Origin of the sequence: Sandaracinobacteroides sayramensis (genome assembly GCF_022014495.1) — a bacterium.
Taxonomy (GTDB): domain Bacteria; phylum Pseudomonadota; class Alphaproteobacteria; order Sphingomonadales; family Sphingomonadaceae; genus Sandaracinobacteroides; species Sandaracinobacteroides sayramense.
Genome location: NZ_JAKLSQ010000007.1, coordinates 224,069 through 281,739, shown reverse-complemented (window position 1 = coordinate 281,739; position 57,671 = coordinate 224,069). Strand labels below are relative to the sequence as shown.

Annotated in this window: 51 protein-coding genes, 1 pseudogene and 1 CRISPR repeat array (2 of these 53 running past the window's edge); of the genes and pseudogenes, 41 read left to right on the top strand and 11 right to left on the bottom strand. The window is 64.3% G+C overall.

The genetic code is table 11. The features are described 5' to 3' along the window. The 17 genes and pseudogenes from L6Q21_RS06825 to L6Q21_RS06750 form a co-directional block, all read left to right on the top strand. Nucleotides 1-13 carry the 3' portion of a sigma-70 family RNA polymerase sigma factor gene (locus L6Q21_RS06825; protein ID WP_237830000.1) on the top strand. The gene continues 536 nt to the left of window position 1, outside the view, so only the last 13 of its 549 coding nucleotides appear in the window; its start codon lies beyond the left edge, outside the window; the stop codon is at nt 11-13. A gap of 78 nt (nt 14-91) precedes the next feature. Beyond that, nucleotides 92-1,096 (top strand): FecR family protein, encoded by a 1,005-nt coding sequence (locus L6Q21_RS06820; protein ID WP_237829999.1) that lies wholly within the window; start codon nt 92-94, stop codon nt 1,094-1,096. A gap of 83 nt (nt 1,097-1,179) precedes the next feature. Beyond that, complete coding sequence (locus tag L6Q21_RS06815; RefSeq protein ID WP_237829997.1) at nt 1,180-4,005, top strand: TonB-dependent siderophore receptor; 2,826 nt, start codon at nt 1,180-1,182, stop codon at nt 4,003-4,005. A 205-nt stretch (nt 4,006-4,210) separates the two neighbouring features. Beyond that, entirely contained in the window at nt 4,211-4,873 is a 663-nt protein-coding gene (locus L6Q21_RS06810; RefSeq protein WP_237829995.1) for an energy transducer TonB, read from the top strand. 206 nt (nt 4,874-5,079) lie between these two features. Continuing rightward, nucleotides 5,080-5,613 (top strand): RNA polymerase sigma factor, encoded by a 534-nt coding sequence (locus L6Q21_RS06805; protein WP_237829993.1) that lies wholly within the window; start codon nt 5,080-5,082, stop codon nt 5,611-5,613. Between the two features lie 54 nt (nt 5,614-5,667). After that, nucleotides 5,668-5,871 (top strand): annotated as a pseudogene (locus L6Q21_RS18225) (FecR/PupR family sigma factor regulator); the annotation flags it as partial. 192 nt (nt 5,872-6,063) lie between these two features. Further along, nucleotides 6,064-6,714 carry a FecR family protein gene (locus L6Q21_RS06800; protein ID WP_237829991.1) on the top strand — a complete coding sequence of 217 codons (651 nt, stop codon included), beginning with the start codon at nt 6,064-6,066 and terminating at the stop codon, nt 6,712-6,714. Nucleotides 6,715-6,853: 139 nt separating this feature from the next. Then, nucleotides 6,854-9,394, top strand: coding sequence for a TonB-dependent siderophore receptor (locus L6Q21_RS06795; RefSeq protein ID WP_237829989.1), 2,541 nt, complete (start codon nt 6,854-6,856; stop codon nt 9,392-9,394). 22 nt (nt 9,395-9,416) lie between these two features. Then, nucleotides 9,417-10,568: a PepSY-associated TM helix domain-containing protein gene (locus L6Q21_RS06790; RefSeq protein ID WP_237829987.1), complete on the top strand. Its 1,152-nt coding sequence runs from the start codon at nt 9,417-9,419 to the stop codon at nt 10,566-10,568. 47 nt (nt 10,569-10,615) lie between these two features. Continuing rightward, entirely contained in the window at nt 10,616-10,771 is a 156-nt protein-coding gene (locus L6Q21_RS06785) for a hypothetical protein (protein WP_237829985.1), read from the top strand. A 35-nt stretch (nt 10,772-10,806) separates the two neighbouring features. Further along, nucleotides 10,807-11,562 (top strand): tonB-system energizer ExbB, encoded by a 756-nt coding sequence (gene exbB / locus L6Q21_RS06780; RefSeq protein WP_237829983.1) that lies wholly within the window; start codon nt 10,807-10,809, stop codon nt 11,560-11,562. A 5-nt stretch (nt 11,563-11,567) separates the two neighbouring features. Next, nucleotides 11,568-11,990 (top strand): TonB system transport protein ExbD, encoded by a 423-nt coding sequence (gene exbD / locus L6Q21_RS06775; RefSeq protein WP_237829982.1) that lies wholly within the window; start codon nt 11,568-11,570, stop codon nt 11,988-11,990. Continuing rightward, nucleotides 11,987-12,718, top strand: coding sequence for an energy transducer TonB family protein (locus L6Q21_RS06770; protein WP_237829980.1), 732 nt, complete (start codon nt 11,987-11,989; stop codon nt 12,716-12,718). Before exbD ends, L6Q21_RS06770 begins: the two co-directional genes overlap by 4 nt. Before the next feature lie 8 nt (nt 12,719-12,726). Beyond that, nucleotides 12,727-13,875, top strand: a complete 1,149-nt coding sequence (locus L6Q21_RS06765; protein WP_237829978.1) for an efflux RND transporter periplasmic adaptor subunit — start codon at nt 12,727-12,729, stop codon at nt 13,873-13,875. Continuing rightward, nucleotides 13,872-15,824 (top strand): MacB family efflux pump subunit, encoded by a 1,953-nt coding sequence (locus L6Q21_RS06760; protein ID WP_237829976.1) that lies wholly within the window; start codon nt 13,872-13,874, stop codon nt 15,822-15,824. Before L6Q21_RS06765 ends, L6Q21_RS06760 begins: the two co-directional genes overlap by 4 nt. Further along, nucleotides 15,821-17,170, top strand: coding sequence for an efflux transporter outer membrane subunit (locus L6Q21_RS06755; protein ID WP_237829974.1), 1,350 nt, complete (start codon nt 15,821-15,823; stop codon nt 17,168-17,170). The genes L6Q21_RS06760 and L6Q21_RS06755 overlap by 4 nt, the downstream gene beginning before the upstream one ends. 169 nt (nt 17,171-17,339) lie before the next feature. Beyond that, entirely contained in the window at nt 17,340-17,495 is a 156-nt protein-coding gene (locus tag L6Q21_RS06750) for an HU family DNA-binding protein (RefSeq protein ID WP_336246232.1), read from the top strand. A gap of 32 nt (nt 17,496-17,527) precedes the next feature. Here L6Q21_RS06750 and L6Q21_RS06745 read toward each other — a convergent pair whose 3' ends face one another. From L6Q21_RS06745 to L6Q21_RS06730, 4 genes are read right to left on the bottom strand one after another with little or no spacing between them, the layout of a single operon-like run. After that, entirely contained in the window at nt 17,528-19,120 is a 1,593-nt protein-coding gene (locus L6Q21_RS06745) for a PepSY-associated TM helix domain-containing protein (protein WP_237829972.1), read from the bottom strand. 4 nt (nt 19,121-19,124) lie between these two features. Further along, nucleotides 19,125-19,418, bottom strand: a complete 294-nt coding sequence (locus tag L6Q21_RS06740; RefSeq protein WP_237829970.1) for a hypothetical protein — start codon at nt 19,416-19,418, stop codon at nt 19,125-19,127. Beyond that, complete coding sequence (locus L6Q21_RS06735; RefSeq protein WP_237829969.1) at nt 19,418-19,690, bottom strand: hypothetical protein; 273 nt, start codon at nt 19,688-19,690, stop codon at nt 19,418-19,420. The genes L6Q21_RS06740 and L6Q21_RS06735 overlap by 1 nt, the downstream gene beginning before the upstream one ends. A 7-nt stretch (nt 19,691-19,697) precedes the next feature. Further along, the gene (locus tag L6Q21_RS06730; RefSeq protein WP_237829967.1) at nt 19,698-21,881 is read right to left on the bottom strand and encodes a TonB-dependent siderophore receptor; all 2,184 of its coding nucleotides are present in this window, start codon (nt 21,879-21,881) and stop codon (nt 19,698-19,700) included. A 221-nt stretch (nt 21,882-22,102) separates the two neighbouring features. On the opposite strand from L6Q21_RS06730, the gene L6Q21_RS06725 reads away from it, so the two are divergent. Both L6Q21_RS06725 and L6Q21_RS06720 read left to right on the top strand, forming a co-directional pair. Beyond that, complete coding sequence (locus L6Q21_RS06725; RefSeq protein WP_237829965.1) at nt 22,103-23,146, top strand: FecCD family ABC transporter permease; 1,044 nt, start codon at nt 22,103-22,105, stop codon at nt 23,144-23,146. Continuing rightward, a complete protein-coding gene (locus tag L6Q21_RS06720) occupies nt 23,146-23,931 on the top strand; it encodes an ABC transporter ATP-binding protein (RefSeq protein WP_237829963.1) in 786 nt (261 codons plus the stop codon). The genes L6Q21_RS06725 and L6Q21_RS06720 overlap by 1 nt, the downstream gene beginning before the upstream one ends. Nucleotides 23,932-24,000: 69 nt before the next feature. On the opposite strand, the gene L6Q21_RS06715 is transcribed toward L6Q21_RS06720, so the two are convergent. Together L6Q21_RS06715 and L6Q21_RS06710 are read right to left on the bottom strand one after the other, a co-directional pair. Beyond that, nucleotides 24,001-25,425 carry a YncE family protein gene (locus L6Q21_RS06715; RefSeq protein ID WP_237829962.1) on the bottom strand — a complete coding sequence of 475 codons (1,425 nt, stop codon included), beginning with the start codon at nt 25,423-25,425 and terminating at the stop codon, nt 24,001-24,003. A 29-nt stretch (nt 25,426-25,454) separates the two neighbouring features. Further along, nucleotides 25,455-26,657, bottom strand: coding sequence for an ABC transporter substrate-binding protein (locus tag L6Q21_RS06710; RefSeq protein WP_237829960.1), 1,203 nt, complete (start codon nt 26,655-26,657; stop codon nt 25,455-25,457). 135 nt (nt 26,658-26,792) lie between these two features. Here L6Q21_RS06710 and L6Q21_RS06705 point away from each other — a divergent pair, with 135 nt between their 5' ends. Beyond that, nucleotides 26,793-27,590: an alpha/beta hydrolase gene (locus L6Q21_RS06705; protein ID WP_237829958.1), complete on the top strand. Its 798-nt coding sequence runs from the start codon at nt 26,793-26,795 to the stop codon at nt 27,588-27,590. A gap of 188 nt (nt 27,591-27,778) precedes the next feature. On the opposite strand, the gene L6Q21_RS06700 is transcribed toward L6Q21_RS06705, so the two are convergent. Next, nucleotides 27,779-28,006: a helix-turn-helix domain-containing protein gene (locus L6Q21_RS06700; protein WP_237829956.1), complete on the bottom strand. Its 228-nt coding sequence runs from the start codon at nt 28,004-28,006 to the stop codon at nt 27,779-27,781. 108 nt (nt 28,007-28,114) lie between these two features. Between L6Q21_RS06700 and L6Q21_RS06695 the strand changes: the two genes are divergently transcribed. The 15 genes from L6Q21_RS06695 (at nt 28,115) to cas2 (ending at nt 44,231) form a co-directional block, all read left to right on the top strand. Then, a complete protein-coding gene (locus L6Q21_RS06695) occupies nt 28,115-28,624 on the top strand; it encodes an RNA polymerase sigma factor (RefSeq protein WP_237829954.1) in 510 nt (169 codons plus the stop codon). A gap of 90 nt (nt 28,625-28,714) precedes the next feature. Next, nucleotides 28,715-29,674: a FecR family protein gene (locus L6Q21_RS06690; protein WP_237829952.1), complete on the top strand. Its 960-nt coding sequence runs from the start codon at nt 28,715-28,717 to the stop codon at nt 29,672-29,674. A gap of 128 nt (nt 29,675-29,802) precedes the next feature. Beyond that, nucleotides 29,803-32,307: a TonB-dependent siderophore receptor gene (locus tag L6Q21_RS06685; RefSeq protein ID WP_237829950.1), complete on the top strand. Its 2,505-nt coding sequence runs from the start codon at nt 29,803-29,805 to the stop codon at nt 32,305-32,307. Between the two features lie 44 nt (nt 32,308-32,351). Then, nucleotides 32,352-33,881: a PepSY-associated TM helix domain-containing protein gene (locus tag L6Q21_RS06680; protein ID WP_237829948.1), complete on the top strand. Its 1,530-nt coding sequence runs from the start codon at nt 32,352-32,354 to the stop codon at nt 33,879-33,881. Continuing rightward, on the top strand, nt 33,878-34,168 hold the full coding sequence (locus L6Q21_RS06675) for a DUF3325 domain-containing protein (RefSeq protein ID WP_237829946.1): 291 nt from the start codon (nt 33,878-33,880) through the stop codon (nt 34,166-34,168). Before L6Q21_RS06680 ends, L6Q21_RS06675 begins: the two co-directional genes overlap by 4 nt. Next, nucleotides 34,165-34,473 (top strand): hypothetical protein, encoded by a 309-nt coding sequence (locus tag L6Q21_RS06670; protein WP_237829944.1) that lies wholly within the window; start codon nt 34,165-34,167, stop codon nt 34,471-34,473. Before L6Q21_RS06675 ends, L6Q21_RS06670 begins: the two co-directional genes overlap by 4 nt. Before the next feature lie 65 nt (nt 34,474-34,538). Continuing rightward, entirely contained in the window at nt 34,539-35,246 is a 708-nt protein-coding gene (locus L6Q21_RS06665; protein ID WP_237829942.1) for a TonB family protein, read from the top strand. A 5-nt stretch (nt 35,247-35,251) separates the two neighbouring features. Then, nucleotides 35,252-35,734: a hypothetical protein gene (locus L6Q21_RS06660; protein WP_237829940.1), complete on the top strand. Its 483-nt coding sequence runs from the start codon at nt 35,252-35,254 to the stop codon at nt 35,732-35,734. A gap of 334 nt (nt 35,735-36,068) precedes the next feature. Next, on the top strand, nt 36,069-36,266 hold the full coding sequence (locus tag L6Q21_RS06655) for a hypothetical protein (RefSeq protein WP_237829938.1): 198 nt from the start codon (nt 36,069-36,071) through the stop codon (nt 36,264-36,266). A 10-nt stretch (nt 36,267-36,276) separates the two neighbouring features. Then, a complete protein-coding gene (locus tag L6Q21_RS06650) occupies nt 36,277-36,849 on the top strand; it encodes a Fic/DOC family protein (protein WP_237829936.1) in 573 nt (190 codons plus the stop codon). A gap of 60 nt (nt 36,850-36,909) precedes the next feature. Further along, nucleotides 36,910-37,128, top strand: a complete 219-nt coding sequence (locus L6Q21_RS06645; RefSeq protein WP_237829934.1) for a hypothetical protein — start codon at nt 36,910-36,912, stop codon at nt 37,126-37,128. Nucleotides 37,129-37,248: 120 nt separating this feature from the next. Further along, on the top strand, nt 37,249-39,216 hold the full coding sequence (locus tag L6Q21_RS06640; RefSeq protein WP_237829933.1) for an AAA family ATPase: 1,968 nt from the start codon (nt 37,249-37,251) through the stop codon (nt 39,214-39,216). Nucleotides 39,217-39,718: 502 nt separating this feature from the next. Next, complete coding sequence (gene cas9, locus L6Q21_RS06635) at nt 39,719-42,961, top strand: type II CRISPR RNA-guided endonuclease Cas9 (RefSeq protein WP_336246231.1); 3,243 nt, start codon at nt 39,719-39,721, stop codon at nt 42,959-42,961. Nucleotides 42,962-42,966: 5 nt separating this feature from the next. After that, nucleotides 42,967-43,896 (top strand): type II CRISPR-associated endonuclease Cas1, encoded by a 930-nt coding sequence (cas1, locus tag L6Q21_RS06630; RefSeq protein ID WP_237829914.1) that lies wholly within the window; start codon nt 42,967-42,969, stop codon nt 43,894-43,896. A gap of 29 nt (nt 43,897-43,925) precedes the next feature. Continuing rightward, complete coding sequence (gene cas2, locus L6Q21_RS06625; RefSeq protein ID WP_255696783.1) at nt 43,926-44,231, top strand: CRISPR-associated endonuclease Cas2; 306 nt, start codon at nt 43,926-43,928, stop codon at nt 44,229-44,231. A 72-nt stretch (nt 44,232-44,303) separates the two neighbouring features. After that, nucleotides 44,304-46,175: direct repeats of the CRISPR family, unit length 36 nt; unit sequence AGCATAGTCGTTCAGAGATCGCGGTCCAGCGGCAAC. Between the two features lie 55 nt (nt 46,176-46,230). Here cas2 and bla read toward each other — a convergent pair. Continuing rightward, complete coding sequence (bla, locus tag L6Q21_RS06620) at nt 46,231-47,133, bottom strand: class A beta-lactamase (protein WP_237829910.1); 903 nt, start codon at nt 47,131-47,133, stop codon at nt 46,231-46,233. A 95-nt stretch (nt 47,134-47,228) separates the two neighbouring features. On the opposite strand from bla, the gene L6Q21_RS06615 reads away from it, so the two are divergent. The 4 genes from L6Q21_RS06615 to L6Q21_RS06600 all read left to right on the top strand — a co-directional run bounded on the left by L6Q21_RS06615 (nt 47,229) and on the right by L6Q21_RS06600 (nt 50,909). Next, nucleotides 47,229-48,101 carry a LysR family transcriptional regulator gene (locus tag L6Q21_RS06615; protein WP_237829908.1) on the top strand — a complete coding sequence of 291 codons (873 nt, stop codon included), beginning with the start codon at nt 47,229-47,231 and terminating at the stop codon, nt 48,099-48,101. 246 nt (nt 48,102-48,347) lie between these two features. After that, the gene (locus L6Q21_RS06610) at nt 48,348-48,572 is read left to right on the top strand and encodes a hypothetical protein (RefSeq protein ID WP_237829906.1); all 225 of its coding nucleotides are present in this window, start codon (nt 48,348-48,350) and stop codon (nt 48,570-48,572) included. Between the two features lie 4 nt (nt 48,573-48,576). Beyond that, nucleotides 48,577-49,791 carry a cytochrome P450 gene (locus L6Q21_RS06605; RefSeq protein WP_237829905.1) on the top strand — a complete coding sequence of 405 codons (1,215 nt, stop codon included), beginning with the start codon at nt 48,577-48,579 and terminating at the stop codon, nt 49,789-49,791. A gap of 26 nt (nt 49,792-49,817) precedes the next feature. Further along, nucleotides 49,818-50,909, top strand: a complete 1,092-nt coding sequence (locus L6Q21_RS06600; protein ID WP_237829903.1) for an NAD(P)/FAD-dependent oxidoreductase — start codon at nt 49,818-49,820, stop codon at nt 50,907-50,909. A gap of 19 nt (nt 50,910-50,928) precedes the next feature. On the opposite strand, the gene L6Q21_RS06595 is transcribed toward L6Q21_RS06600, so the two are convergent. Continuing rightward, entirely contained in the window at nt 50,929-51,570 is a 642-nt protein-coding gene (locus L6Q21_RS06595) for a helix-turn-helix domain-containing protein (protein WP_237829901.1), read from the bottom strand. A gap of 138 nt (nt 51,571-51,708) precedes the next feature. On the opposite strand from L6Q21_RS06595, the gene L6Q21_RS06590 reads away from it, so the two are divergent. Next, nucleotides 51,709-53,337, top strand: a complete 1,629-nt coding sequence (locus tag L6Q21_RS06590; RefSeq protein ID WP_237829899.1) for an N-acyl-D-amino-acid deacylase family protein — start codon at nt 51,709-51,711, stop codon at nt 53,335-53,337. Continuing rightward, entirely contained in the window at nt 53,334-55,736 is a 2,403-nt protein-coding gene (locus L6Q21_RS06585; protein ID WP_237829897.1) for a penicillin acylase family protein, read from the top strand. The genes L6Q21_RS06590 and L6Q21_RS06585 overlap by 4 nt, the downstream gene beginning before the upstream one ends. Before the next feature lie 31 nt (nt 55,737-55,767). Here the strand turns inward: L6Q21_RS06585 and L6Q21_RS06580 are convergent, their stop codons facing one another. Both L6Q21_RS06580 and L6Q21_RS06575 read right to left on the bottom strand, forming a co-directional pair. Further along, nucleotides 55,768-56,973, bottom strand: coding sequence for a DmpA family aminopeptidase (locus L6Q21_RS06580; RefSeq protein ID WP_237829895.1), 1,206 nt, complete (start codon nt 56,971-56,973; stop codon nt 55,768-55,770). Between the two features lie 26 nt (nt 56,974-56,999). Beyond that, on the bottom strand, nt 57,000-57,671 hold the final stretch of the coding sequence (locus tag L6Q21_RS06575) for a TonB-dependent receptor (RefSeq protein ID WP_237829893.1). The gene runs 1,518 nt beyond the window's last position; 672 of the gene's 2,190 nt are visible here — the last part of the coding sequence; the start codon falls outside the window, past its right edge — the gene reads right to left on this strand; the stop codon is at nt 57,000-57,002.

Below are 57,671 nucleotides of genomic sequence, written 5' to 3'. Positions count from 1 at the left end.
TGATGAAGAGTGAGACAGGCGCGTTCAAGGTTCGTCATTATAGTGAGGGGAGCGTCCACGATCGGACCTGTTCCCCGGCGGACCCGCATAGATGACCGGACCCGACGAGTATCGTTCCGATGGATTGCTGCCGGATCGGGCGCTCGAGGAAGCGTCCGATTGGCTGCTGCGGATCGAGGACGCCCCCGCTGATGCCGCCTTGCGGGCGGAGCTTGAGGCATGGCTTGCCGCCGATGCGGACAATGCGAAGGCCTGGGCGCTTGCCCATCGCACCGTCCGGCTCAGCCGCCTTGCCGATGCCGGGGAACGGGCTGCGGCCGTTCCCGCACCTCCGAACCTGGTCGCGAGGCGTTTCGCGCGGAGTGGGCCGCGTTACCACCCGGCGCGCCATGCGCTGGCGGCGATGGCTGCGGCCGTGGCGGTGATCGTCATCGCGCCCGATACCCTGCTCAGGTTGCGGGGCGGCCATGCCAGCAGCACCGCCGAAACCCGCGCCCTTCGCCTGGCCGATGGCTCAACGGTGATCCTGGGCGCGGATAGCGCCATCATAGGCAAGACCGACGCAGGCAAGCGCGAAATCGCCTTGCTTCGGGGGGAAGCCTGGTTCGACGTGGCGCATGGCAATGGCCGTCCGTTCGTAGTCCGCGCGGACGACATGACGGTCACGGTGACGGGCACCGCGTTCGATGTGGCGATGACCGACCGGACGCTGAGCGTGGGGCTTGCGCGCGGCTCGGTGCGGGTCGCGCGACCGGGCCAGCCCGCCGTCGAGATCGCGATGAAGCCGGGTCAGCGCGTCGCCATCGACCGGGCGAGCGGCGCGGCGGCGGCAACCACCGTCGATCTGCCGGAAATCGGCGCGTGGCGTTCCGGTCGTCTCGCCGTCCGCAACGCCAATTTCTCAGATGTGGTTGCGGCACTCGATCGTTATCATGCCGGCGTGATCCTCGTGCGCGGGGAGCGGCTGGCATCCGCCAGGGTAACGGGCGTCTATGACCTTGCCGATCCCGCCGGATCGCTGCGGACGCTGGCCTGGCCCGCCAGCGCGCAAATCTGGCAAATCACACCCTGGCTGACCATTGTTTCCGGGGATTGATACCCGGCCAATAAAAAATGCGCGCGCGTGAGACAATGCCGCCCCGGCGCTCGTCATGATTATGAGCGGCTATTGCGAGTCATATGCAAATTGCCGCCATTGATGCCGAGCTTTGGGGGTTATCCATGTTTTCCACGAATGAAGTTTCCCGGCCCGCCGCGACGCGCGCCAATCGGGCCGGCCGCATCGCATGGCTGATGCTTGGGGTCAGCGCCGTCACGGCGATTGCGGCAAACCCCGCCGCCGCGCAGGACGCCGCCACATCGGGTGACCAGTCGGTTCGGTTCGACATTTCCGCGCAATCGCTCGACGGCGCGATTACAGCGTTCGGCCTGCAATCCGGCTTGCGCGTATCGGCCGATCAGGCGTTGCTCGCCGGTCTCCAGAGTTCGGGCGTAAGCGGCAACTTCACACCCGCCGAGGCGTTGAGCCGCCTCCTCACCGGCACGGGCGTTACCTTCCGATGGGTCGATGGCCGCAGCGTCGCATTGGAGAGCGCGCCTCAGATGTCATCGTCTGGCGGCAACGGTTCCATCACGCTCGGCCCCGTTCGTGTCGAAGGGGAAGGCTCGGGACGTGGCTCCGGCACGGTGCGCCCGCCCGCCGACACGCGCGGAACCTACACGGTCCCGGCGACCAACAGTGCGACCCGGCTCGATCTTGCGATCAAGGACACGCCGCAGGTCGTCAACGTCATCACCCGCCAGCGCATCGAAGACCAGAATCTGGTGCAGATCGCCGATGTGATGGCGCAGCAGCCCGGTGTCACCGTGCAACAGCAAGGCGTGCCCGGCATGGGAAAGGTCAATTATCACGCGCGTGGCTTCCCGGTCACGAACGTCATGTTCGACGGCGTGCTGACCAATGGGTCAGGCAATGACAATTTCACGCTCTGGGGCGTGATCGACACGGCCGTCTTCGACCGCATCGAGATGGTGCAGGGATCGACCGGCCTTTCCTCGGGTGTCGGCGACCCCAGCGGCGCGGTCAACTTCATCCGCAAGCGACCGACCGAGGAACTCCAGGCTGAAGGGACGCTCAGCTATGGCAGTTGGGAGCGGTTGCGCGGCACGGTCGACGTGACAGGGCCGCTCACTGGCGACGGTCGTATCCGGGGGCGATTGGTCGGGGCCTATAATCAGGGAGGCAACTGGCAGGACCGCGTCGATTACAAGATGGGCACCGCCTATGGAATCGTCGAGGCGGACGCTGCCGATAGCTTGCTGCTTACCGCCGGGCTGCTCTGGACCAAGATCAAGATAGACGATGCGGCTATCTTCGGCATGACCGCCGCGGGCCAGTCCACCGTCTCCAGCGATCGTTTCCTCACCGCGACGCTCGGCCGGCACTATAATCCGGCCACACAGTGGAGCGAGGGGAATGTCGAATTTCTCAATCCCTTCGCCAAGGCGGAATGGCGCTTTGCGGATAACTGGCGGCTCAACGCCAGCTACATGTTCAGCAAGGTCAGGCAGGAACGGATCGTCGGTGTAATCGGCCAGCAAATCTATGATCCGGCCAACGACATTGCCGATTTCACCTGGGCGCGCCTGGATCAGCGTGGACAGCTCCACAATGCCGATCTTTCGGTCAGCGGCAAGTTCGAAGCGCTTGGCCAGCAGCATCAGATCACATTCGGAGGCAGCCTTTACAGCGGCCACATCATCAACGGACGCTATAACAACAGCAGCAGTCAGCCAATCAGCATGTTGGGCTTCACGCGGCTCGCCATCAGCCAATGGAATAACGGCGATGTGCCATTTCCCAGCTATGGAGCGGCGACCTTGCCATTCGGGCCTTCGGGCATCCCGAATTTCCTGACATATGACCCTCTGCATTTTGACTTTGATGCAATCGGAGCGCCCGACGATAAGGTGAAGGAAAAACAATATGCGGCCTACATCGGCGCGCAACTCAGGCCCATAGAGCGCGTCCAGCTCATTCTCGGTGGGCGCTGGAATTATTGGGAGCGCCAGCGTGTCGCTTATTCCTATGATTACACCCAGCTCATTCTTACCGGCCAATTCAACTGGCAGGAAGATGAACGCAACAGCTATAAATTCAAGGTCAGCGGGGAATTCACCCCCTATGCGGGGCTGATTTTCGACGTCACCAAGGCTATTACCGCTTATGTCAGCTACACGGGCATCAACAAGGCGAATGTCGGCTTCGGCGATAGCGTCAATGGCACGGGCTGGCCGCTCGACATCAATGGTGATCCGCTCCCGCCCATATCGGGAAATAGCTGGGAAATAGGGGCGAAGGCGGGCTTTTTCGATAATCGCCTCAACGTCCAGCTTACCGGCTATCGCATGAAGCAGAAAAACTACCCTTCCTATTCCAACGGGGTGGTGGAGGGCTGCACTTATGATCCGCTCGCCGGCTATTGCATGGGGCCTGCGATCGCCGGCGCAGGGATCATCTCCAAGGGGATCGATTTCAACGTCTCCGGCCAGATCACGGACCGGATCAATATTTCCGCCAGCTACAGCTATCTGGATCTCAAAATGGATCGCGTTCCTTATAGGGGGTCAGAGCGCGACGTCACGGCCTATTGCGAAACCGAGCGGGGCGATCGCAACTTCAACTGCCCCGAACATAGCATCAAGATATTCGGCACCTGGCAGCCAATCGACAAGTTGACGCTCGGTGCCGGCGGCACCTGGAAAAGCGCGACGTCAGCCGTGCAAGGTTCGGGAACCATAGAACCGGCCGTGCTCGAGGCGATGAGTCAGGGCAGCTTTGCGGTAGTTGATGCGATGGCGCGCTACCGCATTACGCCCCGTTTCTCTCTTAGCGTGAACGTCAACAACATTTTCGACGAAACCTATCTCACAACCCAGGATTATTACAGCGGCTTCTACGGAGCGCCGAGGAATGTCGTTGTTTCCCTGACGGCGAAATACTGACCGTGCCGGTTGGGAACAGGACAAGGCGATGGTTTATAACTTGGCATCGGTTCCTGAACCGAACTGCAAGCCCTTGAGCGACGATGATGGTGGACCCGCGGCCGGGGATGCAGCGCCTTACCCGCCGCCTTCCCCATCGTCGGGCGGGCGGGCGGCGGGTTCGATCCCTTGGGAACCGTCACCCATCCGATACGCCGACTGCCCGATGCCGCTCGGCACGCGGCTGATCGGCATGGGCGGAACGGGGCTGGTCGGCCTGTTGCTGATCGGCGCGGCGCTGTTCAAGTGGCATGGCACTTATCAGAAGCCGCAGCCGGCCACGCTCAGCGTGTTCGATGTGGCTCCCCCCGAAGCGCCGCCCGCGCCGGACACCGAGATTCCACCCGGCCCGGAACAGGTGCAAAAGGCGGAACGCCGCAAGGCCGAGGTCGTGGAAGTTCCACCGCCGCTCGTACATGTGCCCAGCGCAAGCGCGATGCGCGCGCCCGCGGCCGAGCCGGTGGACGATCCGGGCCCGCCGGTCGATCAGACCACCGCCCCGGAAACCCGGCCGCTTCCGCCCGGATCGAAGGCAAGCGACACCAAGCCGACCTGGGAGGGCCAGGTGCTCGCCGCGCTCAATGCCGCCAAGCGCTATCCGCTGGAAGCCAGGCGCAACCGCCAGCAGGGGATTCCGTGGATACGCTTCTTGATCGACCGCGAGGGCCGGGTGCGATCGGTGCGGCTGGAACGCCCTTCCGGCTTCGACGCGCTGGATCGCGAGGCTCTGGCGCTGCCTATGCGCGCGCAACCGTTGCCCAAGCCTCCCGAAAGCGTGCCGGGCGACCGGATTGAGTTGACCGTCCCGGTGGAGTTCTTCCTGTCATGAGGCGGTGACGACGCGGGCGCGCAGCCGTTGTCAGAAGTGGTCGATGCCGTGCAGACGCCGCGAGGACGAAGAAGCCGAATGCGCTGCTCGATAAAAGTTCGCCAAGCGGGAGGGAAAGAGGGCGTTGCCCATCAAAGTCTTTTGAGCTACGCATTATTGCGATTGCCTCGCAACTGGTTCGGTCCATTTCCGCGCGCGAGCGTCGCGTGCCGAAGGATTTGGAGTTGCAGTCTAACCGCATAGCCTTGCGCCTGTATGAGTCGCACCGAGCTTCGCTCATATCCTATGCGAGCAGGCTTTCCGGCGATCCTGCTGCGGCCGAAGACATCGTGCACGACGCCTGGTTGCTGCTCGACCGACAGCCGGCGACTCAGCCTATTCGGGAACCGCTGGGCTATTTCAAGCGGATCGTCCGCAATCTGGTGTTTGCTCGGGCAAGGCGGGCGCGACTCGAGAACGCCGCTCGCGATTTCGATACGGCCGATGCGGTGGGGCGAATGCCGGACGATCGCCCATCGGCAGAAGCCGAGTTGATGGCGCGCGAGGAAATGCAGTTGGTTATGGATGTCCTCGCATCATTGCCCGAGCGGCAGCAAACTGCGTTCAAAATCTACCATTTCGAGGGGCTCAAGCTGCGGGAAGTCGGGACACGCCTGGGCATTTCGACTTCTCTCGCTCAGTTGCTCGTTACGGAAGCGATGCAACTTTGCGATGAAAAGCGCCAAAAGGCGACGCGATGAAGGGCACTGGGACGATTCTTTGGGAAAATTGCCGCGCCGAAGCATCTAGGCGACATGAACTGCAAGCGCCCACTCCATCTGCGCCTTGTTCCGGTGACCTCGCATGGACCCTGGCCCATGGCGGTTGACGAACGCGAAGCGCGGCGTGACGCCTCATGCTGGTTCGTGCGTCTGCGTGAGGACGGCGACGAGGAGACGACGAAGGCGGAGTTTTCCGCATGGCTTCATGCGGACCCGCTGCATGTCGAGGCGTGGGAAAGCATGTGTGCGACGATGGCGGCGGCCGGTCGCGCACCCGCCGACCTGCGGGCTTACACGCTTCCAGGCGAAGCACAGCCTCGCGCTCCATCCCGGCGGGGCCGCCATACGCGCAGACGGAGCAAATCCCGCGTCCGGGCGGTCGTTGCAACCGCTGCCGCCGCTTGCGCTGTCGCGCTGGCTGCGCCTGGCGTGAGCCTCCATTTGAGCGCCGATCACATCACCCGCCCCGGCCATGTCGAGCAGGTCCGCCTCGCCGACGGCAGCACCGTCCATCTCGGGCCGGACAGCGCGATCGCCATTGATTATGATGGTGCCAGGCGGACGGTCCGCCTTCTCGCCGGACAGGCGATGTTCGACGTGACGCGCGATCCGGACCGCCCTTTCCGTGTCGCGGCCGGAACGGTGACGACGACCGTTCTGGGCACGCGCTTCGACGTTCGCATGATCGGCGGCGAAACCAGCGTTTCGGTCAGCCAGGGCCACGTCCAGGTCGAGGACGAAGGCACGTCGCCGTCAACGCAGCGCGACCTTCTGGCGGGCGACTGGATACGCATCGGCGGGAGTCGTCCGGCGGAGACGGGCAGGATCGCCCCGCAACTGGTCGGCGGCTGGAAACGCGGCGAGGTGCTGGCCGAAAACCGTTCCATCGCCAGCCTTATCGACGAAATCCGTCCCTGGTATGGCGGCAGGATCATCGTGACAGACGCCGATCTCGCCAACCGCCCGGTGACCGGCATCTACGATCTTCGCCAACCGGTGCAGGCGCTGTCGATGATCGTGCAGCCCTATGGCGGGCGCGTCACGCGCATCACCCCCTGGTTGCTGATCGTCAGCGGATAGTGGCGATTTCTTCAACAAGTGCAGCCGATTAGGGCTGCCCTGAAATTTCTCGCCACTATTTTTGGAAAAACCGGATCGCCAATCATCCTGCAAGCGTAGACGCAGTTGCGAACCATTAGCGATTGCCTCTGGACGCGGATTGGAGATTGCGATGAACGGGGGTTTGACGGCTATGGCCCGGCGCGGCGAGCGCGGCATGGTTCTTGGCGCGATTCTGATGGCAACGACGGCGATGGGATGGAGCGCCGCCACCCCGGCAGCGGCCCAGACCGCCAGCGCGACACGGAATGGCTTTGATGTTCCGGCCCAGCCTCTGGCCCAGGCTCTCATGATTTTCGGCCGCCAGTCCGGCTTGCAGGTGACGGCGGAAGGACCGTTGACCAGCGGCCTCACCAGCACGGCGATCAAGGGCGATTTCGTGCCCGCCGAAGCGCTGAGCCGGCTGCTGGCCGGCACGGGGCTGACTTACCGCTTCGTTGGAAACAATGGCGTTCAGATCGAACGCGCTCCGCAGATTTCCGATGGAGCCATGCAACTCGGCCCGGTTCGCGTGGAAGGCGCCTCCGGCCCGGGCGGCTTTGCTTCCAGTGATATCGGCCGGACCGAGGGCGGCAACTCCTACACCGGCCGCGCGACGACCGTGAACAGCCGGGTTCCGCAGACCCTGCGCGAGACGCCGCAGTCGGTGACCGTCGTCACCCGCGACCGGATCGAGGATCAGAACCTGTTCACGCTTGCCGATGCGCTGGGGCAGACAACCGGCATCACGGTTGTGACCGGCGCGGACTCGCTCAACGCCCAGTTCCTGTCGCGCGGATTCGATATCGACGTGGTGCAATATGACGGCGTCGCGACGACCGAGCGCTCGGACTATCAGGGCGCGCCCGGCACGATGCCGGACCTTGCCCTGTTCGATCGGGTCGAGGTGCTGCGGGGAGCGGCGGGGCTGTTGCAGGGATCGGGCAATCCCGGCGCTGCCGTCAATCTTGTCCGCAAACGGCCGACGAGGGAATTCCAGGCCTCCGCAATGGCCAGCATCGGGACGTGGAACAGCTATCGTGTCGAAGGCGATATCAGCGGCCCGCTGAATGGCGATGGCAGCCTGCGGGCGCGGGCAATCGGCGTCTTCGAGGACAAGGACTATTTCATCGACGAGGTGGGCCTTAACAAGAAGCTCGGCTCGCTGCTGGTCGAATATGAGTTCACCCCGCGCACCCGCATTCTGGTCGGCGGACGCATCCAGCAGGTGGACGACACCCCAAACTATATCGGTCTCCCGTTCAACCGCGACGGAACGCCGCCGGCGTTGGGGCGGTCGACCTACCTTGGATCGAGTTGGAACCGCTCGGATCGGTCGGAACAGGATGTTTTTGGCGAGTTTGAACACAGTTTTTCTGGCGAATGGTCACTGAAAATCTCAGCCAATCATCTGCGCTCATCGCTCAAGCAAAAATATGCCTTTGCGCTTGCCGCTACACCCACATGGGGTTTCGGTCTGGCACCAGACGATTATCTGATGCCGCTCAACGCCTCCTATTACGACGATAATCGCAATCGCCAGACAGGGGGCGAGGCGGTCTTGACCGGAAAGGTCCGTGCTTTCGGTCAGGAGCATGACATCGTCTTGGGTGGCAACGTCCGGCGGGACTGGCTAAACGCTGGTGGGGGAAGCGACCTCTGGCCATGGCGCTCGATCTTCATCGATCCCTATACTTGGAATCCGTCCTCGATCCCGGAACCGGAAACGGTTTACTCCACATCACGAACCATCACAAAAACCAGCCAATCGGCAGTTTTCGGGATGGCACGCATTCGCCCGATCGCAAGCCTGAGCCTGATTCTTGGCGGCAGATTGAGCGACTGGAAGACGAAGGTTCAGAATGTCAGCCTGCCTTCCAATGATATTACGTCCCAACGCGAAATAAAGGTTGATACCGAGTTCACACCCTATGGTGGAATCGTCTGGGATGTGACGGCCGATCTCTCGCTTTATGCAAGCTACGCTGATATCTTCCAGCCGCAGAGCGTTTATGACCGCAACGGGAATGTTCTGCCGCCGATTGTCGGCGCCAATTATGAAGCGGGGATCAAGGGCGAGTTTGCCAGCGGACGGCTTAACGCCTCGCTCGCTATCTTCCGGATCGACCAGACCAATCGCCCGCAGACTGATCTGACAGGACCATCGCCCTGCCCAATAAGTGGGGCTTTCCGTTGCTCCTATGCGGATGGCAAGGTCCGCAGCGAAGGCTTCGAAGCGGAACTTTCTGGCGCCCTGACCGACAATCTGGAGATTGTTGCGGGCTATACCTACAACAAGACCAAATATGCTGAAGATGCCAACAATCAGGGCAAGATCTTCAGCACGGTGACGCCAGAACATATTATCAAGCTCTGGGCGAATTACCGCCTCCCTGGCGCGGCGGAACGTTGGCAAATTGGGGCCGGCGTCAACTATCAAAGCAAATATTATGTTATCGACGAAGGGCTGACGATCATACAAGACGGCTATGCGCTTGCCCGCGCCCGCCTCGCCTATCGCTTCGCGGAGCGGGCCGAGCTTGCCGTCAATGTCAACAATCTGTTCGACAAGACCTATTGGGCGCGGCTGGGCGGGCCGATCAGCAACAACTTCTACGGTGAGCCGCGCAGCATCACGGCGTCGGTGCGCGCACGATTCTGATCCGCGCAGGAGGTGGAGCGAGATGCGAACCTGGCGGATCATCCATAGCTGGACCAGCCTCGTCTGCACGCTGTTCCTGCTGATGCTCTGCATCACCGGGCTGCCCCTGATATTCCAGCATGAAATCTACAAGGCGTGGATCGACGATCCGCCGACGCCGCTTCCCGCGGCGCCGGCCGACATGCCCCGGCTCGATCTCGACCGCCTCGTCTCCATCGCGAAGGACCGCTATCCCGACCACGACGTGGAATATGTGTTCGGCATCGAAAATGCGGAGCCGAGGCTGAAGGTCGCTCTCGAACGCGAGGCCGACCACCACGACGTCGCTATCGAACTCGATGCCAGGACCGGTGAAATCGTCTTCGATTCCGTGGTGGCGGCACGGCCCGACAAAGGGCCGAACATCATGAATTATCTGGTTCGCCTCCATCTCTACATGATGGTGCCGGGCTGGGGCGGCTATTTTCTCGGCTTCATGGGCATCCTGTTCGTCGTTGCACTCGTGTCGGGCGTCATTCTCTACGGCCCCTACACCCGAAAGCAGGATTTCGGTGACGTGCGCGATGGGCGCGGCGGCCGGATACGCTGGCTGGACCTGCACAATCTTCTCGGTATGGCGACCCTCGCCTGGCTGCTCGTCGTCGGTGTGACCGGCGCACTTCATACCCTTGAGGATTTGCTCGACGAAAAGTGGGAACGTGAAATCCGCGAAAATGTGATTGCCCGCAAGGCGGGGCTTCCCGCTCCGCCGCCAGAGAGCTTCGCATCGCCGGGCGAGGTCATAGCCACCGTGCGCCAGGCGATTCCCGCCGACCGCGAGATCGTCAGCCTGATGTATCCGGGCCACGGGCCGGTGGGCGATCATTATTTCTTCCTCTGGACCAAAGGCAGCGGCACACTCGGCTCGCGCGTGTTCGCGCCGGTGATCGTCGAGGCGACAACGGGCGAGATCGCGTCGGCCGAACCTTTCCCATGGTATCTGCGCGCGCTCTATGTGATGCAGCCGCTGCATTTCGGCGATTATGGCGGCATTCCGCTCAAGATCATCTGGGCGATCTTCGACATCGTTGCGATCGTCGTGCTCGGCAGCGGGGTCTATTTGTGGATCGCCCGCAAGCGCTGGCTGGCGAACGCCGATCCCGTCGGCGCCCAGCCTGGATTGGGCCGCCCATGACGCGCAGGCAAAGACCATTGGCCCGGCGATGGGGCTGGCCCGTCGCCTTGGCGGCGCTCACCATTGGGGGGCTGCTGTTCGCACTCCTGGGAAACAGCGATTTCTGGCGCGCCATGTCGTGGATCGCCCTGTCGATCCCGCTGCTGATCATACTCCGGCACTGGCCGCTGCGGCGGCTGTTCAAACGAAAGCACGCCCCATGAGCTTTTTCCCTAACCGCCTTGCCTTTTGTGGGGCGATGATCGCGTGCCTTGCACCGGCGTCGCCTGCATCCGCCCAGCCGATGGCCGGCGGCCTGCCCGATGATCTGACCGCCTGGGGCATGTTCATATCCGCCGACTGGATCGTGAAATCCGTCATGATCGGCCTTGCCGTTGCGTCCGTCATCACCTGGACGGTGCTGGCCGCCAAGACGCTGGAACTGCGCAAGGCGGCGGCCGCCCAACGCGCTGCGCTCGCCGCAATCGAGGGCGCGCGTTCGCTGGAGGCGGCGGTGATGGCGGTGGACAGGGAGGCCCTTGTGTCGGCAGCGCTGCTCGCCGCGGCCGCCGCCGAAGTGCGCCAATCAGCCGACGCCCTGCAGGATGGCGAAGGCTTGAAGGAGCGCGTTGCGTCGCGGCTGGACCGGATCGAGGCGGCCGCAGGGCGGCGGATGACGCGCGGAACCAGCGTTCTGGCGACGATTGGCGCCACTGCGCCCTTCGTCGGCCTCTTCGGCACCGTTTGGGGCATCATGAACTCGTTCATCGGCATCGCTGCTTCGCAGACCACCAACCTGGCCGTGGTCGCGCCTGGCATCGCCGAAGCGCTGCTTGCAACCGCCATGGGCCTGGTGGCGGCGATCCCGGCGGTGGTGATCTACAACCATTTCGCGCGCCAGATCGCGGCGTTCAAGGCATTGGTCGGCGATACGTCGGCCGCCGTGCTGCGCCTCGTTTCGCGCGATCTTTCGCGCGGGATCGTCGGCAAGCCAGACCTGCATGTAGCGGAGTAAGTGGCATGGCAGCCAAGCTTCATCATGACGACGACCTGCAGGAAAACCATGAGATCAACGTCACGCCGTTTATCGACGTGATGCTGGTGCTGCTCATCATCTTCATGGTCGCGGCGCCACTGGCGACGGTGGACGTGAAGGTGGACCTGCCAGCCTCGACCGCTGAGCCGCAACCCAGGCCGGACAAGCCGATATTCCTCACCATCCAGGCGGATCGCACGCTCGCGCTCGACAACAGCCCGATCAGCCAGGAGGCGTTGCCGGCCGCACTCGACCGCCTAACCGGCGGCGACAAGGAGCAGCGCGTGTTTCTGCGCGCCGACAAGACGGTCGATTACGACACGCTGATGCAGGCGATGAATGCGCTGCGCGGTGCCGGCTATCTCAAGGTCGCACTGGTCGGCATCGAGGAGGCGACCGGCCCGTGAAAGCGACGTATGACCCGGCAGCCGGGCGGGACCAAGGACATGGCGCCGAGCCGCTGGCCGACCCGCGCGAGCGTCAGCGCTGGCTGGCCTCGCTCGGCATTGTGCTTGGTCTTCACGCGATTCCGGCACTGGTCGCCGCCTACTGGTTGGGACCGGCAACGAGCAGGCCAGCGCCCGAACCGGCCATCTTCATCGATATGGCGCCGCCGGCCGCGCCCCCCGTTCCACCGACGGAACGGCCGCCCGGCCCCAAGCAGGTCAAGGCTGACACAGCCAAGCCTGTCGTGCAGCGCGAAACAATCAAGACGCCGCCCGTGCCGAACCCGGCTGTCGCAGTCCCGGCGCGGCCGCCAGAACTTCCGGTGGAGGCAAGAACGCCGGCACAGGAAACGACCGCGCCACCCGCGCGACCGGCGCCGCCAGCCCCCATGTCGTCGAGCGGCGTGCCCAACTGGCAGGGACTTGTGCTCGGCGCGCTCGACAAGGTGAAGCGCTATCCCGCCTCGGCGCAGTTGCGTCGGCAGCAAGGTGTGCCTTGGATAAGGTTCGTCATGGACCGTGCAGGCCGGGTGCAATCCTCGCGCCTCGAACGCTCGTCTGGCTTCGCAGCGCTCGACAACGAGGCGGTGAACCTGCCGCGCCGCGCGCAGCCGCTGCCGAAGCCTCCGGCGGACGTGACCGGCGAGACGATCGAACTGGTCGTGCCCGTCGAGTTCTTCATCAAATAGGGCCGCTGATGGACACGCCTTCCTCCCGGCGTAACCGCTGGATCGCGGCCGGAGCAACGGCGGTTGCCCTCCTCCTGGCAGCCTGGTGGCTGCGACCGCCGGATACGACGTATCAGACAGTCGAAATCGGCCGAGGCGACATTGCCGCGACCGTCAACGCCCTCGGCACCGTCCAGCCGCAAACTGCCGTGGATGTCGGTGCACAGGTATCCGGCCAGATCAAGCGGCTGGCCGTCCAACCCGGCGATCAGGTCGAGCAGGGGCAGCTCCTGGCCGAGATCGACCCCTCGATTCCACTCGCGACCGTCGAGGCGGGCCGCGCCCAGCTTGCCGGCCTTCGCGCCCAACTGGCAGAGCAACAGGCTCAGGAGGAGTTGGCCCGCCGCCAATATGCGCGCCAGCAGCAGATGGACCGCGACGGGTCGACCCGCACCGAGGACGTGCAGGTTGCCGAGGCGGCCATGAAGGCGGCAAGCGCCCGCGTCGCCAATTTGCGCGCCCAGATCGAGCAGACCGCTTCGCGCCTGCGCGGGGAGGAAGCGCAGCTTGGCTTCACGCGCATCTATGCGCCGATCGCCGGCACGGTGGTTTCGGTGGAGGCAAAGCCCGGCCAGACGCTCAACGCCACCTACCAGACGCCGACCATCCTGCGAATCGCGGACCTGACCCGCATGACGGTCTCCACCCAAGTCTCCGAAGCCGACATCCATCGGGTGAATCCCGGCATGACGGCGCGCTTCACCACGCTCGGCGATGATCGGCGGAACTGGACGGGCCAGGTGCGTCAGGTGCTCCCTGCGCCGCCACGCGCTACCGGGGAGGCGTCAGCCGCAGCCGATGCGGGCCGCACCGGCGGCAAGGTCATCGCCTACACCGTCCTGTTCGATGTCGCCAACGACGACGACGCCCTGATGCCGGAAATGACGGCGCAGGTGGTGTTCACCACTGCCTCGGCAAAGGGCGTGCTGATCGCGCCGCTCGCCGCCCTCACGGAGAGCAGGAGCAGCCCTGACAGCTACACCGCCCGGGTGATGGTCGATGGCAGGATCGTGGAGCGCCATATCCTCGGCGGCATGCGCGACCGCATGTCCGTTCAGGTTCTCGACGGCCTGAAGGCCGGCGACCGTCTTATCGTGGACGAAGGTTCGGCCTCTTGAAATCCGTTCCCCCCACGCCGCTGATCGCGCTGACCGATATTCGCCGCCGCTATGGGGAGGGGGAGGCCGCGGTCGAGGTTCTGCGCGGTGTCAGCCTGGAAATCTGCGCAGGCGAGTTCGTCGCTATCGTCGGCGCCTCCGGCTCGGGCAAATCCACCCTGATGAACCTGCTCGGCTGCATCGACCGGCCGACCAGCGGCTCCTATCGGTTCGCCGGGCGGGATGTCGCCGCGCTCGATGCCGATCACCTTGCCTGGCTCCGCCGCGAGGCGTTCGGCTTCGTCTTCCAGGCCTACAACCTCATCGCCACGGAGACGGCGCGCGAGAATGTCGAGGTGCCTGCCATCTATGCCGGAGTGCCGAAGGACCCGCGCCAGGCGCAAGCCGCAGCCCTGCTTGACAGACTCGGACTGGGGGACCGGCTCGACTATCGGCCCAATCAGCTTTCCGGCGGGCAGCAGCAGCGGGTTTCGATCGCCCGCGCGCTGATGAACGGCGGCCGCATCATCCTGGCCGACGAACCGACCGGCGCGCTCGACACCAGGAGCGGCGCCGAGGTGATGTCGCTGCTCGACGAACTGGCGGACGCCGGCCACACCATCATCCTCATCACCCACGACCGTCACGTCGCCGAACGCGCGCGGCGGGTGATCGAAATCAGCGACGGCCGGATCGTCGCCGACAGCGGTCGGGGGGAAGCCGCCAAGACCGGCCGCGCAACCTTGCCGGATCTGGCGGTGGCCGACACCGGCCACGCCTCGCTCTCCGCCAATCTGCGCGAGGCGACGCGCGCAGCCTGGCGCGTCATGCGTATCAACCGCTTGCGCACGGCGCTGACCCTGCTCGGCATCGTCATCGGCGTTGCCTCGGTCATCGTGATGATGGCGGTCGGCGAAGGGGCGCGACGCCAGGTCATGGCGCAGATGGGCGCGCTCGGCGCGACGATCCTCTATCTCGAAAACCGCAGCGCGCCCGATGGAAGCCCCCCGCGCGGAATCGACGATGGCGACCTTGCCGAGATAGCGAGACTTCGCTCTGTCAGCCGGGTCATGCCGACGATCGGCGACCCGGTCACGATCCGCTACGGCAACCGTGATGCGCGCGTTTATTCGCAGGGCATCACCACCGACATGCCTTCCATCCACAAATGGCCGGTAGCGCAAGGCCGCTTTTTCACAGAGCGCGAGATGCGCGAGCTGGCGCCCGTCGTAGTGCTGGGGAGCAAGATTTACGAGCAATTCTTCCTCGATGGCGGCAATCCCGTAGGGCGGCAACTGCTGATCGGCAACACGCTGTTCGAGATCATTGGCGTCATGAGCAGCAAGGGCGCCTCGTCGGGTAGCGACGGCGAGGACAAGCGCGTCTTCGTGCCATATCGCTCAGCGCTGGTGCGCATCTATCAACGACCGGTCCCGGATTATGTGGTCGTCGAGGCGAAAAGCACCGACCTCGTCGATGACGCCGAGCGCGAAATCCGGGCTCTGCTCGCGGCGCGGCACGGACAGGAAGATTTCTCCATCGACAATGCCGGCGCGCGGCTCAACGCGGAAATGGCCTCGCGCCGCAGCATGACGCTGATGCTCGGCCTGATCGCCGTCGTGTCGCTCGTGGTCGGGGGGATCGGCGTCATGAATGTCATGCTGATGACCGTGAAAGAGCGCACCCGCGAGATCGGCATCCGCATGGCCACAGGCGCGCGGCAGCGTGATATCCTGCGCCAGTTCCTGACCGAGGCGGTCATGGTCTCCCTGGTCGGGGGCGTTGCCGGGGTTGCGCTCGGGCTCACTCTTGGCGGCGTGTTGCTGCTGTTTGCCGTTCCGATAGGCTTCTCGCCCTTGGCCGGCCTTGGCGCGTTCGGCTGCGCCGTCGCCACCGGACTGCTGTTCGGCTTCATGCCGGCCCGCTCGGCCGCGCGGCTCGATCCGGTTCGAGCGCTGGCGGGGGAATGAGCATGGCCCACCGCTTCCTGCCCAAGGTCACGGCGCTGTTGCTGGCCGGCTGCACCACGGGTGGCCACGCATCGGCAGATCCCGCCATCACCTCTCCCGCGCACTTGTCTGCCGATCGGCCTGGATCGCCTCTCACCGCCCCGGACGACTGGTGGAGCGGCTTTCGCAGCGCCGAACTTTCCGAACTGATCGGGCGAGCGCGCAGCGAGGGCTTCGACGTCGCAGCATCCGAAGCGCGCGTGCGGCGGGCGCTCGCCGGCACGCGGATCGCTGGGGCGGCTCTCTTGCCGGACTTGAACGCAAATGTCGCTGCGGAGCACAGCGACGGAGATCCAGCCTTCTCAATCGGGCTGGCCACTCGCTACGAACTGGACTTATGGGGACGCAATCACGCTTCGCGCCGGGGCGCGCTCGCGATGCTCGACGCGGCCGAGCACGACCGAAATGCGGTCGCGCTGATCGTCGAGACCGAGACCGCTGCGGCCTGGGCCGCCACCGTCGCGGCCACCGAACGCCGCGCCATCGCCGCGCACAACCTCCACGCTGCCAGGCGCATCCTCGGCTTGGTCGAATCCCGTCAGCGTGCCGGAATGGCAAACCCGCTGGAGCTTGGCCAGCAGCGCGCTTTGGTCGCTAGCCTCGAACAGCGCCTCGCCCAGATCGAACGGGAGCGGGCGTTCAGCCGCGCCACTCTTGCCTCCTTGCTTGGCCGCGTTCCGCAAGGCTTCGATGTGGCCACCACCACGCTGACCGGCGTTGGCCTGCCGTCTTTCACGCCGGAATTGCCGTCCGCCGTGCTGCTCCGCCGGCCGGATATCGCCGCTGCGGAACGGAGGCTGGCGGCGGCCGATGCCGACGTGGCTCTCGCTCGTGCGGCCATGTGGCCCCAGATTACGCTCCGTGCAGGAGGCCTGTTCGAGAGCGGCCGATTGCCGCGCCTGTTCGATAATCCAATCTACAGCTTGGCCTTCGCGCTGACCGCGCCGATCTTCGCCGGCGGCCGGCTCGCCGGGGAACGCGACTATGCCGTCGCCCGCCGTGAGGAATTATGGGCCGATTATCATGGTGCCATCGTGGCAGCCTTCGCGGAGGTCGAACAGGCGCTCTCCCACATCGACACGCTGGAGCGCGAGACTGACGCGCAGACTGAGGCGCTGCGTCAGGCGGAGATCGCCGCCCGCCTTGCCGAAAGCCGATACCAGGCTGGTGCGGAAACGCTATTGGTCATGCTCGACGCTCAGCGCATCCTCTACGCGGCCCAGGAGGATGCGCTGACGCTGCGGCAAGCCCGCATCCGCGCTGCTATCATACTCTATCGCAGCGTTGGCGGAAGATTGCCGACGTGAACCGAGACGGCGAGTTTTTGAAGTAAGACCGATCGCACGAATTTTAGGTCGGTGGGCCATAAAGATGTCCCACTTCAGTCAAAGCCATGAGCACCCATTCATCCCGGCCACAACCAGGCAACGGCCATAGCTTCCCGCCAGGAACCAGGCCCGGCGATGCGGTCCCTGAATCCGCTATATCGCCGGGTTTGGAAAGCTCACAACTCGTAAGCGGGCTGCGAGCGATGTCCGCAATCCGCAAGCGGACGTGCCGATGCCGATCAAGGCGTCCAAGAGCATCAGCTTCAGGCCTGCGAAGGCGCTGAAGGACAAGGTAAACCTCTGAAGGCTTTTACGTGGACCTCCTGCAATAGGGAACTACAGGGTCTGGCCATCCACGGCCGTCGACAGCCAGACGCTGTCTTTCTGGCCCTGCCGCGAACGCTGGCGGGAGAGATGGGCGACATAGAGGAGCGCAAGGGCGCCGCCCGCTGCCATCCAGTCGACGAGCAAGCTCATATCGGCATGGCTCCATGCGCCCGGCGCGAACAATGTCGAGAGCGGGATCGCTGCCAGTGCCAGCGCGGCAAAGGCCAGGAGTTCCCCGCTTCCTCGCGCCGCTCCGCGCGCAAATGCCCATCCCGCGGAGCCAAGGAATACAGCATAGTAAATGCCGACATGCCAGTTTTCGACGTTGTCGACGCGCCCCGGCAACCATTTCGCAGCGGCTATCGAGAAGCCGGTGCCGGCAATCGCCCCCAGGCACACGCCGACCGTCAGCGCCGCCAGCACGAAGGTCTGCCGGCTCTGGGTGACAGGGCCGCTGCCACGGCGTTCGCGTTTGCGACGGCTTTCGATCCAGACGAGGTTGCCGGTGTAGAAGATGATCGTGCCGACAAGCCCCATCAGGAAATAGCCCCATCGGACGGGCAGGCCGCCGAAGCTGCCGAAGTGCAGCGTGAAGAAGCCGCTGAGCGTGGCGTTGAGCGGCGGCTGGAAGCCGGGCATCAGGTCGGTCTCGACCAGCTTACCCGTTGTTGCGTCTACCGCGCCATAGCCCACCGTTGCCGAACGATGCCCATAGCGGTCGTCATGGCCGGTGATGGTCAGCGCCATGTGGCCTCCATGATCGGGCGCCTCGCGGTGGAAGTTCATTTCCACCGGCCGGAAGCCGGGTGCCTGCAACTTCAGCCTGGCGAGAAGCTCGGGCACCGGCAGCAGAGGTGTCGACGGGTCCGGCGACGGCGGATGCTCATGGTCTTCCCAGCGCGCCTCGATATTATCCTGATAGATAAGCTTGTCCTGCACATCGTAGATCTGGTCGTGGAAGGCGAAGACGACGGTCGTCAGTGCGATCACGATGTGGAATGGCAGGCTGAAGAAGCCGAGCACATTATGTAGATCCAACCACATGCGCTTCAGATTGTGGCTGACGCGAAGGGCAAAAAGATCCTTGGTGAGGCTGGGCAGAAGGCAGATCACCCCCGAGATGATGGCAACAAAATAGAGCAGTGCTACAATGGTGGTGATCGGCATGGCGATCGAATTCGGCAGCGGCAGGCCCACCCGCCGATGTAGCTCGTCTACCAGATAGCCGATGCGCGAGGTTTCAATCGGCGCGACTTCCAGCTTTCCATCGGAGGAGAGGTTGGCGCCAACCAGTTTCGGGTCGCGGCGCCCGCCTTCGTTCCAGTAGAGGCGCGATGGCGAATCCGGCCCTGGCGCCAGAACGACGGTGTAGCCTTTCGCGGCCTTGGGATAAGCTGCAACGGTGCGGGCGATCAGCTCATCTGTCTGTTCGATCGGCGTCGGTGCCGAAAAGCTGGCGGCTGGCGGTGTTGCCCAGCGGATCAACGGCTCCTTGAACATTGTCAGCGCGCCCGCCCAAAAGGCGATGAACAGGAACATGCCGGCGATGATGCCCACCCAGCTGTGAACGTCCTTATAGGTTTTCAGGACATCTTGCCGCATGGGTTTACCGCAACAGGAACTGCGCAGCGAGGACGGGCGCCCAGACTATGGCATTCATCAATGCCAGCCAGCCCCAGGCAGCGCGCGTGGAGGGGAAAAAGAAGACGAAGGCGCAGGTCAGCGCCCAGACCGGCGACACCATCCACATATTGAGTTGCATCTTGGCCGGGCCACCCGTGATGCCGCCGATGCCGAGCCAGCCCCAAAGACCGGAAATGCCGATGCCGAGCAGGAAGCCGAGCAGGACGGCCGCGACGCTTTTGCCGAACCAGTCCCGGCTGCTGAGCGTTCCCGACATCAGCCTTCCCTTCCGCCGCGCGGGCGGGCGATCCAGGCCGCAACTGGCGGCGCAATGGTGAAGACGAGCATCATGGCCGTCAGCAGCACGAACAAGGCCGTCGCCGGGCCGAAATGGGAAAGCATCAGGCCAAGGGCGAGGGCGAGGAGCAACCAGCCTGCTGCCCTGCCCACGGTGCCGCCGATCTGCGGGCCTGGTTCTCGCCGACGATAACCGAGGTAGACCAGCAAGGCACCCGCGATGGCGGCGGCGAGAGACAGGGCAACGATCATCGAAGACCTACCAGCGATACTGCAGACGGGCGTTCACGACACGCCCGGAGCCGTAGAAGCAGGAAGCAACGGTGGCGCAATAGGCGACGTAGGTCTTGTCGAACAGGTTGCGCGCATTGACGCTGAGCGAGAGGCCCTGCGCCCATCCGGCAGACGACGCTTCCCCGAAATCATAACGCATCATGGCATCGGCCAGCACATAGTCCGGCGCGAGGAAGCGCGGGCTGTTGATGATGTCGCCGTAATTGTCGCCCGTGTAGCGAACACCGCCGCCGAAACCGAGGCCTTTGAGCGCACCTGAGGGAACAGTGTAGTGCAGGAAGCCCGAGGCCATGTAGTTCGGCGTCTGGGGCAGGCGGTTGCCGATCTCCGCCACGACATTGCTTTCGGTGACTTCTGTCCAGAGCCGGGTGAAAGTGGCGATGGCCGCGACGCCGAACGGCAAGGTTGCACGCCCTTCGAACTCGATACCGCGAACGCGCGCTTCGCCGGTCTGCACCTGACAGGTGCCGCCGCCGCAAACATGGGCGGGGTCCGGATCGGGCGTCGTGATATTCTGCTGGGTGATCTGGTAGGCGCCCAGCGTCAGATAGACATTGCTGGAGTTGGGCTCCCAGCGGATACCGCCCTCCCATTGCTGGCCAGTGGTCGGATCGAAAGGCGTGCCGTCATAATATTGGCCGGTCGAAGGCTGGAACGACGTCGAGTAGCTGAGATAGGGTGCAAGACCGTTGTCGAACAGATAGACGGCCCCCGCCCGCCATGTGAAGGAATCCGCCTTGGTCCGGGTGCGAAGCTGGGTCAGCTGGTTCACCTGCGTTTCGTCTGCCCAGTCATAGCGGCCGCCCACGGTAACGCGCAGATTGCCAAGCGACATCTGGTTCTGACCGTAGATGCCGACCTGATCGCCATTGGAACGGGTGTGGACCGCCGGCGTGCGATTGGCTTCAAAGTCGGCGGAACCACGAGGCACCGGGTTGAAGATGTCGAGCAATGGCAGAACCCGCGCCGGAGCAACGCTATCGCGATGATGCTGCCACACCGTCGCGAAATAGTCGGCGCCAACCAGCAGCGTGTGCTCGACATTCCCGGTTCCGAAATGCGCTTCCAACTGGTTGTCCATCGCAAGGCCACTGGACCAGCCGTCGCCCTGCACGGCACGGCGACGGATCGTCTGGCCGACGATGCAGCCGGCGATACCGGTGCAGCCGGTTGCCGTGGTGATGGTGTCGCCGTTCAGCACATTCGCCCGATAGAGGGTGTCCACATCGGTGTAGCGCGCATTGGTGCGCCAGGTGACATCGTTGCCGAACTTGTGCTCGAACAGCATGGCAACCAGCAGCTGGTCGCGATCGAAGGTATTCCAGTCCGGCTCGCCGAGGTAGGATTCCTTGGAAATCCGGCCGCCGTTCGTTTCGATCATCGTGCCCGTGTAGGGCAGGAACTGGTAGGTCGATCCGCCCCGATCCCGCTGATATTGCACCAGCAGAGTGAGGCTGGTGGCATCTGTCGGCGCGAAGGTGAGGCTGGGGGCCAGATAGAGGCGGCTGTTCGAGGTTTGATCGATCTGTGTCTGGCCATCGCGATAGAGGCCGACGAAGCGCGCCTTCAGGCCGCTGTCGCCGATGGGGCCACCGATATCCAGCGAACCCTGCCCTTGCCAGCGCGAAAGATCATTGGAGCCGATGCCCTGCACCGCGACTTCCGCCCCGAAATGGTTCTGCGGCCGCTTGGAGACGAGGTTGACGAGGCCGCCGGGCGCCACCTGCCCATAGAGGACCGAGGAGGGGCCCTTCAGCACGTCGATCTGCTGCAGGCCGAAGGTGTCGAACGACGTGCGCGTCCATTGCCCGCCGGAAGGAAGCCGCATGCCATCGACGAAATTGTTGGAGCTGGAGAAGCCGCCGGCTGCGAAGCCGCGCACCGAAACCTCGTCCACCCGGCTGTCGATACCCGACGCCTCAGCCTGAACGCCGGCCGAATAGGCAAGCGCCTCGGCCACCGTGTTGACGCCGCGCAGGTCCATTTCAGCGCGCGTGATAATGGAGATGCTCTGTGGTGTTTCGATCAGCGGCGTGTCTGTCTTGGTGGAAGACAGCGCCTCGCTCTGGCCGGTCGCCGTGACGACGATGGTGGTACTGTCCTGCTCCTCGGTGTTGGCATGGGCCAGCGAGGATGTGGCCAGCAGCATGGCTATCGCAGCGCAGCGCATATTTTTTCCCCTGATCTTTTACTCTGGTTGCAGCGTCACTAATGCTAATGCAAATGCTGTGCAATAGTAACTTGAGATGCGGGCAACCTGGCCTGAGACGGCCTTGACTCAGGCCCGTGGCATCGCCACCCCCGCAACCGTCGCCCTGCCCGCGGCACCGAAGGAGAGATTTTCTGCCGAGCCAACCGAATGGCCAGCGCATGGACCGGCAGGAAGCGTTTGCAGCCTACGCGAGATTGATGCGCCGCCGGTCGATCATCGTCATCACCATCGCCCTGCTATGCGTCGTCGCCTTCGCGCTGGATATTTCGACGGGTCCATCCGCGCTCCCGCTCAGCAACGTGTGGGCAGGGCTTTTTGCGCCGGAACGCCTGAGTGCGCCGGAGCTTGCGATCATCCGCCAGGTGCGGCTGCCTTATGCGCTGATGGCGATCCTGGTGGGTGCCGCCCTGTCGTTGGCGGGCGCAGAGATGCAGACCATCCTCAACAACCCGCTCGCCAGCCCGTTCACGCTGGGGGTTTCTTCGGCGGCGTCGTTCGGAGCCGCGCTCGCCATCGTGCTGGGTTTCAGCCTCCCGTTCGTGCCTGCTGACTGGATGGTGCCGCTGAACGCCTTTTTATGCGCCTTCGGCTCGGTGCTGATGCTGGAAGCCCTTGCGCGGCGACGGGCGACGGGTGTGGAGGGTGTGGTGCTCTTCGGGATCGCGCTGGTCTTCACCTTCAATGCGCTGGTTGCCCTCATCCAGTATGTCGCCAGCCAGGAGGCACTTTCGCAGCTCGTCTTCTGGAGCATGGGCTCGCTCGCGCGCGCGACCTGGGCCAATCTTGCCGTGCTGGGAGCCGTAGTGGTGCTGGTCTTTCCCTTCTCGCTGGCCGCGGCGAACGCGATGACGGCTTTGAGGCTGGGCGAAGACAGGGCCCGCAGCTTTGGCATCGACGTGGAACGGATGCGCTTTGCCTCGCTTCTCCGGATCAGTGCGCTGGCCGCCACCTCGGTCGCCTTTGTGGGCACGATCGGTTTCATCGGCCTTGTCGGTCCGCATATCGCGCGGCTGCTGCTGGGCGAGGATCATCGATTCCTCCTGCCCGCCTCGATGCTGACGGGCGCGCTCGTCATGTCGCTGGCCTCGGTTGCGTCGAAGCTGCTGGTACCCGGCACGCTTCTGCCGGTGGGTATCGTTACCTCGATGATCGGCGTTCCGGTGTTCCTCGCGCTGATACTGCGTCGGCCGGAGCGCGTCTGATGTTCACCGAAGCCTTGCAGATCGAAGGGCTTTCGGCCGGCTACGGCGCGCGGACGGTCGTCCATGGCCTGAGCATTCCGGCCATCCCTCCCGGCCAGCTGGTCTCGCTGATCGGCCCCAACGCTGCGGGGAAAACCACATTGCTGCGCACCATCGCCGGCCTCCATGCCGGCGAGGGCTCCGTGCGGCTGGGCGCGCGCGAGTTGACGAAGCTGTCGCTGGCCGATCATGCGCGGCTCGTGACCTATATGCCGCAATCGTTGCCGCAGCAGGTGGCGCTGACGGTGTTGGAAACGGTTACAGGTGCGCTCAGGGCCTCGCCGGTTGAAGGCGCACGATTGAGCGACGCCGAAATCCTCGAACGTGCAATGGAAGTGATCGACCGGGTCGGCATCACCGGCCTGGCGATGACGCAACTGGATCGCCTCTCCGGCGGTCAGCGCCAGTTGGCGTCGCTGTCGCAGGCGCTCGCACGCGGCCCACGGGTGCTGTTGCTGGATGAACCGATCAGCGCGCTGGATCTGCATTTCCAGCTTCGCGTGATGAAGCTGGTGCACCAAATCGCGCGTGAAACCGGAATGATCGTGCTGATGGTGCTGCACGATCTGGAGATAGCGGCGCGCTGGTCCGACAGGGTGCTGATATTTGCCGAAGGCCGGCTTGCCGCCGACGGCGCGCCTGCCGAAGCGATCAACAGCGCAGTACTGGCGGACGTCTATCGGGTGGCTGCCGAGGTGAAACTGGTCGACGGCCGGCTCCGCATCGATCTCGACGGCATCTTGTAGGCGGCCGGGCACGCCGGCCATAGCCGGCTGACCAAGGCAGCGCGCGACAGGCGCGCCCGGCACATGATCTCAACGGGGCTGAATCACCATGATTCTGTCAGTGTCTTCGCCGGTGGTTGCCGACGACCGGTTGACGGCATAGATGGTGCCGTTCTTGCCAAGCGCGACATGGTTGGCCGTCGGCGCCGGGCCGAGGTTCGCGACGAGCTTGCCGTCGGCATCGGCCACAGCGATCGTGCTGGCGCCGCGGTTGGAGACATAGGCCCGCCGCTTAACCGGATCGAAGACAACGTTCAGCGCCCCTGCGCCGATCGGTGTGTCGGCGATCACCTTGCCGTCGTTGCCGTCGAGAACGATCAGATTGTCGGTTCCCTGCGCGGCAACGAAGATGCGGCCCGTCTGCGGGTCGTGGCTGACGCCGATGCTGCTCTTCGCGCCGGGCACCGGGAAAAGCTTTTCCACCTTATCCGTCTTCGTATTGATCACGGCGACTTCGTCCGTTGTATGGCTGACGACATAGAGCAGATGGGCAGCGGGATTGTAGGAGAGGCTCGCCGCCGAGAACTCTCCGCCGCGAACCTTCGAGCGGATATGGATGTCCGTGGGCGGCGCAAGCGTCGCCGTATCGAAGACCTTTACCACTGGCGTCAGAGTGGCGCTGGAAAAGGCCTTGCCTTGGTCTGCATCGACGACGACGTCGCGCGCATGGTTCACCGTTTTCGGCGGGAACTGCTTGATCAGCTTGAGATCCGCCTGATTATAGACCGCCACGGTGTCCTGCCGCGTGTTCGTCACCCAGACGGTGCCCTTCGCATCGTCGAGGCCAATACCGTAGACGGCGTACAGGCCGGGTTTCTGCGGCTCGGCGGCAGGCGCGCCGTCGGAGCGGGCAGGGGTCGGCGCCACGTCAGGTGTCGTGCGGGCCAGGACTTTCAGGGTTTTGGCGTCCAGCTTCACCAGCTCGGAATTGGTTACCGGCGGCCGCCCCTGCGCAGAAGTCGTGAACAGCGTATTGGTCTTCGCGCTGTAGGCCGATTGATAGACGCCCTTGGCGGTGTGCGCCTGCGTGACTTTATAGGCCTTTTCGCCAGATAGCGGGATGGTCGGCGAAACCTTCAGCTCGGCGATGGTCGCCGCATAAGGGGCATCGGCCACCACCAGGATAGGAAACACGCCGGATACGGCGTTCGCGGGCACGTTGATCTGGCCCTCGATCTTCCCGTCTGCATCGGCACTGAAATTGCCGCCCGGCAGTGGAGTTTTGCCATAGAGCAACGTGACTTGCTGGCCAGCCTTGAAGCCGTCGCCCGTCACCTTCACGGGCGCACCGGCCAGGATCGGCTTTCCACTCTCGGCTGACTGGAAGTTCACCCGCGCGGACGAGGTGCGATCAACATCGGTGAAGCTGGCCTGCGCCAGGGCTGGCGCGAATGTCAGGGGAGACGCGGACAGCAGCAGGCCCAGCGCGACGGCCTTCAGACCGGGGATTTTCATGCGGATATTCTCCTATGCGTTGAGAGGCATCAGTTTGGCTGAACGGCTTCCGGCTTCAGGTCGATCCAGTAGATCCCCTTCGCCGGCACCGCGAGAAAGCGGTTGTTGATCTCGTCGAGCGTCACCGCCGGGTCGACATCGGCGAACAGCTCCGGGTGAATCCAGGTGGCAAACCGCTCCACTGCGACGATATCCAGCGGCGAGTTGATCAACTGGTGCGAAAAGCCGTGCACACGCCCTGCCTGCACCGCCGAAAGGCTGGATATCCCCTGCCGGGCTGCCATGCGAGCAAGCGAAGCGCGCGCCGTCTCGGCATCATAGCCGGCGCCCAGCACCAGCCCACCGGCCTTTTCAAGATGGGGGCCGCCGGTCGCGATATAGACGTGCGGATCACGCGAGATGATATATTCGAGGTTCAGCTTGCCCCAGTGCTGATCGATCACGTCGCCGCCGATGTTATGCCCGCCGACAAAGTCGATGTAGTTGCCGATGTTGCCGCGGCCGGGCGAGCTGCAGCATTCCTTGCTCATCCCGGCATGCGCTTCCAGAAACACGGTCGGCCGAGCCGCTGCAGGCAGCTTGGCAATGCGATCGGAAACCCGCTTCATATGCTCGGCGCGGAAGGCAATATAGCTCTTCGCCTGTTGCTCACGGCCGGTGAGCTTGCCCAGCAGCAGCAGACTGTTTTCCAGATTCTCAAGCGGCTGCTGGACGAAATCCAGCACCACGACCTTGATGCCCGCTTGCTCGAGCTGTGCGATCTGCGCCTCAGTCACGCCGCTTTCAAGCGAGAGCAGCGCGACATCCGGCCTTGCGGCCAGCAGCGATTCTGCATCGAAGGCTCCGGCCGAGCTGCCGATCTTCGGAAGGTCAGCCAACTGGGGGGACTTGGCCAGCAACTGCCGGTAGGTTTCCTCGCCCAGCCGATTCACATCCTTTGGCCAGGCCACCAGCAGCGACACCGGGTCCGGATGGATCAACCCCAGCGCCACGAGATAGCGGCTGTCGTCGATGGCAATTTTCGTAGCCGGGGCGCCGATTTCGATCGGGCGACCGCGCAGATCGACAAGGGGAGCCGTGTGTTCGGTCTTTGCAGAATCCGCCTGGGGCGAGCAGGCAGGAAGCAGCAGCAAGGCACCCAGGGCGACGATCCCCGGCAGCACCCGCGAAAGCCTTGAAAGCGCGATCGTTCCGGGCTCTGATCTCCCAACATTCAGTGCGATTTTCCCCATGCTCGACGCGTCCCTGTTGAGTTGCAAAGGCCTTGGTTCATCAGCTATTGAGTTTGATGTGCAATATCAATCCAAAAACTGCATCTGAAGGATTCCGGCCTTGCAAGCTTCCACCTGCCGTGCGCACGCAGACGCATGAAGGCAGACCCTCGATTTCAGCTGACCGAGCGTCGCGCAATCCATGACGGATATGCCTATCATATAAGCCTCTGCCTGCCTGACGGACCGGCGCCCGTGAACGGCTGGCCTGCCCTTCTCCTGCTTGATGCCGACGGCTGTTTTGCAACTGCAACCGAGGCGTTGCAGCGCATGGCCCGACGGCCCGACGCAACGGCTGTTGAGCCGATGGTGCTGATTGGGATCGCGCACGCGGGTGATGACAACAAAGCGCGACGCGAGACGGATTTCACCGACTTCGTCCCGACAGAAGGAGAGGAAGGTTCACGCGGTGGCAGTGGGCGCCACTTCCTCGAGTTCCTGCGGCGCGAGGTCATTCAATCCGTTCCGGCACCGCTGGACGGCGGCCGGCTGGCGCTGTTCGGCCATTCGCTGGGGGGCTATTTCACGCTCTGGGCGCTCACGCACGGAGGCTATGGCTTCAGCCGCTTCATCGCTGTCAGCCCGTCCATCTGGTGGGATAGCGAACAGTTGCAGCCGGCGGGGATTGCGGTGGGTGGGAGCAGTCGCGTGCTGTTGCTGGCCGGCGAATGGGAAGGCCCGCTTCCGCCTTGGCAGGCGGCGCTTGAGAACGCCGACAGCGTCCGGAAACGGCGTTCGCAGCGAAACATGATCGAAGCCGCGCGCGAGCTTGGGATGCAGCTTCAGTCACAGTTGGGAGACGGCGGCGCAGCCTTTCATTTGCTGCCGGGAGAGGACCATGCCTCCATCGTGTCGGCAGCCATTCCGCGCGCACTTCGCCTTGCCAGCACCTGATCTGTTTCGAATGGCAATGATAGACACTTTGGGACTGGAGCCGCTGCAGGACATGCTCCGGGCGGGCATGATCAGAAGTTAAATGCGCGGCTGCTGCTGTGCCAGAAGGCCGTCCTGTTCCAATGCTCGCTCGGCACGCCTTCGCGCGCATGTTGGAGGGTGAAGGGCTTGCCGACGAGTAGCGAAGGCTATTTCGATCTCGACTTGACCGGCTTGGCGAGCAAAGCGGCGGGTTCGACGTTCAGCGCCTTGGCGATCCGCCCGATCACGTCGATACTGGCGGCATAGACCCGGCGTTCAAGCGCGCTGATATAGGTGCGGTCGATGTCGGCGCGGTGCGCCAGTTCCTCCTGCGACAAGCCCCGTTCAAGGCGGATGCGCTTGAGGTTGCGCGCCAATATGTCCCGTGTCTCCATGTGCCTGCATAGCACCGCCGTGCAGAGTATTTCACCACGGAGTATGCTCTACATTTGCGCAATGCGGACAGTTGCGAATTGATCGCAACATGCGCTAAGGCCGTGGCGATGCCGACGAACGCCATTGCCTTGACCCGCCTGTTGCTTGCCGAGCGCCCATCGCTTGTGCGGCTCGCGCAGCGTATCGTCGGTAGCGTTCCCGCAGCCGAGGACGTGACACAAAGCCTGTGGTTCCGCGTCCAGCGGGTCGAGGACGACCCGCCCATCGCTAACAGGCGGGCCTATCTGTTCAGGCTGGCAACCAACCTTGCCGTGGACCGCGCGAAGGCCGATCACCGTCATGGCGAGTTGTTCAAGGAAGGGCCGCTTTCCGAAGACGTGGCGGACGAAAGCCCGCTGGCGGAAAGGATGCTGCTCGATCGCGAGGCGTTGGGGCTGGTTCAATCGGCCGTGCGGGAACTGTCCCCCCGGTGCCGCAAGATTCTCCACATGCGCCGCGTCGAGGGTCTGCCCGCAAGTGAAATCGCCTCCCGCCTCGGACTCAGCCGCCAGATGGTCACGCGCTACATCGCGCAGGCCATGGCGCATTGCCTGGATCGGCTCGATCCGGATGAATGAATCCGGGCGGACAGGTTTCCATTTCGCATTTTCGGTCGTCATAAGAAGTGGGGGCAAGCGGAGTTCTGGCGACGCTCTGCTCGCGGAGATATGACGATGCGTGGAGAGCCGCCAATTCCCAAACAGGTCAACAGGCAAGCCGCGCAATGGTTTGCCGAACGCGAATCGGGCGACATGACGGCCGAGGATGAAGCCCGCCTTCGACAATGGCTCGCGTCCGATCCGCAGCACGCCCTTGCGTTCGAGCGTGCGGCAGCGGTCTGGCAATCGATGGACGCGCCGATGCTGGCTCCGGCCCCTCGTCCAGTGCGTCGCAATCCGCGGCGATGGGCGCAGCCGACGCGCAACCATCGGCGGCAATGGATCGGCGGGGCGATCGCGGCCAGCCTCGCGCTGTTCATCGTCCTGGAGAACGACATATCGACGCACTTGCGGGCCGATGCCATGACCGAGAGGGGCGAGATCAGGGAAATCCCGCTGCCCGATGGCTCGACCGCGATGCTCAACACCGGCAGCGCCATATCGTTCGCGCCCGATGGACGAACGGTGACGCTGTTGAAGGGGGAAGCCGCGTTCCGGGTCGCGCCCGATCCCGCGAACCCCTTCTCCGTGATAGCCGGGAACGGCACCAGCACGGCGCTGGGAACGCGCTTCCTCGTCCGGCAGATCGGCGACGGCGCGCGCGTCACCGTCACGGAACATAGCGTGCGTGTCGCCTTGAAACGACAATCGGCCGTGCTGCTCGAAGGCGAAGCGATCGAGTATGACGCTGACAGCCTGGACGGCTCCCGGCCCGCTTCAGTGGCCGATGCCGATGCCTGGACCAGAGGGCGCATGCGGATCGTCAACCGTCCACTGGGCGAGGTCGTGGCGGAATTGGGCCGCTATCATCGCGGCTATATCGGGGTGATCGGCGACCATCTGGCAAATCGCCCGGTGAGCGGCACGTTCGACGTCCGCGATCCTGTGGGCAGCATCGACGTGATCCAGCGGACGCTTGGAATCCGTTCGACCCGGCTTACCGATCGGGTGATCTTGCTCCACTCCTGACGGCGACATGGAAAAATTTCGCGTTTGAGGTTTCCAAATCGCGATCCCGACAGTCTGCATTAATGAGGGCAATTCGCATTAGCGAAAGGTCCTGACAGTGCCTTAACAGCTTCGGGGGAACCAAGAGCGTGATTTCCAAGGGTAGCCAAACCGCGAACATCCGTCCATTGCGCTCGGCGCTGGGGGCGATCCTTCTGACCTCGACGGGTCTTGCCACCGCCGCGCTCGCGCTTCCCGCTCCGGCAACGGCGCAAGCCGTCCGTGGCTATGACATTCCCGCTGGCTCGCTCGCGGATGCCATCAACAGTTTTGGCGAACAGAGCGGCGCGCAAATCCTTTATGATGCGGCGCTGACGCAGGGGCGTAGTTCGGCGGGCCTCAAAGGACAGTTCGGCGTAGCGGAGGGGCTGTCCCGGCTGCTGGCCGGATCGGGGGTAACCTTCCGGCACACCGGCCCCAACATCTTCACTTTGGAGCCCGCGCCGCAATCGGCGGATGGCGCGATCCAGCTTGGGCCGGTGCGGGTCGAGGGAGAGGGTGTTGCTACCTCCAACTCTTATGCCAGTTTGACCAGCGATCCGGCCGCTACGGAAGGAACGGGCAGCTACACGGCGCGGTTGTCCAGCACAGCCACCGGCCTTCCGCTCACACCACGAGAGGTGCCCCAGTCCGTCTCGGTCGTCACGCGGCAACAGATGGACGATCGGGGCGTGACGTCGATCGCTGACGCATTGCGTAGCGCAACCGGCGTCATCATCCAGAATCTCGATAGTGAGCGCCTGGGCTTCCAGACGCGCGGCTTTTCCATCGACAACATTCAACAGGACGGCGTTTCTGCCGCTTATGACGGAGTTCTGGACGGGGGAGCCACGCTTACCGACACCGCCATCTATGATCGGATCGAGATCGTGAAAGGCGCGGCAGGCCTGCTGAGCGGAGCAGGAACCCCCGGTGGCCTCGTCAACATGATCCGCAAGCGTCCCACGGAAAAGTTTCAGGCCTCTGTGACGGGAATGATCGGATCATGGCAGAATTATCGCGGCGAACTCGACATCAGTGGTCCGCTGACAGAAGGGGGGACGGTTCGCGGCCGTTTCGTAGCCGCTATACAGGACCAGCAGTCATGGCAGGACCATTATAAGCAAACCAAGAACATCCTCTACGGTATCATTGAAGCCGATGCCACGCCGACGACGCTCGTGACAGCCGGACTGGACTATAGGACTCTCACCCCCCGCGGTTCGACCTGGACCGGCTTCCCAATGATGTTCACAGATGGAACGCCAACCGACTGGGAGCGATCGTTCAATCCAGGCGCGCGCTGGAGTCGCCGGGACATCAAAAGGCGCACGATCTTCGGAAGTATCGAACAGAAACTGGTCGAAGACTGGTCATTGAAGCTAAAATTCGACGGCATGCGATCCAAGCTTGACTCTATGCTCGGTAGCGCCAGCGGCGGCAATCCCGACCGGGAAACTGGTGAAGGCATGTTCTATTTCATCGGCAAATTCGCGAACGATCATATCCAGAATACTGTCGATGCCGAGGTGAAGGGCACCGTGCATCTGCTGGGGCGCGAGCATCAAATCGTGGCGGGGTATCGCTGGTCCCGCTCGGACATCGATGGCCCCTTATACAATTCGATCTATCCGGCTTTTGAGGGCAGCATTTATGACTGGAACGGGCTCTACCCGGAACCGGCCATTCCGCTGGCCGGCAATTACAAGAATGGCGAGCGGCAGGACGGCCTGTATTTCGCCGCCCATCTCAATCCGGTGGAAGGATTGCGCGTCGTGCTGGGGTCGCGCCTGACCAATCATCGGGTTTTTACAAACAACTATTACGACGATGTCGCAACACCGAACTTAAATATTTCGTATGAAGAGAAAAACGTCTGGACCCCATATGCTGGCGTAATAGTCGATTTGAATAGGAATCTATCTCTATACGCAAGCTATACTGACATTTTCCAAATCCAGCAAAACCTAGATACGAACTTCAATCAGTTGCCTCCCATGAAGGGAAAGAGCTATGAAGCAGGTATCAAGGGAGGCTGGCTCGATGGCAATCTCAATGCCAGTGCGGCGTTGTTCCAGATCGAGCAAACCAACCTCGCAGTCTATCTTGGGTTGGTGCAGGACATTCAGGTCTATGATGTCGTCCCCGGTGCGAAATCGAAAGGTGTCGAACTGGAGATCAGCGGCACGCCGCTTCAGGGTTGGAATATATCCGGAGGTTACACCTATAGTCATGTCCGCGATGGCGATGGCCAGTTGCTTTTCAGCACCATGCTGCAGACGACCCAACCGGCGCACGTCGCCAAATTGCACACAAGCTACAATCCGGGCGGCGCCCTCAACCGGCTTACAGTCGGGGGAGGTATTGACTGGCAGAGCAAATTCTTCGGCAACATCTGGAGTCCGATTGAAGACGTCGGTTACGCTCGCTTCACACAAGGCTCATACGCGCTGGTCGATCTCTTTGCCGAATACCGGATAACCGATGGAATCAACGCCCGTTTTAATGTAAAAAACCTGTTTGATAAGAAATACTATACGGGTCTCGGCCTGTTCGAGACTGGTTTCTATGGCGAACCACGCAGCGTCCTGCTGACCGTGAAGGCCAATTTCTGATACGGGCGGAAAACGGCATCTCGGTGATGTCATTCCGTCAGTCGATGGCGCAGCTTCACACCTGGGCAGGACTCCTGCCTGGGTGGTTGCTGTTTGCCATTTTCGTTTTTGGAACGACCGCTTTCTTTCAGCAGGAGATTTCCTGCTGGATGCGGCCCGAACTCGGCAATGGCGCGGTGTCACGCGAGGCATTGGACAGGGCGGCAGTCCATCTCTCGGCTAAAGCGCAGGATGCGGCACACTGGACTATATCGCTGCCGCTCGGTCGCGGCGGCGAGCCACTTTCGATTTCCTGGGAACGACGCGAAGGCGTTATGGGAGCATCCGGCGAGGCGAAGCTCGATCCTGTCAGCGGGCAGGAAGTCGCCGTTCGCGATACGAGTGGTGGCTGGTTCCTCTACCGATTCCACTATGATCTTCATTATATGCCGGTGATGTGGGCGCGCACTCTCGTCTGCGTCGCTGCGCTGGCCATGCTGGTGGCGGTCCTTTCAGGGATCGTCACGCATAAGAAGATATTTGCCGATTTCTTTCTGCTTCGCTTCGGCAAGGGGCAGCGGTCATGGCTGGACGCACATAATGTCACCGCCGTTCTGGCGCTGCCTTTCCACCTGATGATTACTTACACCGGGCTGGTCACGCTCCTGTTCACCTTGATGCCCTGGGCCATCACCGCCAATTTCCCGACAACGGATGCTTATTATGAGGCGGCTTTCCCTCCTGGCCCCAAGGCGGAAGCGAGAGGTAAGACCGCGTCGCTGCTACCGCTGCCCGAACTGGTCGGCCGGGCGAAAGCCGCCCTGACGGGTGACGATCCCGGCTATATCGCCATCAGCAATCCGGGTGATGCCAATGCCATTGTCGAGGCATGGCCGCATTATGATCGGCTCGCTGGCACACGAAGCGCGGTCTTTCTGAACGGCGTCACCGGCGAAGTGCTGCAAGCGCCGTCAACAGCAGGCGGCGCGCGGGTCACGCAGACGGTGATGATCGACCTGCACGCGGGCCGCTTCTCCGGCCCGGTTCTGCGCTGGCTCTATTTCCTGTCCGGCATCGGCGGGACGGTGATGGTGGCGAGCGGGCTTGTCCTGTGGACGGTGAAGCGCCGCGCCAAGCTGCCCGATCCGACGCGGCCCCATTTCGGCTTCCGGCTGGTCGAGCGGCTGAACATCGGCGTGATCGCCGGATCATGCGCCGGGATCGCGGTCTATTTCCTCGCCAATCGGCTGTTACCACTGGACGTGGCGAACCGCGCCGATTGGGAGATCAACAGCCTGTTCATCGTCTGGGGCGCTGTGTTCGTCTGGACTATTGCTCGCCCCACAAAGCGGGCATGGTTGGAGGCATTGTCCGCCTGCGCGGCGCTCTATGCCCTGGTGCCTGCGGTGAACGCCCTGACCACGCCGCGCGGCCTGATCCCCAGCCTGATCGCGGGGGATTGGGTCTTTGTCGGCTTCGACCTTGTGATGCTGGCAATGGCGGCCGCTTGCGCCTTCACGGCATGGAAGGTCGCAACCCACAAACCTAAGGCGTTGCCTCGTAAGAAGCGCATGACGGCCGAGGCGGCCCTATGATCCACGCGGCAACCTTCCTTCTGTCCTTGACGGGCTTCGCCCTCCTGCTGCTCGCCATGCCTCGGCATCAACAGGATTGGCTCCGTCGCAAGCTGCCCCCCTCGCTGGGCCGCACCCTGCGCCTGTCCGGCTTCGCCGCGCTGGCGCTGGCCTTCGCGGTTGCCGGGCTGGGCCTTGGCTGGGGCTATGGCGCGGTGGCCTGGTTCGGATGGCTGACAATGGCGGCGGCGCTGGTCGTCACCGCCAATACCAATCGCGATCGGATCAGGCGAAAGGTGCGGCCATGATCCGCCTGACCGAACAGGCGCGCGGGCGCTGGTCGGCGGTGTTCCGCATCGTTGCGGGGACGTTGGGCGCTTATGGACTGACCTCGCTCGCGACCGTTGCTCTGTCGCTCCTGCTGGCGCGGATCGGCATGAGCCGGGTCGAGGCCGTCACCGCCGCCACGCTGTCGAGCTTCGCCATCTTCGCCGTCATCGCCATGGCGGCGTTTCATGCGCGCAGCGCGGCGCGGGCGTGGGGCTGGCTGCTCGCTTTGGGCCTGCCGCTCGCGCTGGCCGTCCTTCCCCTGTCGCCCGGAACATATCCATGAAGCCACTTGTCGCCTTTCGGGATGAGCGGGAAGAAGCGGACGAGCCCGTTCTGCCCCTGCGCCCGATGGATGCTCCGGCACCAACCGAGCGGAGCGTCTATGCGCCCCCGGCAAGCAGCCGCATCATTGGCCTGGCCGGCACGGTCGCGATCTTCGCGGCGGCCGTGGCAGGATTCTTCATCACCATCAGCCAGGTCGTCCCGGTCAAACCGCCGTCCGCGCTGACGGTGGTGAACCTGCGGGCGGAAGCCTCGCCGCCAGAAACGCCACCGCAGGAAAAAGAAGCGCCCAAGCCGGTTGAGAAGAAGGAACAATCGGCACCGCGCAGGGTGCAGCCGGTCGAACCAATCATAGTTCCGGTCGCGCCGGTATCGGTGCCGATTCCCGTCACGACGCCCAGCCCCGCCGATCCCAGCCCGAAAGAACCGGAAACGGCCGCGCCCAGTACCATGCCCGCGCCGCCAGCGCCCCAGGTGGCGAGCAATGCCCACGACACATGGGAGGGGCGCGTTCTGGCGGCCTTGCATAAGGAGCGGCGCTATCCGCGTGCCGCGATGGCGCGACGGCAACAGGGGGTGCCCTATATCCGCTTCGTCATGGACCGCGAAGGCAAGGTGCTGTCGTCGCGGCTCGAACGGTCGTCCGGCTTCCCCGAACTGGATCGCGAAGCCGTCGCGCTTGCCCGTCGGGCGTCGCCGCTCCCCAAGCCGCCGGACGACAAGCCCGGCGACACGCTCGAACTGGTCGTGCCGGTCGAGTTCTTCATGCGATGATCGAAATGTCCGTTGCCCTGCGCCGTCGCTCCCATGTCGAGCGCAAGGCGCTGGCGTTGCTGCGCGGTGGCACGATCGGCCTGTCAAGCGGGGAACGCTCACCCGCCGCTGCGCAACTCCGGGCCTTTGCCGATCTTCGGCGGTTGGCTGAACACAACGGCCTTGTCGTGCGGCCGGTGGATTCGCCGTGGGTCGGCGCCGATGAATTGCGCCTGTTGGCGTGGCTGGCCGAGGCGCAGCGCGTCGCTGGCCACAGAAGCGCGCCGGATGATCCCGCGCTTCTCATCGCCATCGCACGCTGTGCGGGTCTGCTCGAAGGTCTGCGGCTGCGGTTGACGCCGTTGACGCTCTACGGCGCGCGGCTGCGGGCCTTAGACATAGTTTCGGACATCTTTGCGAAACGCGAAAACCCTGTGGGCTCGACGCAAGCTGTCGAGCGATGTCCGGGAAAACCCGATACGTGCAGCTATATCTCCTGCCCCGAGTAGTTCGGAAGCTGCCCGCTCGTCGATCTCATCCAGAACTGTCAGCTTTCGAGCCAAGCAATCGCAACCGGTTCGGGACGCACATCCTCAGCCCCGCGGCGCGAATACGCGCTATGGCCCCTGGTATCGCCTGAGCGATGAATTGGGCGGTGGCGGCCATGCCATAACGATCATGCTGTGCGGAGATCGCCAGAGCGGGCACGGCGATCCGCGCATAAGCCAGGTGAGGCGAATAGGCCAAAGGCGCATGTCGTAGGCTTACTCTGTTCGATCGTTGAAGGGGGATGTGCATAATCCCGATGGCTGGCTTATAGTTGGTTGCGCTACTCAGGAGGTCATGATGGCGAAACAGCAAGCGGAGCGGGACGGGAAAAACTTCACCCTGGGCCTTTCGCGGTTCGCCTCCATCAGCGCCGTCGAAGGCATTTATTTGTCCGAGGAGGCGAAACAGGAGTTTCTTGCGGACGATCGCCGTCGCGCCACGCCCGCCGAGCGTCGCCAGCGCATCATTGCGAAATACGCCGCGAAAGCGTGACCCTGCCCCTGTGCATGAAGCGTTCGACGATCCTTACTGCTATCCGGGCGCCGAAGTCCTCCGCAATCGCCTGAACCTGACCGAACCGGCCAGTCTCGAAGCCTTCGAGACCGAGATCACCACTGCTCGCGCCACCGAGCCTTTGCCCAACGGCCGGTTCGGCGTCGCGCATTATCGCGCCATCCACCGGCATCTGTTCCAGGATGTCTATATCTGGGCGGGCAAGTTCAGGACGGTCCGCCTCGCCAAAGGAGGCAGTGCGTTCTGCTATCCCGAATATATCGAGCCCGAAATGGTCAAGCTGTTCGCGCGGCTCGGCGCCGACGACGGGCTTCGCAAGCGGGACCGGGGTGCTTTTGTCGATGGTGCCACGGCTTTTCTCGCCGACCTCAATCACATCCATCCGTTCCGCGAAGGCAATGGGCGCACCCAGCTCGCCTTCATGGCATGGCTGGCGGATCGTGCCGGGCACCCGCTGACGTTGGAGCGGCTCGATCCGGAGGCCATGCTTCAGGCCATGATCGCGAGCTTCCATGGACAGACGCCTCTGCTCCGGGCGTTGCTCCACGATCTGGCGGCCTGATTCCGGTGACTGCGACATCGGGGTCAAGCGTCCCGCCGAGACGGATATGCAGATGACGCAATGGATCGAGGCGCGGGAATTCCGGCAGGCTGGGGCACGGAGTTTCCTTGCGACGATGGCGAGCGCCGTGGTGACGGCTGCGCTATTGTCGTGGTGGCGCTTTTCGGCTATCGGCGCCGCCGCATCACCATGATCGCGGTGATGCGTTGGAGAAATGCATTGCTGGACCTGGCCGTCATTCGGGGCGTCGTGCCCGCCGGTTTCCAGCCCTTCTCGTAAGCGTCCCCCACGGCGCTGCGGCAGGGCGGGCGATCCGCTGCCGCGCTTCGAGAAATCCGAACATCTGAAGACAGTCGAAGGGACGCGTGCGCGCGTCGCCTCGCGGCGAAGTGGGACATCATGGACGAATATCAGATCGTCCGGGGCATGCTGCTCCGGGCCGGTCGCGGGCAGCCTGCGACCGCACCGATCGCGAAGGCGATCGTCGAATGGGTGCAGCCGCACGCCGACTGGCTGACGGGCCGTTCGCAGGCCGCGGATGCGGAACTGGGCTGGGAGGACCTGCTTCGCGGCGTCGCGGCGGAGCGGGCGCATGACGCCGCGCGCCCGCAAGTGCTGCAACTCGCAGAAGAGCTGGCGTCGCTGCTCGGGTTGGAGCCGCTCGATGGCGCGCTGCTCAGGCTGATGATCGCGTGCGATCGATTGCCGCGCGCGGCCGGACTGCTCAGGATCCTGACCCGGCATGGGCATGATCTTCCCACCTTGCTAGGCGAACTTGCCGGCGCGGAGCCGCATGACGCGGAGCGGATGGCGCGGCGCAGCCCGGTGCTGCGGCTGGGGCTGATCGGTTTTGCCGCCAACCGGCAGGGCGAGGTGCAGATCGACATCCGCTGGATGCTCGAACGGCTGCTCGATCGCGCGCCGCCGTCCGGCGCGGCGATGATCGACGCGCTGGCAGGCAATCGCCAGTCGACGAGCCTCGATCTCGGCGACTTTGCGCATGTCGCCGATGCCGATTTCCTCGCGCGGTTGCTGCGCGGCGCGATTCGGGCGCGCGCGGTCGGGATCAACCTGCTGATCCACGGCCCGCCAGGCACCGGCAAGACCGAGTTCGCCAAGACGCTTGCCGCTGCCGCGGACGTGACGTTGCACGGCATCGGGGAAGCGGATGAGGATGGCGAGGAACCGACGCGCTTGGATCGGGTCCATGCGCTGCAGCTTGCGCAAAGGCTGCTGGCGCCCCGTGGTGGGGCTGCCCTGCTGTTCGACGAGATGGAAGATCTGATCGGCGGGACGGAACGCTCTTCGGGCGACTGGTTTTCCAAGCGGGAAGGCAGCAAGGTGTTCGTCAACCGGATGCTGGAGGCCAATGCGGTGCCGGTGATCTGGACGACCAACGCCATCGGCAATATCGACGATGCGATCCTTCGGCGGATGAGCTTCGTGGTGAAGCTCGACCTGCCGCCGCGCCGCGCCGCGTTGCGGATGCTCGACCGGGTCGCTCGCGATGAAGGGGTGCGGCCCGGCGACGGCTTCCAGCGGCTGATCGAACGCGCGCCGGAAACCGCGACCGTGCTGCGTGTCGCGGCGCGCGCGGCCCGGCTGGCGGAAGAGGGGGATGGCGGCGTTCGCGCCGCTGCCGCTCTGGTCCGCGCGCTTCGCGGAGGCGACCTGCCGGCCGATGGAGCGGAAGCGCTCGACCTCGATCTGTTCGAAACCGACCGGCCGATCGCACCGTTGTTCGCCGCTCTGCGCGAGAGTGGTGCAGCCGATGTCTCGCTGCTGCTCATCGGTCCGCCCGGGACCGGCAAGACCGCGCTCGCCCATCATCTGGCCCGGGCGCTCGACCGGCCGCTGATCGTCAAGCGCGCTTCGGACCTGCTCTCCAAATGGGTCGGCGAGACGGAGGCGCGGATCGCCGACGCCTTTGCCGAAGCCCGGCGGCGCGAGGGCGTGCTGCTGTTCGACGAGGTGGATTCGCTGCTGTTCGACCGGACGACCGCACGCAACAGTTGGGAAGTGGGGCAGGTCAACGAGTTGCTCGGCTGGCTCGACCGTCACCCATTGCCGGTGGTCGCCGCCACCAACCACGCCGGAAGGCTCGATCCCGCGACTTTGCGGCGCTTCGTGTTCAAGCTGGAATTGCGCCCGCTTGGAGGCGCGAAAGCGGCGCAGGCCTTCGGTCGTTTCTTCGGGATGGCGGCGCCTGCGGAGCTGACGGAACTGCGCAACCTGACGCCGGGGGATTTCTCGGTGGTGGCGCGGCAGCTTCGACATGCACCTGTCGCCGATGCGCTGGAGATCGTCGAGCGGCTGCGATTGGAAAGCGTGGTGAAACCCGAACACGGCAGCAGGATCGGCTTTTGAAAGGGGCGCTGATCAGATTGAGTGTCGAGGCATGGCGATAGCTGACACTCCCTGTCTGCTGAGAGGCAGGCACGTTATATGGACGATGATTGTCACTCGCCTCAAATACATACTGCGCCTAGGTGGCGAATCTGCTCAGAACGGTATCCAGAAGCCAAAAAGGCCAGCGCCGTGGCGCTGGCCTTATCTGGTGCGTACTGACACTTGTTAGCCGCCAGATCGCGATCTCTGAAAATTCAAAATAGCTTTCATGCCACCCTCGGTCAAGCCGTAATCGACCGTCATCGACATAACATGGTTGTAATCGAATGGTTGAACCGACAGATGTCCTCTCGATTCACTTCGTCTCTTATGGAAGGAGTTTTAATCAAATCAGTCTATGCTCAGATCTCATTTATTGTAAATCCATAACTGTCATCGTGTGGGTGGGCGTTTACGTAATTACGACCTTGATTATGTAATTGAAACGAATGATCATGGCTGAAAGGGGAAGTAACGAATCATGTATTGGCGTTTGGGGGCAGATGTTGGCACCAACTCGCTCGGGTGGGCGGCGATCCAACTAAATGCAGATGGCGCGCCAGGTCGCATTCTCGCAGCCGGCTCCCGTATCTTTTCCGACGGACGCGAGCCGAAGTCCGGCGCGTCACTCGCAGTCAACCGCCGCGATGCCCGCGCCACGCGTCGGCGCCGCGATCGTTTTTTGCAGCGTCAGCGCGCGCTGATGAAATATCTGGTGGCGGACGGGCTGTTTCCAGCCGACGAAGCCGAGCGCAAGGCGCTGAATACACTCGATCCGTTCGCCCTGCGGGCCCGCGCGCTGGACGAGGCGCTACCGTTGCCGCACCTTGGCCGGGCGGTCTGGCATCTGAACCAGCGGCGCGGCTTCAAATCCAACCGCAAGGCCGATCGGCCCGACGACGATTCCGGCAAGATAGCGGTTGGCGTCGATCGGCTGGTGGCCGCCATCGCCGACAGCGGCGCCCGGACGTTCGGGGAATGGCTGCACGGCCGCCGTCAGGGGACGGAGGAGTATCCGGAGGGGCTGTCGGTTCGCACCCGGCTGCGCCCGGAGGAAGGCGCGGTTGCCAAGGGCATGGGCTATGATTTCTACCCCGGCCGCGCGCTGATCGAAGAGGAATTCGACGCGATCTGGGCCGCGCAGGCGCCGCACCATCCCGAGGTTCTGACGCCAGAGGTTCATGACCGGCTGTTCGAAATTCTGTTCCACCAGCGCCCGCTAAAAACGCCTCAGATCGGCACCTGCACCTTCGGCAACGGCGAGACGCGGCTGGCAAAGGCGCATCCTTTGTTCCAGCGCCGCCGGCTGCTGGAGGAAGTGAACGCGCTCAGGATCGTCCGCGCGGGAAAGGTGGCTGAGCGGCTGACGCCGGAACAGCGAGACCTTCTGGTGCTGAAACTGAAGGACAAGGCCGAAGTCAGCTTCGAAACGCTGCGCAAGACGCTCCGTCTCGACGAGGATGCGCGCTTCAACAAGGAAAGCGAGAATCGCACGAAGCTGAAAGGCGATGAAGTCGCCGCGGTAATGGGCGGCAAAACCCGCTTTGGCACGCGCTGGGCTCACCTGTCGTTCGAGGCGCAATATGCGATCGTCGAACGGCTGGAAGCGGCGGAGAGCGATGCGGATGTCGCGGCTTTTCGCGACTGGGTCGCCGAGGCGCATGATCTGCCGCCAGAGGCGACGAAGGCGATCGCCGCCGCGCGCCTTCCCCAAGGGCATGGCCGCTTCGGCGAGAGCGTCACCCGCGGGCTGATCGATGCGCTCACCCATGAACGCGATGGCGATGGGCGGGTGGTCGTCTACAGCGAGGCGGTCGAACGGCTGGGGCTGCACCACAGCGATTTCCGCACCGGAGAGATTCGCCAGAGCCTGCCCTATTATGGCGCTGTGCTCGATCGCCATGTGATGCCGGGCAGCGGCAACCCCGACCATCCGGAGGAAAAGCGGCTTGGGAAGTTGACCAACCCAACCGTGCATATCGGGCTCAATCAGCTTCGGCGCACGGTGAACAGGCTGATCGAGCGTTTCGGGCCGCCCGCCGAGATCGCGATCGAGCTGGCGCGCGAGCTGAAGCTGACCGACGAGGAAAAGAAGCGCCACAACCGCGAGAATAACGAGAACCGACTGGCGGCGGAAAAGCGCTCGGCAAAGCTGGCGGAGATCGGCCAGCCCGACACCGGTGCCAACCGCGCGTTGCTGAAGCTGTGGGAAGAACTCAATCCGGGGAACTGCCTCGATCGCCGCTGCATCTACTCCGGCGAACAGATTTCGATCGATATGCTGTTCAGGCCCGGCGCGGTCGAGATAGACCATATCCTGCCCTTCACCGCTACACTGGACGACAGCAACGGCAACAAGCTGGTCTGCATCGCACAGGCCAACCGCTTCAAACGCAAGCGTTCACCCTGGGAGGCCTGGGGCGGCACGGCGCAATGGGCCGAAATCGCCGAGCGCGCCTCCCGCCTGCCGCGCGGCAAGCGCTGGCGCTTCGAGCCCGATTCGATGGCGCGCTTCTCCGCCGATGGCGGCTTCCTCGCCCGGCAACTGGTCGATACGCAGTATCTCTCGCGGCTGGCGCGCGATTATCTGTCTTCGCTTTATCCCGAAACCGGCGAAGGCAGCGGCAAGGTGTGGGTTTCCCCCGGCCGGTTGACCGAAATGGTCCGCCGCAAGCTGGGCCTAAACGATCTGCTGCCCGATCATAACTATGCCGGCGGCGACCAGCCCAAGAACCGGCTCGATCACCGCCACCATGCCATCGATGCGATTGTCGTCGCCATCGTCGACCGCGGCATGCTCAACGCCATTGCCCGCGCCTCCGGCCTGGAGGGGCAGGAAGGCCGCGAGCGCATCCATATCCCCGCCCCCTGGGACGGTTTCCGCGATGAGGTGGCGGAGGTCGTGCGCGGAATCGTCGTCAGCCATCGCCCGGATCATGGTACGGCCGGCCATGGCAATGGCTCGACTGCCGGACGCCTCCACAACGACACCGCCTATGGACTGACCGGCGAGACGGACGCCAAAGGCAATTCGATCGTCGTGCGCCGCAAGCCGCTTGGCAGCCTCAAGCCCGCAGACGTGGCGGCGATCCGCGACCCGGATTTGCGCGTCGCCCTCCATGGCGCGACGGCGGGGCTTGCAGACAAGGCTTTCGAGCAGGCGCTCGTCCGCTTTTCCCGCACGGGCCCGCTGCAGTTTCGCGGCATTCGCCGCGTGCGATTGACCGAGCCGCTGACGGTGATCCCGATTCGTGATGCAACGGGCCGGGCCTACAAGGGCTACAAAGGCGATTCCAATTATCGCTATGACGTGTGGGAACTGCCGGATGGGAAATGGCTCTCCGACGTCGTCTCGATGTTCGACGCGCATCAGCCTGGCGAGCGGCCCCGCCCGCACCCCGCCGCCCGGCGCGTGCTGAGCCTGCATCAGGACGACATCATCGCCATCGAGCCGGATGGCGGCGAGCGCCGGCTGATGCGCGTCGTGAAATTTGGCCAGAGCGGCCAGGTGACGCTCGCCGCGCCGAACGAGGCAGGCGATCTGAAACGGCGCGACTCCGCCTCGAACGACCAGGATCCGTTCAAATATATCGCCCCGACTGCGGGCGGGCTGAAAAGGGCGCGCGCGCGAAAGGTGGGTGTGGACGAAATCGGCCGGGTGCGGGATCCCGGCTTTCCGGCGCGCACCGCCCGCCGCGCCACGCGGCGGAAAAGGGTGGAGTAAGAAGCGTGGAGCGGATTGTCGACATCGCCACCGATGGCCGCCACCTGTCCGCGCATCGCGGCTTTCTGGTCGTGGCCGAAGATCGTGTCGAAGTCGGGCGCGTGCCGCTTGACGACATCGCGGCAGTGATCGTGCACGCGCATGGAGTCACCTGGTCGACCAATCTTGTCGTCGCGCTTGCCGAGCGCGGGGCGATCCTGCTGCTGTGCGGCAGCAACCATGCCCCGGTCGCCGTCTGCCTGCCGCTCGATGGCCATCACGCGCAGAACGGGCGCATGCGCGCGCAATGGGAGGCAGGACGCCCGCTTTCAAAGCAGCTTTGGCGGCGGCTTGTGGTGGCGAAGATCCGCTGGCAAGGCGCGGCTCTGGCGGCTGCCGGGAAAAACCATGAGCCTTTCAATCTCCTGGCACGCCGCGTCGGTTCGGGGGATCCGGACAATGTCGAGGCTCAGGCTGCGCGGCGCTACTGGCCGCTGCTTATGGGCGAGGATTTCCGCCGCGATCGGGGCGCAGACGGAACGAACGCCTTGCTGAATTATGGGTATACCATCCTGCGCTCGCTTTGCGCGCGAGCCGTGGTCGCGGCCGGACTGCATCCTTCCATTGGCGTGCACCATGCAAATCGCGGCAATGCCTTCGCGCTTGCGGACGATGTGATCGAGCCTTTCCGGCCGCTGGTCGATCTGCTGGCGCTTCGGCTTCTGGCTGCAGGGACAGCCACCGTCACTCCTGGAGCCAAACGCGCTTTCGCCCGGTTGATTGCGCTGGACCTGCCGGGTGAATCCGGAACGACCACGCTGACCAACGCGGTGACGCGTCTCTGCCAGACGCTCGCCGGCGCCTTTCAGAGCGGCCGGGCGACCGACCTCTGGATTCCGGCGCCACCCTCGGCTCTCGAACTTGCGGGGCTTGATTCGCTTCTGGTCGAGCCGTGAGCGCGACCCGGCTCAGTGGGTATCGCCTGATGTGGATTTTCGTGATGTTCGATCTTCCGGTCCTCACGCGCGAACAATCGCGGGCGGCGACCAGATTTCGGGAATATCTGCTGGACGAAGGCTTTGAGAAAAGCCAGTTTTCAGTCTATGCTCGTTTCTGCAACGGCAAGGAAAATTATGAAGCATATTGCCGAAGAATCGAGGCAAACCTGCCTGAAAAGGGCGATATCCACATTCTGACTTTCACGGATCGGCAATATGAAAACATTGTCCGCTTCTCAGGCCAGCATAGGCGACGACAACGCAAAAACCCCGATCAACTTGCGCTTTTCTGAGGATATGCAGCATTTCAGGCTATGCTGGATGCGACATTATTCATTGAGATTCAATAAGATAATGGAACATCTAGCATAGTCGTTCAGAGATCGCGGTCCAGCGGCAACTCCGCTCGGCCTTTTCCATCCCCCTCGCGAGCATAGTCGTTCAGAGATCGCGGTCCAGCGGCAACGCGAGAGCCGCATAGACGTTCCGGATGAGAAGCATAGTCGTTCAGAGATCGCGGTCCAGCGGCAACATCCAGAGGACGGGGTCGTTAGCCGTGGAAGCATAGTCGTTCAGAGATCGCGGTCCAGCGGCAACTCTGGGGCTGGCGGGACGGCACGGACTGAAGCATAGTCGTTCAGAGATCGCGGTCCAGCGGCAACTGCTCTCGCCGCATCTGCTCGAGCTGCTGCAGCATAGTCGTTCAGAGATCGCGGTCCAGCGGCAACACGATTGCCGGCAAACGGGCGCAGCGAGATAGCATAGTCGTTCAGAGATCGCGGTCCAGCGGCAACCCTTCAGTGCGACGTGCGCGAAGTTCTGGAAGCATAGTCGTTCAGAGATCGCGGTCCAGCGGCAACTGTCTCTCGCCCGAGGATATTCCAACGATGAGCATAGTCGTTCAGAGATCGCGGTCCAGCGGCAACTGCAGGACGCTCGACGGCCTTGTAAGCATCAGCATAGTCGTTCAGAGATCGCGGTCCAGCGGCAACTCGATTATCTCAGCTATGAGAAATTCCGGGAGCATAGTCGTTCAGAGATCGCGGTCCAGCGGCAACTCATGAATTCCGCCTCCGTCCGCACCGAAAAGCATAGTCGTTCAGAGATCGCGGTCCAGCGGCAACGTTCGACGCCAAGCTGAAAGCAAGCGGAAAAGCATAGTCGTTCAGAGATCGCGGTCCAGCGGCAACTGTCGGGACCGCCGACCAATGACTATTGGAGCATAGTCGTTCAGAGATCGCGGTCCAGCGGCAACAAGTGGTGTCCATGGGCGAAGATGTCGGCGAGCATAGTCGTTCAGAGATCGCGGTCCAGCGGCAACGAAATCGCCTGCTGGATGATCGGCGTGGAGAGCATAGTCGTTCAGAGATCGCGGTCCAGCGGCAACGCGGGCAGCGCGTGATCCGCTTCATCGAAAAGCATAGTCGTTCAGAGATCGCGGTCCAGCGGCAACCCAGCGGCCCCTTGCCGGTCGCCATGAATTAGCATAGTCGTTCAGAGATCGCGGTCCAGCGGCAACTGATCCCGGGCGGCTCCACGGCCGAGACGAAGCATAGTCGTTCAGAGATCGCGGTCCAGCGGCAACACACCTGCGAAACGCATGACGTAGGGCACAGCATAGTCGTTCAGAGATCGCGGTCCAGCGGCAACGGTTCGTGACACTTACGCTTGGTCCCGAGTGCATAGTCGTTCAGAGATCGCGGTCCAGCGGCAACCAGTCACGGCGCTTCGTTTCCGTAGGCGGGAGCATAGTCGTTCAGAGATCGCGGTCCAGCGGCAACCTCCAATGGAGCGTGACGACGGCTCCAAGGGCATAGTCGTTCAGAGATCGCGGTCCAGCGGCAACAGCACGAAGCGACGCGAACGGAAACATGTTGCATAGTCGTTCAGAGATCGCGGTCCAGCGGCAACCAGAACATCATCTTGCTCTACTTCAGCTTGGCATAGTCGTTCAGAGATCGCGGTCCAGCGGCAACCGAAGGAAACATCTGATCATCCCAGCGCCAGCATAGTCGTTCAGAGATCGCGGTCCAGCGGCAACTCGATCACCACAGTTGCGATGTCGTCGATGGCATAGTCGTTCAGAGATCGCGGTCCAGCGGCAACTCGATCACCACAGTTGCGATGTCGTCGATGGCATAGTCGTTCAGAGATCGCGGTCCAGCGGCAACGCGGTCGGCGTGCGCGGCATGTCGAAGTTCAGCATAGTCGTTCAGAGATGGCGGTCCAGCGGCAACTTCACCACCGACATGGCGCTCGCCGACGGAATCATGGTCATTCTCCGCCAGGTGGCTAGGCCATTGCCCATTCGGCTGCAATGCGCCCGACTTCAGCCAAAACCGCCTGATGCCGGTCTTCGACCTGGTCGGTAAACTCCCCGCTGTCGAAGTAAGCCGATATAATGACTGGGGCTCTGTGCGGCGGAAAGATGATGGCGACATCATTGCACTTGTTCGTGATCCCGATGTCGCGACCGGTTCCGGTTTTATTGCCCACCCGCCAGCCGGCAGGCAGGCCGGCGCGGATACGCTTTGGACCTGTTTTGGTATCCACCATCCATTGAAGCAGAATTTGGCGCGAGGCTGGCGATAAAATGTCGCCTGTCGTCAGACGCCCGACAAGCCGGGCCATGGCAAGCGGCGTGGTCGTGTCGCGCAAATCCGCGGAGAGGACCATGCCCAACATCGGTTCATACCGATCGAGCCGCGTCACCACGTCCCCCATGCCGCGAAATTTCGCAGTTACTCCGGCAGGACCGCCCAGCCGCCTGACCAACAGATTGGCTGCCGTGCCGTCGCTCAATATCTGTGCCGCTTCGGCCAGGGCTGCGATGCTCATTCCGCCTTCGCGGAGATTCTCGCGGGTTATTGGCGACCATGTGAGAAGATCGGCCTGAGTATAGGGCAGTATTTCCGCAAGGTTTAACCTGCCGGCGTCGGCTTCGCGCAGGCAAGCGCCCACCAAGGCCAGCTTGAACGACGAACACATGGCGAAATGCTCGTCCATGCGGTTCCCGCTCTGCTCGAGCGTGGCGGTGTCGAGGAAGCAGACACCAAGCCGCGCTGCGCCGGTTTCCAGTTCACGCAGGCGTTCGACAGCGTGGAAGCGTTGCCTCGGCGCGGCCATGCCGCATTCTGCTTTCATAGCGGCCGTCAGCGCCACCGACACAGCCAGAAATTCCCGTCTCTCGATCATGCCTTGCTCCTGCAGACATCAAGTTTTGCGCCTGTCGCAGACGCGGACAAACGAGATGATTTCAATTTTGCCATGAACTAATCTAATGAGTCAGGATGGACCGGTCCCGGATCCCGCTCAATTCCCTCAGGGCTTTCGAGGCCGCAGCACGCCATCTGAGTTTTACCCGCGCAGCGGAAGAGCTCTGCGTTACCCAGGCGGCGCTCAGCCATCAGATCAAGGCGCTTGAAAAGCGGCTGGGCCTCACCCTGTTTCGCCGCCTGCCTCGGGGGGTCATGCTGACAGATGAGGGTGCGGCAATTTTTCCCGCATTACGTGACTCGTTCGACCGGATCGGCAATGCGCTCGGTGTTCTTGCCGGCGGGCAGATCCGCGAGGTTGTCACGCTGGGTGTGGTATCGACTTTTGCCACCGGATGGCTGTTGCCAAGACTGCAGGAGTTCGCAGTTCGGCACCCTGAAGTCGATCTCCGCATTCTCACCAACAACAACAAACCTGAACTTGCAGGCGAGGGATTGAACTTTGCCATTCGCTTCGGCGATGGGTCATGGCACGGCGTGCATTCAACGCCTCTGCTGGAAGCGCCGCTGTCGGTGATGTGCGCCCCTTCCCTGCTGCCCGATTTGAAAGCCCCTGCCGATCTGTTGAAGCACAGTTTGCTGCGCTCTTATCGCGCCGAGGAATGGCCGGCCTGGTTCGCCGCTGCTGGCCTGGAAGCGCCCAGGCTGACGGGGCCTGTTTTCGATACTTCGCTGGCCATTGCGAAAGCGGTTGCATCTGGAGTGGGCGTCGGGTTGCTGCCGCCAGCAATGTTCAAGGCCGAACTTGCAAATCGGCATCTGGCCATGCCCTTCGACAAGTCAATTGCGATGGGTCGCTACTGGCTGACCCGGTTCCACATCCGACCTGAAACTGCGGGTATGATCGCGTTTCGGAATTGGCTGGTGCAATCGGTAAATCTCGTTTGATCAACGCGGCTGGCTTCACGGAAGAACTCCCCTTCCGTGCCGGCGGCGTCGAACATGCCTGATTCCACAAGTTTCCTATACGAAACAGAATTGACACTATAGGAAAATACCGGCTATCGCCACCGTGAGTGGAGAGTCCTGGGCTGCCCAGGGCCAGGGGCGAAATGCTGCGGAAGGCACGCAATGAGTGGCCGTTCTTGTCCTGCTGGCACGCGCCGCGCCCGCTGGTTTCCGGGTGCCGCGCTGTTGGCACTGCTGTTTGGCTGTCAGCAGGCTGAGGCAGCCGATGACGGCGTCGGATTTGGTCGCTCGGCGCCGCGCGCCTTGCTCCTGGCGGTGATGGACAAGGAGGCCGGCAGACCGGCGACCGACAGGAACAGGCTGTTCCTTCAGCGGCATGAAGCCGTGCAGGCGGCGACGAAAGTGCGCGAAGCGCCTGCCGGCGCGCCATCAACTCGTATCAGGGAGTAGACCGATGCTGTCCCCCCACGCGCTTTATGACAGCGCGCCGCCGCCTCAGGTGCCGGTGCTCGATATCGACCCTTTCTCCGCTGCCTTTTTCGATGATCCCTATCCGGCGCATGCGGCCATGCGCGACGCGGGGCCATTCGTCTGGCTGGAGCGCTACAATGTCGGTGCGGTCGCGCGCTATGCGGATGTGCGCGAGGTGTTGACCGACTGGGGCCGCTTCTCGTCGGCGCGCGGCGTCGGGATGGAGGATTTCGAACGCCATGGTCGCTTCCGCCTGCCGAGCCTGATCCTGGAGGCGGACCCGCCTTTGCACAGCCGCTCGCGCGGCGTGTTGAGCCGGGCGCTGTCGCCGCCGGTGCTGAAGATGTTGCGCGCGCGCTTTGCCACCGAGGCCGAGACGATGGTGGAAGCGCTGGCTGCACGGCGCCGGTTCGACGCAATCGCCGACCTTGCCGAGCGCTATCCCCTGCGCGTGTTCCCCGATGCGATGGGCATGAAGCGGGAGGGGCGCGAAAAGCTGCTGCCGCACGCGGAGATGCTGTTCAACTCGTTCGGCCCGCGCAACGCCCTGTTCGAAGCGTCGCGCGCCAAGGCAAGCTTCGAATGGATCGAGGAGCAGGGGCGCCGCGAGAATCTGTCGGCGGGGCTGGGCCTAGTGATCCACGAGGCGGCCGACCGCGGCGAAATCGGCCACGACGAAGCGCCGCTGCTGGTGCGGGCGCTGCTTCAGGCCGGGCTCGACACCACGGTGAACGCGATCGGGGCGACGCTCTATTGCCTGGCCCGCTTCCCGGACCAGTGGACCCGCCTGCGCGAGGAGCCGGCGCTGGCGAAACCTGCCTTCGATGAAGCGATCCGCTTCGAATCGCCTGTGCAGACCTTCTTCCGCACCGTCACCCGCGATACCGAAATCGGCGGGGCGCCGGTGCGGGAGGGCGACAAGATCCTGATGATGCTGGCCGCAGCAAACCGCGATCCGCGCCGGTGGAGCGAAGCGGACCGCTACGACATCGCGCGCAGCACCACGGGGCATGTGGGCTTCGGTTCCGGCATCCACCAATGCGTCGGCCAGATTCTGGCCCGGATGGAAGGGGAACTGGTGCTGGACGCTCTGCTGCGGCGGGTGAAGCGGATCCGCATCGCGGGCGAGGTCGTTCGCCGCCACAACAACACGCTGCGCGGGCTGGCGAGCCTGCCCGTCGAGGTGGAGCCGCTTTGACAGGCCGCGAGAGCAGGGGCGGGCGAATGCAGTTCGATTTCATCGTTATCGGTGCCGGCATCGCCGGCCTTTCAGCGGCCGCCGCGCTATCCGTGCATGGCAAGGTAGCCTTGCTGGAGCGCGAGGATCAGCCGTGCCACCACAGCAGCGGCCGCTCGGCGGCCATCTTCGTGCGGAGCTATGGCAATGCGGCCGTGCAGGCGCTGACGGACATCAGCGGGCGGCTGTTCGCAGCCGAATCCGCCGCCGGCGATGCCGCGCTCGGCCGCAGGCGGGGGGTGATGATCGTGGCGCGCAGGGATGGCGATCCGGGGGCCGCGGCACCCGGGCAAAGGCGCCTGTCCGCAGCCGAGGCCGCTGCCCGAATGCCGCTGCTGCAGGCCGGCCTGCTGTCCCACGCCTGGCTGGAGGAAGATGCCGCGGACATCGATGTGCACGCCATGCACATGGCTTATGCCCGAACATTGCGGGCGAACGGCGGATTGCTGTTGACCGGGTTCGGCGTGGAAGCCGCCGCGCGCACGGCTGGCGTCTGGCAGGTGTCGGACGGCATCCGCACCCTCGTGGCCCCCGTTGTCGTCAATGCGGCAGGCGCATGGGCGGATGCGGTGGGCCAGCTGTTCGGCGCGGCACCGAAGGGCATCCGGCCGCTCAGGCGGAGCGCGGCCCTTGTCGACCCGCCTGCCGGCAGCCGGATCGACGAGTGGCCGATGGTAATCGATGTGGAGGAAAGCGTCTATTTCAAGCCGGACGCGGGTAAGCTGATGGTGTCGCCGGCGGACCAGAGCTTGTCGGTGCCATGCGACGCCTGGGCGGACGACATGGACATCGCCATCGCCATCGAGCGCTATTCGGAACTGACGGGCATGGAGGTGCAGCGAGTGACCCATAGCTGGGCGGGGCTGCGCAGTTTCGTGGCCGACGAAAGCCCGCTGATCGGGTGGGACTCCGACAGCCCCGGTCTTCTGTGGCTGGCAGCCCTGGGCGGTTTCGGTGTGCAGACAGCACCGGCCACGGGGGCGCTCGCCGCCGCGCTCGCCAGGGGATCGGCACCGCTCGAAGGCGCGACGGCCTGCCTGTTGCGGGCTGTCGACCCGGCGCGGGTTATCGTCGGATGATCGGCGTGCCTGCGCTGCGCTAGGGGGACTTGCGTCCGGCCGCGTGCAGGGCGTCGATCAGCTCGGTTTCGGTGCCCGAGCAAACGGCCAGAACGCGGCAGCGGCCTTCGCCGTGGGCGACATAGGCATGGCCCATCTGGCTGTCGAGCCACATGGATTCGCCTGTCTGCAGGACCACCGGCTTGTAATATTCGGTGTGGATTTCCAGCGCGCCTTCCAGCACATAGACGAACTCTTCGCCGGCATGGCGGACAAAGTCGGGAAAGGCGTCGAACGAACGGGCCTGCGGTTCGACGAGCAGCGGCACGAACGCCTTTCCGGAGACATCCGCGCTCAGATAACAATGGTCGTAATGCTCGGTGCGGACGATGGCGCCGTCGCCAAGCCGGTTGATGCTCCGCCGCCCCGTTGCCGAACCTTCGTCGACAGGCCGGACGGGGTTCCCCAGCAGCTCCGCCAGGTCGACACCCAGCCCCCGGCAGAGCTGCGTGAGCTTGTCGTAGGTGAGCGACATCTTGCCGGCTTCCACCTTCGACAATGTGGAAACGGCGACCCCGGTGCGCTGGCTGACCTCTGCCATGGTAAGCCCCAGCCGGCGTCGCAGCGCCCGCAACGCCTCATCGAGTTTTACCGGGTCGAGTTTTACCGACGGCTGGCCCATCCACACATATCCCGGACTGTTTTCCTGGCAGGGCCGGCGCGAAGGCCTGCCGGCGCGGCTTATACGCAAGTCTGTTCCGATCCGCCAAATCGGCAAATGCCGCTTGCCAGCCGGTTGCCGGCGAATTAGATAAAACTGATGTCAGCATCATATTTTTTCAGGGCGATTATCTGCCTCGCCACGGCTTTGGCGCTGGCTGGCTGCGTGGCATCCCCCGCCTATGACAGGCTGATCGTAGGGGGCACCCTGTATGATGGAACCGGCGCACCGCCCCGCGCGGCGACCATTGCGATAGAGGGCGACCGCATCGCCCGGGTGGTTTCCCCGCAAACCCGGCTGAAAGCGCCCCATGTGATCGACGCCACCGGCCTTGCCGTGGCGCCAGGCTTTATCGACGCGCACAGCCATGTGCCGGAATCCCTCGACCAGATAAGCGGCCCTTTCCTGGATGTGCAGGATATTTCCCAGGGGGTGACGACGATCGTCGCCGGCCCCGACGGCGCCGCCGCCCCCCGCCAGCTGGCGCTGCTGCGGGCGGAACTGGAACGGCGCGGCACGGCGGTGAACCACGCCTGCTATGTGGGGCACAATGGAATTCGCACCGAGGTGATGCCCGGTGCGCGGCGGCCGGCGACCGATGCGGAGGTCGCGCGGATGGCGGCGCTTGTGCGCGAGGGGATGGCGGCGGGCTGCGTCGGCCTGTCCACGGGCCTGATGTATGATCCGGGGCTGTTCGCGACGGAGGCGGAGGTGCAGGCGCTGGCCCGCGAGGTGAAGCCGTTCGGCGGCAGCTACGACAGCCACACCCGCGATCCGGGTTTCCGGATGCTGGAATCGGAAAGCGAGGCGGTGCGGCTGGGGGAGGCGACCGGGGTGCCGGTGAAGCTGGCGCATCTGAAGGCCGTTGGCCTGATCAACAAGGGCCGCATCGGCGAGGTGATCGCCATGGTGGAGGCGGCGCAGGCGCGCGGCGTTGCCGTGACGGCGGATCAATATCCCTTCGACGGCGCGACGCTGCGCTATGCGCGCGAACTGTTCCTGAAGCCGGGCGGCGGCATGCCGGATGCCGGGGCTCTTGTCGACCCGGCGCAGCGGGGCGGCATCCGCCTGGCCACCGAAACGGGTGTGGACGGCGGCTTCAGCTGGGTGAAGGCGGTCGGCTATGGCTCGATGCGGATTGTGGATGCCCCGGATGCGCCGGAACTGGTCGATCGCAACATCGAACTGCTGGCCGGGGAATGGGGCGTCGATCCGTTCGACGCGCTTGTCCGGCTGACGCTGGACCATCGCGATGTCCGGCTGACGCTGGGAAGCGTCGACGAGGGGGATATCCGCGAGCTGATCGTGAAGCCCTGGGTGATGATCGCAAGCGACGGCTTCTACGCCGACGGGAAAGTGCTGGCAGCCGGAAAGGCGCACCCGCGCTCGTGGGGCAGCTTCACCCGCGTGCTGGGGCATTACAGCCGCGACCTGGCACTGCTGCCGCTGCCCGAGGCGATCCGCAAGATGACGTCGTTGCCGGCCGATCATCTGGGCCTTGCCGATCGCGGGCGCATCGCGCCGGGGAAGGCCGCCGACATCGTGATCTTCGATCCGGCGACGGTGGGAGAACGCGCGACCTATTTGCAGCCCTCCGCCCAATCCGTCGGCATTTCGCGGGTTCTGGTAAACGGCCGCGAGGTGTTCCGCGACGGCAGGCCTACCGGCGATACGCCGGGGCGTTTCGTGCCGCGCCAGAAGCCGCCGGCCGGGGAGCGCGTGAATTGAGCCAATGGAGGCGCGCGCGCCGCATCGCCCTCTGGCTGACGGGCGGCGTGATACTGGCGGCCGCCGCTGGCGCCGCCGGAGGCTATGTCTGGATGCGGACGTCGCTGCCGGCCACGTCCGGCACGCTGCAGATGCGTGGCGCGACGGCGGAGATCCGCATCATCCGCGACGCGCAGGCGGTGCCGCATATTTTCGCCCGGACCCGCGCGGACGCCTATTTTGCGCTGGGCGTCGTCCACGCGCAGGATCGGCTGTGGCAGCTGGAGACTTCGCGACGGGCGGCGCGCGGGCGCCTTGCCGAGGCGGTCGGCGAGTCCGGGCTGCCGACGGACAAGCTGGTGGCCGCGCTCGATCTGGACCGGCTGGCGGCCCGCACGGCGGCCCGCAACAACCCCGCCACGCGGCAAGCGATCCGCGCCTATGTGGCCGGGGTCAACGCCGGGATCGATACAGGTTCGGGCGCGTTGCCGCCGGAATTCCTGCTGACCGGCCTGAAGCCGCAGCACTGGACCGAGGCCGATGTGAACCGGCTGGGCGGACTTGCCGCGCTGGGCTTCGGGGACTGGCGCGACGAGCTGATGCGCGCGCGGCTTTCGACCCGCATCGGTTGCGCGCGGCTGCGCGACCTTTACGCCAGCCCAGCCGATCCCGGCCCCGTCACCTATGCCGAGCTGCCGGCCTCGAACGGGAAGCGGATTGAAAGTTGCGGTGCCGTGCGGTTCGCCGGCAGCGCCAGCGCGGATGTTGCCGCCCTGCCGTTCGGGCGGGCGATGCCGGCCTCCAACAGCTGGGCCATCAGTGGCAGCCGCACCGCCAGCGGCAAGCCCTTGCTCGCCAACGATCCGCACGGGCCGCTGGGCGCGCCGGCGGACTATTATCCGGTGCGGCTGAGCTGGCCAGGCTTCGAAATCGTCGGCGCCTCGCGCCCCGGCTCACCCGCGATCGCCGCCGGACGCAACCCCTTCATCGCCTGGGGCGTAACAGACATGATGGCGGATCAGACCGATCTGTTCGTCGAGCGCATCGACCCCGCCGATCCCGGCCGCTACCTGACGCCTTCGGGCTCCCAGCCGTTCCGGCTGCGGCAGGTCGAAATTCCGGTGAAGGGCGGCCCGGCGCTGAAGCTGACGCTGCGCAGCACAAGGCATGGCGTGGTTGTGTCCGACATCGACAGCGACGCCGCCGACCTCGTGCACCGGCAGTTGCGCCCGGGCCATGTGCTGGCGCTGGCGGGGCTGGCGTTTCCCGAAGGCAGCCCGCTGGTTCAGGCCTTCCTCGGCATGGCGGAGGCGCGCGACTGGGCGCAATTCCAGGCTGCCGCGCGGGATTTCGGATTGCAGCATAATTTCGCCTTCGCCGCGCGCGACGGCAGCATCGGAATGCTGTCCGCCGGTCGCCTGCCGCGCCGCCGTGCCGATGGCTTCCTGCCCGTCCCGGGATGGGACAGCCGCTTCGACTGGGACGGGCATCTGCCGCCCGGGGAATGGCCGTCGGTCGTCAACCCGCCGGCGGGCTTCATTGCCAACGCCAACAACCGGCTTCTCGCCGGCACGGACGGCCCGCTGGACAGCAGCGCTTTCCAGCCGGGATGGCGCGCCGCCCGGATCGTCTCCACCCTTTCCGCGCCGGGACAGCAGACGCCGGCCACCGTGGCCGGCTTGCAGACGGATGTGCGCTCGGCGGAGGTGGCGGCGCTGATGCCGGTGCTGCGGGCCGCGCAACCCACAAGCGACGCCGGGCGCGCGGCGCGGAAGCTGATGCTGGCCTGGGACGGCACGATGGCGGCCGACCGGCCGGAGCCGCTGATCTGGGCCGCCTGGCAGCGCGCGCTTGCCCCGATGCTGCTGGAGCCGGCGCTGGGCCCCTTGTCCGCCGAATGGCTGAAATCGAGCCGGCCGCGTTTCGACCGGCTGTTGCGCGACGGCAGCCCCTGGTGCAGCGATTGCCCGGCGAGCGCGGCAAAGGCGCTCGACGAGGCGATGGCCGGGCTGGCCCGCGAGCAGGGCGGGCGGATGGCGGACTGGCGCTGGGGAAAGCTGCACCGGGCGACATTCCGGCACGACATCTTCTCTCATCTTCCCCTGCTGCGCCGATGGGCCACCATAAGGGTGGAAGGCGGTGGCGATGCCAACAGCGTGAATGCCGCGCAGGGCAGTCCGTGGGGCGATGACCCATGGGCAAGCACTTATGGGCCGCGCTACAGGCAGATCATCGACCTTGCCGAACCGGACAAGAGCCTGTTCATGATCGCGCCGGGTGTTTCGGGCAACATGCTTTCCCCCTGGTTCGGGCATCTTGCCGGGCCATGGGGGCAGGGCCGCTATTTCCAGATCGGCGGCGATGCCGGCAGCGTGGCGCGAGACGGGATCGGAACACTGGTGATCGAGCCCCGGCCCTGAACCGCCGGCGGGCTTGTGCAGCCGGCAGGCCTCAGCGGGTGGGAAGCAGCCGGTTGTGCGCCTTCAGCAGCTTCACCAGCTGGTCGCGCGGCAGGGCATGGACTTTCACGCCATTGGCCCCCGTCATCGTTTCCGAAGCGACGAGCTGGTTCACCAGCGCCTCCTCCGTCGCCTGCACGGCGGCGGCGAACAGGGCGTTGAGGGTGGCGCTGTCCATGTCGCTGATGGGCGCCAAGGCGCGGGGCGGCTTGTCCGGAGACGTCACGACGGTCGTGGAGAAGGCCAGCGTCATCTCGCCCGACAGATTGTCGGCGGTGCTGCCGCTGCGGCCCACGCCCAGCACGGCGCGCCGCGCCAGCCGTTGCAACTGGTGCGGCAGCAGAGGCGCGTCGGTCCCGATCACGATCAACAGCGAGTTCTTCTCCTGCGGCTTGCCGGCGTCCGGGCCGAGGGCCGCAATGCCGTTCACTTCCGGCCAGGCGCCCCTGATCGAGGCGCCGACCGGAATGCCGGCAATGCGCAGATCCTGGCGGCGGCCATGGTTGGCCTGCAGCAGCACGCCAACGGTGAAGTGGCTGCCGCCAGTCTCGACGAGGCGCGATGCCGTTCCGATTCCGCCCTTGAAGGTGTAGGCGATCATCCCGGTGCCGCCGCCCACATTGCCTTCCGCAACCGGGCCGCTACGGGCCCCGTCGATGGCGGCGAACACATCCGCCTGTGTCATCGGCTGTCCGAACACGTCGTTCAGCCGACTGTCCAGCGTCTCGGCGACGACCGGAAGGACACGGCTGTCGAGCAGCGCCGGCGGCACATGGGCGAGCGACCAGGCCTGCAGGCCCTGGTGCACGACCCCCACATTGCCCGAGCCCGTCAGCGCGATGGGCCCGAAGAACAGCCCGGCTTCGTCGACAAGGTGCATGCCCGTCCACTCGCCGGTGCCGTTGATCACCGCCCGCCCGGCCGCGACGGCGTCGGTGCTGGCGCGGCCGAGCGGATGGATGATGGTCACCCCGGTGCGCACGGGGCCCTTGCCCGGCTCCAGCCTGCCTTCGCCACGGATCAGCGTCGTCTGCCCGACTTCCACCCCGGGAACGTCCGTGATCGCGTTCAGGGGGCCCGGGCGGCCATCGAAGGGAATACCCAGATCGCGGGCGCGATCCAGCGCGGCGGCCGGCATGGCGACGAGGGCCGCGATCAGGGCTGCGCCCGCGGCACGGGCAAACAGGCTGGGCTTCAATTCAGGCTCCTTCCGACAGAAATTGATCAGAAACGCACCCGGGCTTCCACTCCCAATGTGCGTGGCCGGGTGGCGACGATTCGGGGGCGGCCGGGCAGCTCGATCGCCAGCGAGGGAATATCGGACAGATTGGCCGCCTCGTTGAAGAGATTGTCGGCGAAGAGGCCGATATCCACGCGGTCCAGATGCGCGGTCGCCCGCAGGTTCACCAGATTATAGGCAGGGCGGTTGCGGCGCGTGGCCGGCACGTTGGAGCGGCTGTAGCTCTGCCCGGTGTAGGACCAGTCCCCATGCAGGGTGAGGGGGATGCCGGGATCGGCCTCGATGTCGAAGCCGGCATTTGCCGTCCAGCGCGGAACCTGCTGGATGCGGGCGCCGTCGGGGAAGGCGGGGTTGCCGCCGCCGTCGGTGATGCGGGCGTTGGTGTAGCCCGCGCCGAAGTTCAGCTTCAGCCAGTCCGTCGCCGCGAATATCCCTTCGATCTCGCCGCCGTCGCTGCGGGCCTTGCCGCCGTTCACCAGAACGCCGAAGCCGCAGGCCAGCGACATGCCCTGCTGCACGTTGGACCAGTCGATCCGGAACAGGGCGCCGTTCAGCGTCAGCCGGCGGTTGAGGCTGCGGGTCTTGGCGCCGACTTCGTAGCTCCAGAGCGAATCCGAACCATAGCTTCGCACGTCGTCGGGAGTGAGGCCGACGGC

Excerpts from the sequence above, each read along its gene's own strand:
- L6Q21_RS06820 (WP_237829999.1), top strand. The coding sequence starts at position 92 with ATGACCGGACCCGACGAGTATCGTTCCGATGGATTGCTGCCGGATCGG.
- L6Q21_RS06815 (WP_237829997.1), top strand. The coding sequence starts at position 1,180 with ATGCAAATTGCCGCCATTGATGCCGAGCTTTGGGGGTTATCCATGTTT.
- L6Q21_RS06810 (WP_237829995.1), top strand. The coding sequence starts at position 4,211 with ATGCCGCTCGGCACGCGGCTGATCGGCATGGGCGGAACGGGGCTGGTC.
- L6Q21_RS06790 (WP_237829987.1), top strand. The coding sequence starts at position 9,417 with ATGCGAACCTGGCGGATCATCCATAGCTGGACCAGCCTCGTCTGCACG.
- exbB (WP_237829983.1), top strand. The coding sequence starts at position 10,807 with ATGATCGCGTGCCTTGCACCGGCGTCGCCTGCATCCGCCCAGCCGATG.
- exbD (WP_237829982.1), top strand. The coding sequence starts at position 11,568 with ATGGCAGCCAAGCTTCATCATGACGACGACCTGCAGGAAAACCATGAG.
- L6Q21_RS06765 (WP_237829978.1), top strand. The coding sequence starts at position 12,727 with ATGGACACGCCTTCCTCCCGGCGTAACCGCTGGATCGCGGCCGGAGCA.
- L6Q21_RS06755 (WP_237829974.1), top strand. The coding sequence starts at position 15,821 with ATGAGCATGGCCCACCGCTTCCTGCCCAAGGTCACGGCGCTGTTGCTG.
- L6Q21_RS06745 (WP_237829972.1), bottom strand. The coding sequence starts at position 19,120 with ATGCGGCAAGATGTCCTGAAAACCTATAAGGACGTTCACAGCTGGGTG.
- L6Q21_RS06740 (WP_237829970.1), bottom strand. The coding sequence starts at position 19,418 with ATGTCGGGAACGCTCAGCAGCCGGGACTGGTTCGGCAAAAGCGTCGCG.
- L6Q21_RS06735 (WP_237829969.1), bottom strand. The coding sequence starts at position 19,690 with ATGATCGTTGCCCTGTCTCTCGCCGCCGCCATCGCGGGTGCCTTGCTG.
- L6Q21_RS06730 (WP_237829967.1), bottom strand. The coding sequence starts at position 21,881 with ATGCTGCTGGCCACATCCTCGCTGGCCCATGCCAACACCGAGGAGCAG.
- L6Q21_RS06725 (WP_237829965.1), top strand. The coding sequence starts at position 22,103 with ATGGACCGGCAGGAAGCGTTTGCAGCCTACGCGAGATTGATGCGCCGC.
- L6Q21_RS06720 (WP_237829963.1), top strand. The coding sequence starts at position 23,146 with ATGTTCACCGAAGCCTTGCAGATCGAAGGGCTTTCGGCCGGCTACGGC.
- L6Q21_RS06715 (WP_237829962.1), bottom strand. The coding sequence starts at position 25,425 with ATGAAAATCCCCGGTCTGAAGGCCGTCGCGCTGGGCCTGCTGCTGTCC.
- L6Q21_RS06710 (WP_237829960.1), bottom strand. The coding sequence starts at position 26,657 with ATGGGGAAAATCGCACTGAATGTTGGGAGATCAGAGCCCGGAACGATC.
- L6Q21_RS06705 (WP_237829958.1), top strand. The coding sequence starts at position 26,793 with ATGAAGGCAGACCCTCGATTTCAGCTGACCGAGCGTCGCGCAATCCAT.
- L6Q21_RS06700 (WP_237829956.1), bottom strand. The coding sequence starts at position 28,006 with ATGGAGACACGGGACATATTGGCGCGCAACCTCAAGCGCATCCGCCTT.
- L6Q21_RS06695 (WP_237829954.1), top strand. The coding sequence starts at position 28,115 with ATGCCGACGAACGCCATTGCCTTGACCCGCCTGTTGCTTGCCGAGCGC.
- L6Q21_RS06690 (WP_237829952.1), top strand. The coding sequence starts at position 28,715 with ATGACGATGCGTGGAGAGCCGCCAATTCCCAAACAGGTCAACAGGCAA.
- L6Q21_RS06680 (WP_237829948.1), top strand. The coding sequence starts at position 32,352 with ATGGCGCAGCTTCACACCTGGGCAGGACTCCTGCCTGGGTGGTTGCTG.
- L6Q21_RS06675 (WP_237829946.1), top strand. The coding sequence starts at position 33,878 with ATGATCCACGCGGCAACCTTCCTTCTGTCCTTGACGGGCTTCGCCCTC.
- L6Q21_RS06670 (WP_237829944.1), top strand. The coding sequence starts at position 34,165 with ATGATCCGCCTGACCGAACAGGCGCGCGGGCGCTGGTCGGCGGTGTTC.
- L6Q21_RS06665 (WP_237829942.1), top strand. The coding sequence starts at position 34,539 with ATGGATGCTCCGGCACCAACCGAGCGGAGCGTCTATGCGCCCCCGGCA.
- L6Q21_RS06660 (WP_237829940.1), top strand. The coding sequence starts at position 35,252 with ATGTCCGTTGCCCTGCGCCGTCGCTCCCATGTCGAGCGCAAGGCGCTG.
- L6Q21_RS06655 (WP_237829938.1), top strand. The coding sequence starts at position 36,069 with ATGATGGCGAAACAGCAAGCGGAGCGGGACGGGAAAAACTTCACCCTG.
- L6Q21_RS06645 (WP_237829934.1), top strand. The coding sequence starts at position 36,910 with ATGGATCGAGGCGCGGGAATTCCGGCAGGCTGGGGCACGGAGTTTCCT.
- L6Q21_RS06640 (WP_237829933.1), top strand. The coding sequence starts at position 37,249 with ATGGACGAATATCAGATCGTCCGGGGCATGCTGCTCCGGGCCGGTCGC.
- cas9 (WP_336246231.1), top strand. The coding sequence starts at position 39,719 with ATGTATTGGCGTTTGGGGGCAGATGTTGGCACCAACTCGCTCGGGTGG.
- cas2 (WP_255696783.1), top strand. The coding sequence starts at position 43,926 with ATGTGGATTTTCGTGATGTTCGATCTTCCGGTCCTCACGCGCGAACAA.
- bla (WP_237829910.1), bottom strand. The coding sequence starts at position 47,133 with ATGATCGAGAGACGGGAATTTCTGGCTGTGTCGGTGGCGCTGACGGCC.
- L6Q21_RS06615 (WP_237829908.1), top strand. The coding sequence starts at position 47,229 with ATGGACCGGTCCCGGATCCCGCTCAATTCCCTCAGGGCTTTCGAGGCC.
- L6Q21_RS06605 (WP_237829905.1), top strand. The coding sequence starts at position 48,577 with ATGCTGTCCCCCCACGCGCTTTATGACAGCGCGCCGCCGCCTCAGGTG.
- L6Q21_RS06600 (WP_237829903.1), top strand. The coding sequence starts at position 49,818 with ATGCAGTTCGATTTCATCGTTATCGGTGCCGGCATCGCCGGCCTTTCA.
- L6Q21_RS06595 (WP_237829901.1), bottom strand. The coding sequence starts at position 51,570 with ATGGGCCAGCCGTCGGTAAAACTCGACCCGGTAAAACTCGATGAGGCG.
- L6Q21_RS06590 (WP_237829899.1), top strand. The coding sequence starts at position 51,709 with ATGTCAGCATCATATTTTTTCAGGGCGATTATCTGCCTCGCCACGGCT.